This is a genomic window from Acinetobacter sp. YH12255, assembly GCF_013417355.1.
Taxonomy (GTDB): domain Bacteria; phylum Pseudomonadota; class Gammaproteobacteria; order Pseudomonadales; family Moraxellaceae; genus Acinetobacter; species Acinetobacter pseudolwoffii.
The window spans coordinates 1-56,808 of record NZ_VPEC01000021.1 but is presented as its reverse complement, the minus strand read 5'-3'; the positions used below and the strand labels follow the sequence as shown (position 1 = coordinate 56,808).

Genomic DNA, 56,808 nt, shown 5'->3' with positions numbered 1-56,808 from the left:
GTGGGAAAAAAATTATTGAAATTGGATGTGGTACAGGACATTTAGCAAAAGAATTAATAAGCTCAATAGAGTTTGAAAATTATATTGCTTTAGAACCATCGTTAGGGATGTATGAAAAAGCTAAAGATATGTTAAATGATTGTAAATATCTAGAATTAAAGAATTTTTCTATAGGGAATTTAAAAGGTGAGATTAAGGTTGATATTATTCTAGCTCATTTAGTTTTTCATGTAGTTGAAGACATTGAGACTTTGTTAAAAGATAGTTTTGAAAGGCTACAACCTAATGCCAAGCTTTTAATTTCATTGCCTCATCCATGTTTTTATAATGATTATAAAAATATCTTTAACGAAGATGAGTATTCTTATAATGATGAAATTAAAACTAATACTCTTTTTAAAATTTCCCAAGATAATGCAAATGATGTAAAAGTTCCGTATATTCACAGACCAATTAGCTACTATATTAATAGGTTTTCTAAGTCAGGCTTCAAAATACTTGAGCTTGAAGAAATTTTTCCAGAAAAATCAATTCAAGTCTTATATCCAGAGCTGTGGCAGACACCTAGATATTGTATTTTTTACTTAGAAAAGATAATGAATAATTGAGTGGAGAAAACATACTTCGCCTAAACGCCCACATCACTCGTCGAAATGACCAATAGACATTCATCATAAGAGGGTTATACTAGATCTACCATTTCTAAAACTATGGAGAACAAAGATGGTTACTGCTGGCGAAAAACCCGGAACAGGCTTCTATTTTTGTATTCAATGCGGACACCGCACCTACTTAGAAATTGGTACTGATCGTTTACCACCGTGTACCAAATGCCAAGGCAATCAATTTAACAATAAGAATGCCTAAGCAAAACAATTCAAACAGTTACCCTCTGTTTTGAACGAAAGCCCTATTACTCGATAGGGCTTTTTGCTATCTAAACTTCGCTATTTATGATTTAGATTTGATTGAAAATTAACCAATAAAACCCCATATAAAAGCCTAGATTCACAGTGTTTAGGGCAGCTCAATTGCAACATTATCTTGATCTTAATCATGACTCGGGTGTTGCCAATTACGAGATTGGTAACGAGTTTATTCGGGTTCAATTTAAGAAAACCTCGAAAGTTTATACTTATAGCTATAGCAGTGCCGGTTATCAACATGTCGAAAACATGAAACAGCTCGCCCGATATGGCGATGGGCTAAATGCCTATATTAACCAGCATACCCGTCAGCTCTTTGTACACTAAAATTGGTCTGCTTCTTGCTTCAATCCAAGTCTGAGACGGCAAATATTTAATAACAGCTAAATATCTGCCTTGAAATAGTGCATGTGCACATATTGGAAAGAGGGCAAGTGCATATGGAAATCAGAGACTACGCACCAGAATCAGGCAAATTAAGCAAAAAAGCCCATTTTTATTCTGCATGGCCATTAATTCTGATCCTGTTTGGGGGCGCGATTGGCTTGCTCTACGGCGTGATGGCATATTTGGTAAATCTGAAAATCTATAATTCTCAACTGACGAGACTCAATAAGGTTCTGGCTAATCTGCTCTGCGGGATGTCGGCGATCAGTATCTGGTGGTTTAGCGCACAATGGATTCAGGCTGCTTTGTTTCAATAAATAGTCATCATGTCTTGAAGATAAATTGCAATAAAGGCCATTTTTATAGAATAAAAAAGCGTAAAAAATGAAGAATGAAATTTATTTCCCTAAATTTAGTTTAATAATGAAATAAATTTTCAAAAAATCTAAAAATTAAAAAAACATAGGAAATTAATCCCGTTCATTTTTGCCTAATATAGCTTTCAAGGGTGTGATGGGATCGGAAAGAGTAGCATGCTGTGAGCGGCGCAAAACGCGAGTGCAGTACGAACCCAAAAGGTCTCGATCCGGCTTAGGACGCTATAGACCACAAGTTTATAGGCTATAAGATCAAGTCTTATAAAGATTGATAGTTGAAGTAAACCATTAGACGTTTTCCCAACACCCTAAAAAATTCTCCAGCAGTGCAAATATGATAAATCATTAAAATAACAATAAATCAAAAGCTTAAACCAAGATTCAATTCAAGCATGATACAAATCAGTTCTCATTTTCCCAGATCAAATCTGTTATTTTTAAAGCATCAGCTGCGCCCAGTGGGGAATTATGATGAATCTCGATATTTGGTGTCGTTTTCTGCTATTTTCCTTAGTCATCAATTACACTATTCTCATGCTCTGGTTCACGGTTTTTGTATTTGCCCGAAACTGGATGAAACAATTGCATGGAAAATGGTTCCGGCTATCTGAAGCCAGCTTCGATGTGATTCATTATTCAGGTATGGCGTTGTATAAAATTGGGATTTTGCTGTTTAACTTGGCGCCTTTAATTGCAATCTATTTAATCAAGCAAAGTTAAGCGCTATGCTGAACTGAATATTTCAATGACAGAAAAATAGCTTCGGATCAGTAGGGTATATAAAAACTAAAACAGGATTTTAAAGGAGTTGAAACAGATGAATCGATTTAAACCGGCACTAATCTTGGGTGTCCTGATTGCTTTGGGGATGATAATTTCAGGATGGATTCTGGGCAATAGCGCCTTAAAAATCAAACAGTATGAACGTATTGTGTCGGTCAAAGGTTTGTCGGAACGCGAAGTCAAAGCTGATGTAGCAGTCTGGCCGATCCGTTTTAACGCAGGCAGTCAGGATCTGGCCCAGTTGTACGATACCATGCAAAACAATACCCAGGAAATTCAGACCTTTCTAAAAAATGAAGGTTTTAGTGCCGAAGAGATCACCAGTGCTTCACCGAGTATTACCGATAAATACGCTCAGCAATACGGCGGTGATGCCAATGTCGCACTGCGCTATACTGCCAGTCAGACCATTACCGTCTATACCCACAACATCGATGCAGTACGCAAGGCACAAAGCCGTCTGATGGCTTTGGGTCGAAAAGGCATTGCCTTTGCTGGAGATGATTCCGGACAAAGAACCGAATATTTATTTACCAAGCTGAATGACATTAAGCCGGCGATGATTGAACAAGCCACCGAAAATGCCCGCAGTGTGGCAGAAAAATTTGCCGCAGATTCAAAAAGCAGTCTGGGGAAAATCAAGTCCGCCAATCAGGGCATGTTTAGTATCGAAGATCGCGACAGCAATACCCCCTATTTGAAAAAAGTCCGTGTAGTTTCGACGGTGGATTATTATCTGGCAGATTAATTTATCTGGCTATGCGCGGTGATTGACAGGTTAAATACAGCTTGTTATTTTGCGCGCATTGTTCCAGATGCTGTATTCCTAAAATGCCCATCAACCCCGACTTTGTCTATTGCCCACCGCAAGAACCGTTGCATATTGTTTATGAAGATGATGATCTGGTGGTGATTGAAAAGCCGGCCGGATTATTGTCGGTTCCCGGGCGTTTAGCTGAACATCATGACAGTGCTTATTTGCGGGTTCTGGACCAGTATCCGCAGGCTAAAATCACCCATCGTCTGGATATGGCCACTTCAGGTATTTTGATGTTTGCCAAACACCGTGATGCAGAAGTGGCGGTGAGTAAAATGTTTCAGGCACGTACCGTGCATAAAAATTATGTCGCACTGGTACAAGGCAAACTTGAAGGTCAGGGCAGCGTCGAAGTGCCTTTGATGACCGACTGGGAAAACCGTCCGCGTCAGATGGTGCATTATGAACTGGGCAAAACTGCCAAAACCTTATATCAGGCAATAGAATATTTGCCCCAGCAAGACATTAGTCGGGTTTTACTCACGCCCATCACAGGCCGTTCTCATCAGTTGCGAGTACATATGCTGTATCTGGGTCATCCCATTACTGGCGATAAAATCTATCATCCAGAACCACAGCGCAGTCCTTTAAATCGTATGGCTTTGCATGCCAATTATCTGGCTTTTAGCCAGCCGCTGAGTGGTGTTCCGGTTGAGATTGAAGTCGTAGTTCCGTTTTGATGTGGATTATAAAAACGATGGTATCCGGTCAAATTAGTTCTATTTTTACAGTCATTCAAAATGGTATTTGCCATTTAAAATCGGCTACCTGAATTAAAAATTGTGAGAATTTATTTCAGTCAATGCTCTGAAAATTAATGGTTTTTCATGTTTTTTATTTGAAATCTAATACTTATGCATTGCCCAATCTTCTGTCGATGTAGAACATACCGGTGAATGCTGGCTGCATATCTTGATGATGAGCCTAGAGAATTTTTATTCTTTTATCTCCTGCTATAGGCCTGATACCTTTGTTTTTATGATTTTTTTAATTTTCCTTTCATTATTTTTAAACTTTCAAATTATATCCTTTGATATAAAAAACATCGTAAATTGTTTCAGAATGGATTTGACTTGAGCCGGAAATCACTCTGTCATACATGACTTGCCCATAAAAATTTTGTAGAAAAATAAAATGAATGAATAACTTAGTGCTGATCAATGGCTTTGATTATCTGGTCAAAGTGATGCAAAATTAACCAGTACTTTATAATAAATTTTTAATTTGATGTTTTAGGGCAATGCCCGGGGGTTAAAGGACAGAACAATGCTCAGTATGGCTTTTTTCGTTCTCGCGAGTATTTTATTATGTGCCTTGCTCTGGAGCTTGAAGATCCAGGCTTCATTACGCAGCAATATCCGGTTTTTACAGGAAAATCTGGATCATTCACGCAGCAGACTGGCAGATTATGACGCTCAAGTCGATGAACTGAATTATGACGTGACCCAACTGCGGGTACAGCATGGCAGTTTAACGACTACGCTGAATAAATATAAAAAATATCAGGATATCTATGATATCGAACAATATATTATCAACCGGACTTTGCAGGCCGAAAATTTTGTTGAAGTGACCAAACTGGATGCTTCGATCATGATTGATGATCTCAAGGCTTATATTGAAAGCGTGAAAGACTATCTCGCCCAGTTTCAAGCGAAAGCCTTAGTCGAAGTTGAACAGCAGGCCAGAAAAAGTTTAGCGGGTTATTATCAACAGGCCAAGCAACAGCAGCACTTAGAGGACGTAGTGAATGCCCTGGAACATAAAATCCAGGCCAAGCATTACGGTTTATGTCTGCCAGTACCGCAACTTTTACAACAGCTGATCGCAGGATATAGTGAAACGGATGCGGCTCGGCATCTGCTCGATGTACGTGAAAAAATTCAGCAGGCCATAGCAACACAGCAGATCGCCAGTTGTAATTATATCGATGACGGCCGCCGTAGAAGTATCATTGAAATCTTTAGTTTGGCCTTTAATAGCAAGGCAGATTTATATCTTGCTCAATTAAACAGAGAAAATTTGGGACAGATGTTGCAAGCCTTAAGGGATGATTATGTCCTGCTGAATTATACCGGACAGCAACTGAGTCAGGCCACGATTCAGTCATCCTATCTGGATTTACGTTTAGAGGAATTAAAGTTTGCTGCGCTGGTTGTGCACATGAAACAAGAAGGCCGGCATCCAGAGACCGTATAGTTTTGATATGCATCAAAAGTACTCAGTCTTGATGGTAGCTGATAACGAATAGGGTTTTAGCGAAAGACCGATATTCCCGGACGTGATAGGCTATAAATATTTAAGAAATACCCATTTGACAGATAATTTTTATATTTATAAAAATCATATGTTTATTTATGGTTAAAAGATAATATTTTTTGTCCGGATCTCGATAATTGTCTAAAAATCAGCTAATCTTAGATGCAGAATAAAACAGCATCATAATAAGGATACTTCTATGTCACGTGATTACAATCAATTCCCTGACGATGAAAATGGCAATGTACTGTGGCAAATGCATCAGGATGGCGACGACCTGCAAGAAGCACATGAAATCGAATTTTCGCTGGTGTTTAGTGATGAAGAGCAGGCAGATCGTTGTGCCTTGTATCTCTTAAAGGAAGAACAAAAAATCAGTCTGTTTCAGGATGAAGAAAGCGCGACCCTGGAATGGATTATCACGATTTATGTCTATATGGAACCAACCTACGAGGATATTGTGGATCTGGAACAGTGGTTCAGCAAAATCGCTGCAGAATTTCAGGGTGAATATGATGGTTGGGGCTGCATGGCCTATGTCTATGATGATGAGCTGGATGAAGAAGAAAGCAGTCTGCGTAATAGCTGATTGTGCCTGTATTTAAATAAAAAAACCCCGGTGCTGCCGGGTTTTTTTATCCTTTATATTTAGTTATATCGGAATGTCAGGGCTTTAATACAGATACATAGTCATTATATATACCAAATTGAGGATTGCGTAAAATCAGTTCTATGGACGCTCAGCTTGGTCTGGTCAGTCTATACAAGAGAAGGGCAATATCCCTCAATAAAAATATATAATAACAATAAGGGACAAGACAAAATGGGTTACACTCTAAAAATGCATCGAGTGTTTAGTGCACCTCCGGAGCGGGTGTATCGTGCTTTTGTTCATCCGGATGCCCTGGCAAAATGGTTGGCACCACATGGTTTTATTGCCAAGGTAGAACATGCGGAAGTCAAACCCGGCGGCAGCTATAAAACCACCTTTACCAATTTTTCCACCGGTACCCAGCACCATTTTCATGGGATTTATCATGAGGTGATTCCCAATCAGTTACTGCGTTATACCGATCAGTTTTCGACGCCAGATCTGCAAGGTGAAATAGAAGTCACTGTGATCTTTGAAAAGGTTTCAGTCGGTACAGGCCTGCATATTATTCAGGTCGGCTATCCCGATTTAGTGCCGCCTGCGGTATGTCACTTAAGTTGGCAGGAATCATTCCAGCTACTTTCCTTGCTGGTGAATCCGCATATCCCGGATAATTAATGCTTGATGATTATGAGCTGGCCTTCAACGAAACTCCTGTTCAAAAGCGCATCTCTGCAAAGATGCTATACTGTGATCTTATTTGTTTCATTTATTTAATTTTTCTCTTTTTCGAGGTTCTTATGGGTCTGCCAAACTGTCCAAAATGCCAATCTGAATATACCTATGCAGATGGCGATCTACTGATCTGCCCTGAATGTGCACATGAGTGGAAAGAAGGCGAAATTACTGAAGAACAAGTGATCATTAAGGATGCTCATGGCAATGTGCTGGCGGACGGCGATAGCGTGACAGTGATTAAAGACCTGAAAATCAAAGGTTCATCTTCAGTGGTGAAAGTGGGTACCAAAGTCAAAAGTATCCGCCTATTGCCGGATGCTGCCGATGGTCATGATATCGATTGTAAAATCGAGGGAATGGGCCCGATGAAGCTAAAATCTGAATATGTAAAGAAAGCTTAAATCTGGCATCAGACTAGAATTTTAGCAATGAGACGGTGGATAAATCGTCTCATTGCTAAAATTCAGCGTTTATTTTTTATGTAGTCCCAATCCTCACGTTTTTGATCCGAGATCACTCGTATGCCACATCTGCATCTGGAATATTCTGACAATCTTCAACATCTGCTCCAGACTCAGCCGCTCTTGCTGGCCATGCATCAGGCATTGTTCAATGCCGGCTATGTCACCGATCCCGATGATTTAAAAAGTCGTGCAATTATGCAGCAGGATTATGTCATTGGACTGAGTCCACGGACAGATCAGGCTTATGCACATGCCAAAGTCTCACTATTGAGTGGACGTAGTGTCGAAGTGCGTCAGGCGATTTCTGCATTGGTGCTTGAGGTGATGCAGCAATCTATTGCTCCACAGCCCGAATTAAAAATTCAGCTCTGTGTCGAAATTATTGAAATGCCAAAGCAGACCTATAGCAAAGCCACGATTTAAATCCTGGCTTTTAGCTGTGTGGCATCGCGACAGCTTAAGCATTGTATTAAAAGCATCTACCAGTGCTCAGTCTAAAATAAATCAGACGACCGAACATGAATACTATTCCTAAATTCATTTCATCTTATTAAAATATAAACATATTTTTTTATAAATGACATTTTTGGTCATTTACAATAATACCGCAGAAGTCTTAAAGTGGGTTCAGATAACTCTCTATTCCTGATTTAAATAAAAATAAAGATTGATAGGGCTGTAATGTGGCATGTCTATGCAGATTGCATGAAGTTTTGGACTTAACTTAAAGATTGAAATCAAAATAATGTTTTAAATAATATTCAGATGAATTGCAGTGAATAACACAAAGGGGATAGCCAAGCAATTATAGTGCTTGAGCATAATCAAAATAAGAAAAGCAAAAGACCAGAAATTGGGGACAATTTTAATTCCGATTTCAGGTCTGAATACCTGATTGAGGGGGACTTTATGCAGGTTTTTGGGGATGAACAACTGAGTCAGGAAGTCGTGGCATTTCTTCAGCAATGGGACCATGCCATATGCAGTCTGGAGATCCAGGATATTATTCAATTATGCCGACCGGAGATTCGTCTGGTCGATGTCAGTACTGAAATAAAAGGCATAGATGCCTATCAGGCGCTCTGGCTGCAATATCGGCCTTTTATACCTGAAGGAATCCGGATAGAGCGTCAAGATATCAATATTCATGTGAGCACTGATTTAGCCTTGGTCGATGGCTATGTTCGGGTGAATTATGCGGTAATTGAGCCGATTTTCCAGTTGGGCTGGTGCCGGGTCAGTATGTGTCTCAGCAAGCAGCAGGGACGATGGCAATTGTTGCATCAACATACCTCAGTACCGGTACAACTCGAAACCCGTAAGATGCGCAGGATCAAAAGCGTCAGTTAAGTCATAAGCTCAAAAAATTAAGTGCAATATCTTGGTAAATGATTACAGGCATGCTTTATCAGGACACCATTCAGCAAAAACTGAATATACTCAAAGACTATCGTCAGGGAGCCGGGATGTGGGACGGTGCAATTCAGACCTTTGACAGGCTAGAAAATTCGATCGATACCCCGAAGCAGGAAGCGAGGAATCCAAATGTGCAGAATGTCAAAGTGGTCGGCTGGAACCTTCCAGTGAGGAAGCCGCACTAGGCTGGCCGAATACAATTTAAGGACTAAATAATGAAACAACAATGGATAGACAGCATCAAAACAATGAGTGTCGCATTTGGTCTGGCCAGTATCAGCTCATTAAGTCTTGCTGCCATTCAGGGGCTGCATTTTTCACATAAAGATTGGGAAATGGCCTGCGACAATACCGGTACCTGCCGCGCTTCTGGTTATCAGTCGGATCAGGAGATTAATCGACCAGTTTCAGTTTTATTGATGCGCGCAGCAGAAACGACCAGTGCGGTACAAGCAAAAGTCCAAATTTTACCCCTGCAAGCTGCAACATCGACAGCTCAGCTTCAGTTACAAATCGCGGGCAAGCCCTATGGTGTTATTCGTTTAGATCAGCAAGGGATAGGTCAACTGAGTCGTGCACAAACACAAGCCTTATTAAAAGCAGTTCAAGGCACGGATCCAGTGATATTTAAGAATGCACAATCACGCTGGACTTTGTCGACAGCCGGAGCCAGTGCCGTTTTGCTGAAGATGGATGAATTTCAGCGCCGCCTCTCTACGCCCTCAGCCTTGATCAAGCCTGGAAAAAAATCCAGTCAAGCGGTACTCAACGCCGCAACGATCCCGCAAATTGTGATACCCAAATATCAGTCAGGCAAGATCACTCAAGCGAAACTGAATACGGCAGCCAGTCAGCAGATGATTCGAAAACTGAAAGCCACCACCAACGAGGATCAATGTGATTTGCTGTTTAGCCAGCGTTTTCTAGATGATGACGTCATGACGATTTATCCCATTAATGCCCAAAATCAGTTGGTTCAGATTCCATGCTGGCGCGGGGCTTATAATATGGGTAGTGGCTTCTGGCTAATGGACCAAAACAAGCAACTGAAACAGCTGGTGACGACTTCGGGAGAAACCTTTAGCCAAGGCCAGATATTTTCCGGGCATAAAGTACGTGGTTTGGGCGATTGTCTGAGTCAGGACGAATGGGCCTGGAATGGCAAGAAATTTGTCAAAAGCTTCAGTAGTCTGACCGTACAATGCAAAGGCTTTGCCGGCGGTGCCTGGAATTTGCCGACCTATGTAAGCAAAGTCATTCCCCTTAAATAGTCATATCCTGCATAAAAATAAACGCTATAAAAAAGCCTGAATCATTCAGGCTTTTGAATTTAAAAAAATATCATCTTAAAAGCGTTTTGGAATTCTCTGACCATTCGGAACAGGGATGTCGGCAATTTTTAATACCCCAAACAACCAGGTTTCTGCATGCTGTACCGCCGTTTTGAGTTGATCACCCATGGCCAGACGCCCGGCGATAAAGCTGGCCAGTGAACAACCCGAACCATGATATTCACCCTCCAGACGTGGACAGCGGGTCTCATTAATCAACTTGCCCGCGATATACAGACTGTTCTGAATATAATCCGGCGTATCTTCATGACCGCCTTTAACCAGAACTGCTTGTGCACCCATATCAAATAGTTTTTGAGTGGCCAGCTGTAGGTCTTCTTCACCTGTTAAAGCACGCAGTTCAACCGTATTCGGAGTTAGAAGGGTAGCCAATGGAATTAGTTGGGTAAATGCTTTGACCAGTGTCGCCTGATTGCCCAATGAACCGCCACTATTTGCCACCAGAACCGGATCGAGTACATACAGATAGTCCGGATGTGCAGTCAAAAACTCCGCCAGTGCTGCGATATTCTCTGTGGTGCCTAACATGCCAGATTTAATACAGCGAATTGGCAGGTCATTCACCACGGCATTGGCCTGAGCCAGCAGCAGCTCTTTAGATGTCGCTTCAAAACCAAAAACCTGCTGTGAATTTTGAATGGTGAGGGCTGTGCAGGCAATTGCTGCATGTGCACCACTTTGACCAATGGCTTCAATATCTGCCTGAAGACCGGCTCCACCTGAAGGGTCTAAACCGGAAAAGCAAAGTACGGTAGGGCGCAAAATGATGTCCTTCATTCACTAAAATTACATTAGTATAGGCAAATTTGAATGAACTCTCGATATTAATTTATATCGGTGCTGATGAGAGGGGATGGGCTGTGATTAAGAATATTTTAATTGATCTGGATGGGACATTAACTGATCCTAAAGTGGGGATCACCACGTCTGCGCGTTACGGTCTGGAAAAGGTGGGTCATCCGATTAGCGATGAGATCAATATCGACTGGATTATCGGTCCTCCCTTAAAAGCCTCGCTGGCCAAACTTTTAAATATCGAGACCGATCATATTCTGGCTGAGCAGGCGTTGATGGCTTATCGCGAACGTTTTGCAGTGAAAGGCCTATATGAAAATCACGTTTTCGAGGGTGTGGCAGAAACGTTGGCAGAACTGAAACGCCGTGGTTATCGTTTGTTTGTCGCTACGGCAAAACCGACGGTTTATGCCAAACAGATTTTAGAGCATTTTGATCTGGCTCAGTATTTTACTGAAATTTATGGCAGCGAACTCAATGGTGACAGAACCAATAAAGGTGAGCTGATTCAGTATATTTTAGAACAGCAACATTTAAAGGCCGAAGGCTGCATCATGGTCGGTGACCGTGAATACGATATTTTTGGCGCACGTCATAATGGCATTGACTCGATTGCAGTGAGCTATGGCTATGGCAGTCAGCAAGAGTTAGCGCTGGCACAACCCAAATATCAAATAGACCACTTTGACCAGTTGCTCAATTATTTTAAGTGAAGATGAAACAGTCTTATGAACGGTCGTGATGGTTCTGAGGCAGAAAGCAGCTAGGTCATACTGAGCTGCTGAGATTAAAAAATCCCGCACAGTGCGGGATTTTTTAATTTGGGCTAAAAGAATTAAAGCGTCAAAAACCAGGTTGATGCCAACACCACCATAATAATGATCACCAGCAAAATTTTGATGATCGTCATCTGATGTTGGGGGGGGACTCGGTCTTTGGTCAAGGCATTTCCGGCATGGTCAAACAGGATGACATTTTGTGCCTTACTTTCATAACCCAGTTCCAGTAATGCCCGCTTTTCAAGTTCGGTTAAACCATCTTCAGGAACATCCATAATTTGCAGCAGCGCAATAGAACCAAATAGCATCTTCATGGCCGATGAGGGTAAAAGTTGCTTCAGTGTTCCTGAGGCGGCATCAAAGTCCGCAATAATGCTCCGAGGATGGGCATAAGGCACATCGGGTAGCAGGGTATGTATAATCGTGCCATCCATATTCATCAGCTGCATTTTATCTTTGTAGATTTGCACCCATACAGCATCTGGAAATTTCACTAATTGATCTTGCAGCATGGAGAAGGTCTGATTTTGTTGATATTTACTCATTAAATAAGCGATAAACAAATCCCGCATCAAGACGGGATTTGTAAGATTCAGTTATTTTGCTGGAGCACCATATTCATTATTTTGTTGCTTGGTTTCAGTTGCCCACCACCAGATCAGCACCAGAATACCAATCACGGTCAGCATCAGTAATTGCCACCAACCAGAGCGTCCTACATCATGCAAACGACGAGCGCCAACGGCCAGGCTTGGGACTAGAAGTGCCAGATTAAGCAGGCCATTGAGCAGTGGTTGAGTGCCTAAGACTTGATCAATGACCTCCGCAATAATGCCTAAAATTACACAAAACAGCATAAAGAACCAAAATTCTTTACGGCGTGCGCGGCCAGAAAAGTTTGCATAGTTGGTCAGACATTTTACAAACCAGTCAATGCTGCTGTAATTTTCCTCGGCCTGATCCAGATTGGAGTATTTACCCAGCTGACTGGAAATCTTTTCTCCCATATAAATAGAATTGCCTGAGGCCAGATACACCTCAGAGGCTTCACCTGTGCTGTTGCCAATAAAATCGACCCGATCGCCACGCGAAGGTGGACGCTCACTACGCCAGTCCGCGCCATTAAAGCTATAGCGCTGATTATCATCCCCCGAGATAAAACCGGTATTGTGTTGAATAGAAAAATCAAGGATTGAACCTTTCATGCTTGTTCTCGTCTATTAAGCTGGATTATTGTTTTAAAGTGATGCAATTTATTCGCCGAACCATTTTAGATTGATGCAGTCGCCAACATAAAGCCCGAAGCATCGGTTTTTGATGATTCATTTTTATTCAGATAACAGATTCTGGCAAAGTCTGCTAGAAATGCTGTTGATTTGTTTCATAAAGTCATCATTAGCTTTATAAAGCAATAGAATGTCAAAGAAACCATTTATGTTGGACAATATTGCATAAATTCAAAGAGCATTTTGATCCATGACTTCAATATTTAAACCACATTATTCAGCATTTTAAAATTAAAATTTCTGTATTGATTTTATAAAGATAACTCGAATCCACTGAACATAGACGATCCAGCTGACTGAATAGAATAAATAGATATGTTCCAGCCAGACCTATTTTTCTGAGTCATCATGTGATCAGGAAGCGAATATGATGCAGCATCGACTTCAACATCTGCCGATAAAAACCACCTTATCCGCTTTAATCGCCTGTATCAGCCAGACGCTATACGCACAGAATGCGGTGACAGAAGTACAAAAACTTGCGCCCATTATTGTGCAGGCGACCCGTACCGACCGGGAGCAGTTGACCACGCCTGCATCAGTGTATTATCTCAATCAAGAACAAAATCAGGGCATGAATGTGAACCTGTCGGAAACTTTAAAAGGCATTCCCGGTTTACAACTCAATAATCGGGAAAACTATGCACAAGACCTACAAATTTCGATATGTGGCTTTGGTGCGCGTTCCAGTTTTGGCGTGCGTGGGGTGCGTTTATATGTGGATGGAATTCCAGCCAGCATGCCGGATGGACAGGGGCAAAGCTCGAATATTGATTTAAATAGTCTGGATCATATCGAAGTATTGAGTGGTGCCTTTTCCTCACTGTATGGTAACTCTTCAGGCGGAACGATTTTAACCACCACGCGAGAGGGGCAAGGTGCTGACTCGATTGAGCTGGGGTATTCTGCCGGCAGTCAACATAAAGGCCAGACCAAGCTGGTTGTGCAAGGGGGTTCAGAACATGCCAATGAGCCGGGTTATATCATCAGCTCATCCTATTTTGATACTGGAGGTTTCCGGGAGCATAGCGGCGCGCATAAAGTTCTAAGCAATGCCAAGCTGACCTGGGAGCTGGATGATGGTTCTAAAATCAACTGGATCAATAACTATGTGAAAATTGCTGCCGATGACCCGGGTGGTTTAACTCGCGAACAGTGGCAGGCCAACCCGAAACAGGTCGCTGCGAATGTCCGTTTATATCATGCACGTAAAGATATCGAACAGTTGCAAACGGGTTTAACTTGGACTAAGCCGATCAATGATCAGCATGAACTCTATGGGATGGCCTATTGGGGACAGCGTGAAGTCACGCAATATCAGTCGATTCCCCGTACAGCACAAGCTGGAATCAATCATGCAGGTGGTGTAATTGACTTCGACCGGAATTTTTATGGTGCGGATCTGCGCTGGACGGGTAGGGAGATTGTTCCTGATCTTCAACTGATTGCAGGTCTCGCTGTGGATGCCATGAGTGAAGAACGCAAAGGCTATCAAAACTTTTTAGGTGATCGCTTGGGGGTTAAAGGCGAACTGCGCCGAGATGAAGACAATCGCTTGTGGAACCTTGATCCCTATCTGCAAGCCTCTTATGTATTCTTGCCAAACTGGACGCTTGATGCCGGCCTACGCTTTAGCAATGTACATTTTAAATCAGAAGATAAATTCCTTTCCAATGGCGATCACTCAGGCAAAACAGATTATCAGAAATTACTGCCTACTTCGGCCTTGAGCTGGCAAATTCGACCTGAATTAATGGCCTATGCCAGTTATGCGCAAGGTTTTGAAACGCCAACCTTTACCGAAATGTCCTATCCTGCAAATACTGCCGAAAACCGTAGCTTTAGTTTAAAGGCAGCAGAAAGTGAAACTTATGAAATTGGCTTAAAGTCCGCTAATCGCTTCGGTGACTTTACTGTAGCCGCTTTCCAGACCCAAACTGAAAATGACATTGTCTCTGCCGGTAGTGATGGTGGACGTTCAACCTTCCGTAATGCCGATAAAACCTTCAGAAAAGGGGTGGAACTTTCCTGGAACAAACAGCTGTGGCGTGACCTAACCACACAAGTCAGTTATAGCTATATTGATGCGACTTTTGATGCAGATATTCCTGCGATTGGGGCAATTGCTGCGATTGCAGAAGGGAACTATATTCCAGGGATTGCTAAAAATCAGGCATTTTTATGTCTGGGTTGGAAGCCTGATCAGGGGCTACAGGCAGGACTCGACCTTCGTTATAGCGACAAAATGTATGTGAATGATTTAAATTCTGATGCTGCTCCAAGTTATGTCGTGACTGCAGCGAATGTTGGTTATCACTGGAAAATGCAGGATTGGGCGGTGAATACTTTTGCACGTGTCGATAATGTGTTTGATACAGATTATTCAGGTTCAGTAATCGTGAATGAAAGCAATGGCCGTTTTTTTGAACCGGCAGAAGGGCGAAATTGGAGTGCGGGGTTGAGTGTGACGAAGGAGTTTTAATGCAAACAATGAAAAGAAGAGGATGAATGATCATTAAATTCAGTCGATAAAAAAACCGCCACGAATGGCGGTTTTTTTATTCATAATACTTTATATATTATGTGATATTTCCAATTACCAGCTTAACGCACCGCCAGTCTGATAGTCCGTAACACGTGTTTCGAAGAAATTCTTCTCTTTACGCAAGTCCATCATTTCTGACATCCACTGGAACGGGTTGTTCACACCAGCGAACTGTTCAGGCAAGCCTAACTGCGCCAGACGACGGTTAGCAATGAACTTCAGGTATTCTTCCATCATGCCAGCATTCATGCCAAGTACACCGCGTGGCATGGTGTCACGAGCATATTCGATTTCCAGCATCGTACCTTCAAGAATCATCTGGATGATTTCTTCCTGGAATTCAGTCGTCCATAGACCCGGATTTTCGATCTTGATCTGGTTGATCATGTCGATACCGAAGTTCAGGTGCATTGACTCATCACGCAGGATGTACTGGAATTGCTCGGCAACACCGTTCATCTTGTTGCGACGACCCATTGACAGGATCTGGCTGAAACCGCAGTAGAAGAAAATCCCTTCAAGTACACAGTAGAATGCGATCAGGTTGCGCAGCAGGATTTGATCATTTTCAGGTGTACCGGTTTTGAAAGTAGGATCACTTAAAGACTGGGTATATTTCAGACCCCACGCTGCTTTACGTGCCACTGACGGAACTTCGCGGTACATGTTGAAGACTTCGCCTTCATCCATACCGAGCGATTCGATACAATACTGGTAAGCGTGTGTATGAATCGCTTCTTCAAATGCCTGACGCAAGATGTATTGACGGCATTCAGGGTTGGTAATGTGACGGTAAATCGCCAATACCAAGTTGTTTGCAACCAGTGAATCGGCAGTCGAGAAAAAACCGAGTGAACGCATGACAATGGTACGTTCATCTTCAGTCAGGCCGTTTTCAGACTTCCAAAGTGCGATGTCATGGTTCATGTTGACTTCTTGTGGCATCCAGTGGTTGGCACAACCGTCTAGATATTTTTGCCAAGCCCATTCGTATTTGAACGGAACAAGCTGGTTCAAGTCGGCACGACAGTTGATCATCGCCTTGTCGTCAACCTGTACACGCTGTGCACCCATTTCAAGCTCTTCCAGACCTGGAGCAACATCAAGTTGTTCTAGGGAAGCAGATGCTCTTGCCAGCGAATCGGTTGGATTTGATCCTCGGTTTTGAGTGGCTCTAAGGGGTTGTGCAGTTGCCACATCCGGCGATGCGTTGCCTGCATCAGATACCATCTGTGAATTAGTCGCTTTTTGCGGCTCGACGGGCGCAGGCTGCTGTTCAGGAGCAGCCGGTTTTTGCGAATCATCTTCGAAATCGTCCCAACTTAGGATAGACATATCAATTCTCTCTACGTTGCTTTATATCTTTTATGAGACATTCAGCTTGGCTGAGATGTCTTACTATACGCTTAATTTGTGTAAGCAAAATTAAGTTTTGTCGATGAATGCTGTGAATTTATACAGCAGCACTATCCTCACTACTTATTTTGCTTACGCTGCTGGCGTAGTTTGAACCAGAAATAAGCAAGTGGTGCGTAAAAGGTAATAGCAAAGGAGATCAGCAATGCCGCAAGTCCTAACATGTAGTTATGAGTCATATGAGGCATTGAGGTTTCCTTTGTTTGTTATTTTAATCTCCCTAAATCCCTCTTTTAAAAAGAGGGACTTTCACATGTCAGATGACTGAGCTGTGATCCCCCTCCTTTTTGGAGGGGTTAGGGGAGGTCAAGCGAAGCTTATTGACAAGCTTCACAATCAGGATTGTCAATTGAACATGCCATTGGCACTGGAGCTGCTTGCGCAAAACCTTCTTCCTCTACAGAAGCCTCAGGTTTTTGTGCTTCAACGACAGGAGCTGCTGCTACAACAGGAGCCGCAACAGTTGCAGGTTTAACTGCATTCAATGCGCCAGTGTTGATTGTAGATTTCTCAGCAGAAGTCGCACCCAATGCACGTAGGTAATAAGTCGTCTTAAGACCACGTAACCAGGCCATCTTATAAGTGATGTCCAGTTTTTTACCATTTGCACCAGCGATGTAAAGGTTCAGAGACTGAGCCTGATCGATCCATTTTTGACGACGTGACGCAGCATCTACGATCCAACGTGTATCTACTTCAAATGCAGTCGCGAAGATGGCTTTAAGCTCTTCAGGAATACGGGAAATCTTCTGTACAGAGCCTTCGAAATGTTTCAGGTCGTTGACCATTACTGCATCCCAAAGGTCACGTTCTTTCAACGCACGTACCAGGTACGGGTTAATCACGGTGAACTCGCCAGACAGATTCGATTTCACATACAAGTTCTGGAAAGTAGGCTCAATCGATTGAGACACGCCACAAATGTTAGAAATCGTTGCAGTTGGCGCAATCGCCATCACGTTTGAGTTACGCATACCGTCTTTTTGAACTTTGGCACGTAAAGTGTCCCAATCCAAACGTTGAGTGCGGTCAACTTCGAACATACGTTCAGGACGTGTTTTTGCAACCAGATCCAGTGAGTCGATTGGTAAAATACCCTGATCCCACAATGAACCTTTAAATGTCTCATAGGTACCACGTTCAACAGCCAAATCACTTGAAGTTGAAATCGCGTAGTACGAAATCACTTCCATTGATTCATCAGCAAACTCAACCGCAGCATCAGAACCATACGCCAGGTTCATTTCGTATAAAGCATCCTGGAAGCCCATGATACCCATACCGACTGGACGATGTTTCAGGTTTGAATTACGTGCTTGTGGAACAGCGTAGTAGTTGATGTCAATCACGTTGTCGAGCATACGCACAGCAGTTTTTACTGTACGTGCCAGTTTTTCGCGATCCAGTACACCGCCTTGCACGTGTTGAACCAGGTTAATCGAACCTAAGTTACATACCGCGATTTCTTCTTTGCTGGTGTTCAACGTAATTTCGGTACACAGGTTAGAAGAGTGCACTACACCAACGTGTTGTTGCGGTGAACGTAAGTTACATACGTCTTTGAATGTGATCCACGGGTGACCCGTTTCAAACAACATCGACAGCATTTTGCGCCACAAATCTTTTGCACGGATTTTCTTGTGCAGCATGTTTGTTTCTTTGGCAATACCTTCGTAGTAAGCATAACGCTCAGCGAATTCTGCACCGGTCAAATCATGTAGATCTGGGGTTTCAGAAGGTGTGAACAATGTCCATTCCGCATCTTCGAATACACGTTGCATGAACAGGTCAGGAACCCAGTTCGCTGTGTTCATGTCATGGGTGCGACGACGGTCATCACCGGTGTTTTTACGAAGTTCCAGGAATTCTTCAATGTCCAGGTGCCAGGTTTCAAGATATGCACAAACTGCACCTTTACGCTTGCCACCTTGGTTGACCGCAACAGCCGTATCATTCGCGACTTTAAGGAATGGAACTACACCTTGCGACTTACCATTGGTGCCTTTGATGTAAGAGTTTAAAGCACGCACTGGTGTCCAGTCGTTACCCAAACCGCCTGCCCATTTAGACAACATGGCGTTATCACGCATTGCGCCATAAATATCATACAGGTCATCATCAATGGTGGTTAAGTAGCAGCTCGACAATTGTGGACGAAGCGTACCTGAGTTAAACAGGGTAGGCGTCGATGCCATATAGTCGAAGCTAGACAACAAGTTATAGAACTCGATGGCACGTTCTTCACGGTTTTCTTCATTGAGCGACAAGCCCATAGATACACGCATAAAGAACAATTGCGGCAATTCGAAACGTACGCCATCGGAATGGATGAAGTAGCGGTCAAATAAAGTCTGTAGACCTAGGTAGGTAAACTGGTTTGAGCGTTCTGGTTGAATCGCCGCTGCCAGTTTCGCCAGATCAAAGTTAAGCAGTTCTGGTGAAATAAGCTCAAGCTCAATCCCTTTTTTCAGGAAAGTTTCAAGTGCTTCACCTTCATGCGTATCCGTAGGCAGACCCAGGAATTTCAAACCAGTCGCCACCAGATCATCACGCAACAAACGTGCGGTCACATAGGTGTAGTTCGGCTCTTGCTCGATCCGGGTACGGGTGGCCATCATCATGGTGGTGGAGATGTCAGACTCTTTTACACCGTTGTACAGGTTTTTCACGGTCTCATCGACAATGGCTTGTACATCAATTCCTTCAAGGCCTTCTGCTGCTTTAGTAACATGCGCAGTTAAAGCACTTAAATCAAGTGGCTTAAGTTGGCCTTCAGCATCGGTAATTTGCAGGGTCGGGTGATGGTGTGCACCTAACTGTTTACGTGCTTCAGAACGTTGTTCACGGTAAATGACATAAGAGCGTGCAACTTTCTGTTCGCCCGTACGCATTAGCGCAAGTTCAACTTGGTCTTGAATTTCTTCGATATGAATCGTTCCGCCAGAAGGTAAACGACGTTTAAAGGTATTCAGTACCATTTCCGTCAGTTGCTCGATACGATCATGGATTCGGCTCGAGTCAGCGCTTTGCTGGCCTTCAACCGCCAAAAACGCTTTACCAATTGCGACAGAAATTTTTTCTGCATCAAAAGCGGCAACATCACCGGTGCGTTTAATCACCTGAAGTTGACCAGGAGTTGAAGTGATTACGCTCATGTTAGCATAGCTCCATTGTCATCTATTTTTATGTTTATGGACCGTTTGAACTGGGCAAGTTTCATGCACAGTGTTTGAGGAATAAACACAAGACCTAGTGGTTTTAAAATTAATTGAACACAAGATACGGGAAAATTTAGGGTAGATCAATATTGACATTTAGCTAAATATTTTTCTTAAGTTTTGCTTTAATCCTTGTAAAAATATCGCTATTTTTATTGATTTTTGTATAAGCCTTATCAGGCAAGGCATAGCATAACAAAGTCCCGGGAAAGTGCTTATAGATAACATTGTGGATAACTAAAAAGTGCTGAATCAAGCAGTCATATTTTGTTCATGTAATAGTTGTGTAAATCACAAATCAGATCTAAATCACTGTTTCAAGCATAGTTGCCCAAAAAATGCACGATAAAATATTACAAAATGCTATCTTGATGTATCAGTTTGGTGAACGCTATCTTGTTTACAATGTAAACGTGTGTATATTGCAAGCATATTAAAAACGTATCTATTGGATTTCAAAAGGATACGCCTATAGCGTAGATCCACCAAATAAGGGGCAATACATGAGCCAAGAAGAAAAGTTACCCAAGATTTTAATTGTTGAAGATGATGAGCGTCTTGCTCGTTTAACGCAAGAATACCTCATTCGTAATGGACTTGAGGTTGGGGTGGAGCCGGATGGTAACCGTGCCATTCGCCGGATTATCGCTGAGCAGCCAGATATGGTGGTGCTGGATGTGATGTTACCAGGAGCGGATGGTTTGACCATTTGTCGTGAAGTGCGCCCGCATTATCATCAACCGATCTTGATGTTGACTGCGCGTACTGAGGACATGGATCAGGTCTTGGGTCTGGAAATGGGTGCCGATGACTATGTCGCTAAACCGGTACAACCACGTGTATTGCTGGCACGTATTCGTGCATTACTGCGTCGTACGGACAAGGTGCCTGAAGATGAAGTGGCACAGCGTATCGAATTTGATGATCTGGTCATCGACAATGGTGGTCGTTCAGTTACTTTAAATGGTGATCTGGTTGATTTTACCAGTGCGGAATATGACCTGTTGTGGTTGCTTGCATCAAATGCTGGCCGTATTCTTTCCCGCGAAGATATTTTCGAGCGTTTACGTGGCATCGAATATGATGGTCAGGATCGTTCAATCGATGTGCGTATTTCGCGTATCCGTCCAAAAATTGGTGACGATCCAGAGAATCCGAAGCGTATTAAAACCGTGCGTAGTAAAGGTTATCTATTCGTTAAAGAAACTAATGGTATTTAAGCAAATGTACGTTGTTGCTTGAACGAGCAGGATAAACTATAGGTGTTTAAACACAGTATATTTTTGCGTATATACGCAGGACTCGTCATCCTTGTCGTGTTGGTGGCTGTGTTCGGCTATCTGTTGGTACAGATTATCAACTATCAGCGTGCGCAAGAATATCGTGAGTCTCTGACTGATGGTATGGCCTATATCATCAGTGAGGGTGTCGCGCGCCAGCCAAATCTTCAGCAAAAGATGGATTGGGTTTCCGATGCTTCTGATTTGCTGGAATTGCCAATTCACTATGTAGAAGCCAGCAAGGTGGATATCACCCGTGCTGAAGGTCGCCGTATTGCAGATCGTAAAGCCGTGGTGCGCTGGGATGCCAAAACCGGCATTGCCTATATTGTGGTGGGGCTGCGCGATGACCCGAATCATTACCTGTATATAAAGGCAGACAGTATTACCGAGCGCCAGATGAAGGCGCTGCCGGTCTTTATTCTGGACTATCTGGTCTATTATCCAGGTCAGGAAAAAGAATATCTGTCCGCTATTCAGGATCATTTTTCTTATCCGGTATCGATTGAAAACGTACAGAGCTTACCTTTAGATTCCGAGCAGATCGGGCGCTTGCGTCTTGATCACAGTATTATCCTGTATCGGGATAGTGCCTCAATCCGTGGCACCACCATTTCAATTATTTCGCCAATTCCAGGTTCGACCTCACAAGTCTTGGTGATGGGGCCGGTGCCATTGTTTAACTGGATGCCATTCCAGTTAGCGACTGGTATTACCTTATTGAGCCTGTTTGTGCTGAGTCTGGGGGTGTATGGTTTGCTGGTGCCAATGCAGCGCAAGTTGCGTGAAGTCAGCTATGCCTTAAACAAAATGAAAACCGGTAATATGTCATTGCGTCTTCCTGTAGAAGGAAGTGACGAAATGGCAACGCTGGCCTCTAGCTTTAACAATATGTCTGATCATATTCAGCGCCTGATTGAAGCCCAGCGTGAACTGATGCGTGCGGTGTCGCATGAACTTCGTACACCGGTGGCGCGGATTCGTTTTGGTGTGGAAATGATGGCAGATGAAGATGATTACGATTATCGTCTGCAACAGGTCGAACAGATTGATAAAGATATTGAAGCACTGAATACCCTGATTGACGAGATCATGACCTATGCCAAGCTAGAACAGGGCATGCCTTCGATCGAGTTTGAAAAGGTCAATCTGTTTGAAGTGCTGAATCAGGTAGCTCTGGAAACTGAAGCATTAAAAACCCAGAAAATCATTGAGCTACATTCAATGCCTGATGTGGTGGTTGAGGCAGAACGCCGTTATCTGCATCGCGTAATTCAGAATCTGGTCGGCAATGCGGTACGTTATTGCGACAATAAGGTGCTGATCAGTGGTGGTCTGGATCAGGATGGTCAGGCTTATGTCTCTGTTGAAGATGATGGCCCGGGAATTCCGGAAGTGGATCGTGCCCGGGTCTTTGAAGCCTTTGCCCGGCTGGATGACAGCCGCACCCGTGCTTCGGGTGGCTATGGTTTGGGTTTATCCATTGTCAGCCGGATTGCGTACTGGTTTGGTGGCAAGATTCATGTGGATCAAAGTCCGAGCTTGGGTGGTGCGCGCTTTATCATGAGCTGGCCTGCACAGCGTTATGTAAAGAAGAGCAAGCGCAAGTTGGCAGAAAAGACTGAGGAAATCAGTGATCATTCAGCTTGATGTTATATAAATGCTTTTGAGTTATAAAAAAACGATGCCTGAGCATCGTTTTTTTATTGGGGAAGAATTTTATTCCTGAATGGTGGCATCCGGCTCAATCAATGGTTTGCCTTCTTTTAGGCCATGCAGGGCTTCAGGATTGAAGTCGATCATTAGCTTGGTATTTTTTCCATCAATGCTATAGCGCTGGATCAGCCTCTGATCACCAGATAAAGTTTCTACTTTGTATTCATCGGCAATATTCATGATGCCATCCAGATTAATGCTGGAAGAGGCATGATCCTCTTGAAACAGTGCATGGATATCGCGCAAGTCAAAAGCGACCTGACTTATATTGGGGTGTTTCTGGACATAATCTTGGATATGTCGCACCAGTAACTGGGCAAATAAAAAATAATTCGGCTTATGCGAGAAGCGTAGAGACATGCAAGGACTCCTTATTGTTACTTTATTAATGTCATTATGTGGCTTAGAAATACAAATAACATATTCTGAATCAGTCTGTTGGGTGTGTTGCAAAAAGATACAATTGCTTGCCTTGAGTGAGGTTGGGCTTAAAGTGCTTTAATCCAAGTTAAAATGTGAAAATCATGTTAAATATCAAATTAAATCAAAAGCTTTATCCGCTGAAAGTTATGGATAGAATAAGTTTTTGTCTGATTTTTCTTTGCTTTGGTCGTGAAAGGGGCTATATCTAAGCCAGAGGCCAAACAAGAATGATCTGAAATGGATTTATTTTTCAGGAATACTGTTTATAGAAAAATTAATAGAAAATTAAAACTTAATCCAATAAAACGATTAAATCGGATGTTGAGAGATCAAACGCAAATTAAATGCTGAAATGCCTAAAAAATCATCCCAAAGACTAAGGCTTATAAACTAGCAAGTGAAATCCAAAATCAGGTACAATTGGCGGGATTAATTTTGTGTTTGGTGTATTTGAAGGCCAATACATACATTCTTTGTTAACAAATAGGCCTGCCAGGAGTTATCCCCGCATGAGTGCTATTACTCCATACGAATGGGCAATTATTGCCTTCGTGATCGGCGTTACATTTTTATGCGTCTTTATGCTGACCGTCCCATTACTCCTCGGGGGTAAATCATGGGGCCGTGCCAAGCAGGAGCAGTTTGAGTCAGGTGTTGTTGGTGCAGGTGGGGCTCGTATCCGCTTGTCTGCAAAGTTCTATTTAGTTGCAATTTTCTTCGTGGTGTTTGATTTAGAAGCACTTTATCTATATGCATGGGCGGTTTCTGTTCGTGAAGTAGGTTGGATTGGTTTTGCAACTGCAGCTATCTTTATTTTAGTTTTACTTGTTGGTTTGGTTTACGAATTATCCACAGGCGCACTCAACTGGGCACCTTCAGACAAACGTAAAGCCGCAGGAATTAAAGCTAAGATTGGTTCGCCAAATATGGATCTAGCAGAAATTACGCGCTTTAACTCAATTGAAGAATTGGTAATCGACCCTACAGGTCAAATCCCAGCTCAATCCTCTGGTCGTGTGAAAAGCTCACCGGCTAAATCATCTGATAAGGAGTAAGACGGGATGAAATATACATTAACCCGTGCGAATCCGGATGCTGATCAATATCCACTTCAAGAGCGTATCCTTGTAGAAGATCCGTTACTTGAAGAAGAAGTGAATAAAAATGTATTCATGACTCGTTTAGAGGATGTGGTACATACAGCAGTCAACTGGGGTCGTAAAAACTCAGTTTGGCCGTTTAACTTTGGTACATCATGCTGCTATGTAGAGTATGCGACGACCTTAACCGGTGTGCATGACTTGTCACGTTTTGGTGCCGAGGTGATTCGTGCTTCACCGCGTCAGGCGGATTTAATGATTGTGGCGGGTACCTGCTTTGTGAAAATGGCGCCTGTCATTCAACGTTTGTATGAACAGATGCTTGAACCGAAATGGGTCATTTCAATGGGTGCATGTGCCAACTCAGGTGGGATGTACGACATTTATTCAGTGGTACAAGGTGTGGATAAAATCATCCCGGTCGATGTTTATGTTCCCGGCTGCCCACCACGTCCTGAAGCTTTGATTCAGGCATTAATGCTGTTGCAAGACCAGATTCAACTCGAGCGTCGTCCGCTTTCTGCGGTGATCGGTGATGATCTTAAGCCAGTGTATAAGCCAAAGATGATGCCGGAACGTGACCGTAAGAAAGATCAGCGTGTTGCTGTGAAGAACTTGCGCTCTATGGATGAAATTAAATAATTTAAACGACTGGTCTTTTTTGCTGCACCCGCTATGGGTGTAATTGTCGTTTAGGTTGACTGAATTTGTATTAAATAGGAAGCCAAGCCAATGGCTGAAACTGACATTGCTATGCCAGAATCAACACCAGTTGATTCACGCCCAGCATTTGCCATCATTGAAGAACTCAAAACCAAATTTGGTGAGAACTTCTATGTGCAAACGACTTTCGAGGATTTCCCGACAGTCTGGGTTGAGCGCGCACGTGTACAAGAAGTTTTAATGTTCTTGCGTACAGTATCACGTCCTTACGTGATGTTGTTCGACTTGTCTGCGGTAGATGAGCGTCTGCGTACGCACCGCGACGGTTTACCTGCGTCTGACTTCACAGTGTTCTACCACTTGTTGTCGCTCGAGCGTAATACTGACATTCGTATTAAGGTTGCCTTAGCTGAAAGTGATCTGAATCTTCCGACGGCAACCAACATCTGGCCAAATGCCAACTGGTACGAACGTGAAGCTTACGATATGTTTGGGATCAATTTCGAAGGGCATCCAATGCTCCGTCGTATCTTGTTGCCAACCTATTGGGAAGGTCATCCGCTACGTAAAGAATATTCTGCACGTGCGACTGAATATACCCCGTATTTGCAAGACAAGGCCAAGCAGGACTACGAACAGGAACATCTGCGTTTCGTGCCTGAAGATTGGGGTATGAAGCGCGGTAATGCCGATGAAGACTTCATGTTCCTGAACTTGGGGCCTAACCATCCATCTGCGCACGGTGCATTCCGTGTGATTTTGCAGTTGGACGGCGAAGAAGTGAAAGACTGTGTGCCTGATATCGGTTATCACCACCGTGGTGTGGAAAAGATGGCTGAACGTCAAACCTGGCATTCATTCATTCCGTATACAGACCGTGTCGATTACTTGGGTGGTTGTGCACAAAACATGCCTTATGTGATGGGCGTGGAGCAAATGGCGGGCATTACTGTACCGGACCGTGCGCAATGTATCCGTGTGATGATGTCGGAATTGTTCCGTATCAATAACCACTTGTTGTTTATTGGTACTGCAATTCAGGATGCCGGCGGTATGACCCCAGTATTCTATATGTTCGCTGACCGTCAAAAGATTTATGACGCGATTGAAGCGATCACGGGTTACCGTATGCACCCAGCTTGGTTCCGTATTGGCGGTACTGCGCACGACCTTCCAAACAACTGGCAGCACCTCATTCGCGAAATCCTCGACTGGATGCCGAAGCGTATGAATGAATACTACACAGCTGCATTACGCAACTCTGTATTCATGGGTCGTACACAAGGTGTAGCGCAATATGACGCTAAATCTGCATTGGCTTGGGGTGTAACCGGTACTGGTCTTCGTGCAACAGGTATTGACTTTGACGTTCGTAAATATCGTCCGTATAGCGGCTACGAAAATTACGATTTCGAGGTTCCTTTAGAGTACGAAGGCGATGCTTATGCACGTGTCATGGTTCACTTCCGTGAAATCGAAGAATCACTGAAAATCGTCAAGCAATGTCTAGACAACATGCCGTCTGGTGCGTACAAAGCAGACCATCCACTGGCTGTTCCACCACCAAAAGACAAGACATTACAAGATATTGAAACCTTGATTACGCACTTCTTAAGCGTATCTTGGGGTCCTGTAATGCCGGCAGGTGAAGCATCTGTGATGGCGGAAGTGGTGAAAGGTGCGTCGAACTACTACTTGACTTCAGACAAGTCAACCATGAGTTACCGTACCCGTATTCGTACACCAACCTTCACGCATTTACAGCAAATGCCTTCTGTGATTAACGGCAGCCTCATGTCTGACTTAATCATTTATTTAGCGACCATTGACGTCGTAATGGCTGACGTGGATCGCTAAGGGGTAAACGCATTATGATGATTTTGACTGATAAAAAGCCACGTGTGAACGTTGAAGGAATTTTGACTGCGGACGAAATTCACGATATCGAACATCACATGGGGCACTATCCATACCCACGTGCGGCATGTCTGGACGCGCTAAAGTGTGTACAACGCCGTAATGGCTGGGTAGATGATGCGCAAATGAATGCCATCGCGCAAATGCTGAGCATGAGCGTTGCAGATCTGGAAGGTGTGGCAACCTTCTATAACCGTATTTACCGTCAGCCGGTCGGTCGTCACGTAATTTTGTTATGTGATTCGATTGCGTGCTTCTTGATGGGTGCGGAAACTTTGGCAGAAGCATTCCAGCGCGAATTAGGCATTCAGTTTGGTCAAACGACTGCAGATGGTCGTTTTACCTTGCTGCCAATTTGCTGCCTGGGCAACTGTGACAAAGGTCCAACCTTAATGATTGATGAAGACACGCACGGTCTGGTTGAAGTGACTTCGGTGAAACAGCTGTTGGAGAAGTATGTATGAATACTGAACCAAAACCAATTTATGGCGACGGTAACCCGGAAACGCATCCACTCACATGGCGTTTAAGCAAACAAGCGAACGTACGTAATGCAGATGATTACGAAGCGCTCGAAGGTTATGCAGGCTTTAAAAAAGCCCTGTCGATGTCGCCTAAAGATGTATTGGACGTGGTGAAGGCAGCGACTGTTAAAGGTCGTGGTGGTGCAGGCTTCCCGGCAGGCATCAAATGGTCACTGATGGCGCCAAATGACAATTCAGGTCCACGTTACCTGATTTGTAATGCCGATGAGATGGAACCAGGTACCTTCAAAGACCGTTTGTTGATGGAAGATCTTCCACATCAACTGATCGAAGGGATGCTGATCGCGGGTTATACGCTTGAAGCAACCCATGGTTATATCTTTATCCGTGGCGAGTACATCGAAGCGGCTCAGTACTTAAATGAAGCGCTTGAGCAAGTTCGTGCCAAAGGTTACTTAGGGGATAACATTCTGGGTACTGGCTGGAACTTCGAGTTACACGTGCATACCGGTGCAGGTCGTTATATCTGTGGTGAAGAAACTGCATTGATTAACTCGCTTGAAGGCCGTCGTGCCAACCCGCGTACCAAACCGCCATTCCCGCAAGTTGCAGGTGCTTGGGGTCGTCCTACGATTGTTAACAACGTAGAGACCTACAACAACTTACCCGCCATCATGCTGCGTGGCCCTGAATGGTATATCGGCTTGTCTGCGGGCAAATCGAAAGATCCAGGTACCAAAATCTATGGTGCATCAGGTAAAGTGAAATTCCCGGGTCTATGGGAATTGCCTTTTGGTACGACTGCGCGTGAAGTGATTGAAGATCACGCGGGTGGTATGCGCGATGGTTTAACGCTGAAAGCATGGTTACCGGGTGGTGCATCAACGGACTTCCTGGCGGCCGAGCATATCGATCTTCCGATGGATGCGGAAAGCATCATGAAAGCAGGTTCTCGTTTGGGAACATGTCTGCTCATGGTGGTTGATGAAACCCAATGTATGGTTTCAGCAACACGTAACCTAGAAGAATTCTTTGCACGCGAATCATGTGGTTTCTGTACCCCTTGCCGTGATGGCTTGCCTTGGGCAGTGAAAGCGTTAAAAGCGCTGGAAAATGGCACAGGTAAACAGGAAGATATCGATCACTTACAAGAGTTAACGCGTAAGCTTTGGATCGGTAAAACTTTCTGTGCCCACGCACCGGGTGCAATGGAACCGCTCATGGGCGCACTCAAACATTTCCGTGGCGAATTTGAAGCGAAGGTGGTGAATGCCGCTGCTCAAGTTAGCTCCGTAGAACAAGCTTAAGGAATTCGACTATGGCTACAATTCATGTCGATGGCAAATCGTATGAAGTCAACGGCTCGGAAAACTTGCTACAAGCATGTTTGAGTCTTGGCATTGATATCCCATACTTTTGTTGGCATCCGTCCTTAGGTTCTGTCGGTTCTTGCCGTCAATGTGCCGTGACTCAATACGCGAATCCGGAAGATACCCGTGGTCGTTTGGTCATGTCATGTATGACGCCTGCATCTGACAATACCTACATCTCGATTGAAGACAAAGAAGCAAAAGATTTCCGTGCTTCGATTGTTGAATTCTTGATGACCAACCACCCGCACGACTGTCCGGTCTGTGAAGAGGGTGGTCACTGTCATTTACAAGATATGACCGTAATGACGCAGCATGACCGTCGTCGCTACCGTTTCACCAAACGTACCCATTACAACCAAGAGCTTGGCTCATTCATTTCTCACGAAATGAACCGTTGTATCGCCTGTTACCGTTGTGTGCGTTATTACAAAGACTATGCAGGTGGTACGGACTTCGGCGTGTATGCCAACGCATCACGTGTGTATTTCGGTCGTCCAGAATCAGGCACTTTAGAATCTGAATTCTCGGGTAACCTGACTGAAGTTTGTCCAACAGGTGTATTTACCGATAAAACTCATTCGGCACGTTATAACCGTAAATGGGACATGCAATATGCGCCAAGCGTATGCCAAGGCTGTTCTTCAGGTTGTAACATTTCTCCGGGTGAGCGTTATGGTGAACTTCGCCGTGTCGAAAACCGTTTCAATGGTGAAGTTAACCAATACTTCCTATGCGATAAAGGCCGTTTCGGTACAGGTTATGTGAACCGCGAAGACCGTCCGCGTCAGCCACAATTCCGTAAAGGTGCGACTGTAGAAACTGTTTCAGTAGATGCAGCACTTGATACGGTCATTGCAAATATCCAGGACAAAAAAGTTTTGGGGATTGGTTCACCGCGTGCATCACTTGAATCAAACTTCGCGCTGCGTGAGTTGGTGGGTCAAGAGAACTTCTCAACAGGTTTATCTCAAAAAGAGCAAAATCTGGTTGAACTTGCAGCTTCAATCATGCAAACCGAGGGTGTTTACAACCCGAATATGCGTGAAATTGAAAGCTATGATGCAGTTCTGATCTTAGGTGAAGATTTAACCCAAACTGCGCCTCGTATGGCTTTATCTGTTCGCCAAGCTGCGAAAAATAAAGGCAAAGAGATGGCAGCGGAACGTCGTACCCAGGAATGGCTGGCTGAGCCGGTACAACGTATTGCTCAAGATGCGAAATCTCCGATTTACATCCTGGCTGCGACACAAACCCGTTTGTCTGACGTAGCGGAAGGCGAAGTGGTTGCTTCTCCAAACGACATCGCGCGTTTAGGTTTTGCTGTTGCTGCGGGCGTGAAGGGTGAAGCAATTCTCGGTTTAGATGACGATGCGAAAGCATTTGCACAAACGATTGCCGACACCTTAAAAGCTGCGAAGAAACCACTGATCATCTCTGGTACAAGCCTACAAGACGCAACCATCATGGAAGCTGCTGCACAAGTTGCACAAAATCTGGGTAATGCAGGCTTGACCTTGACAGTTCCTGAAGTGAACTCGATGGGTATGGCAATCTTCGGTGGTCAAAGCTTAGAGCAAGCCTTTGCACAAGATTATGATGCAGTGATCGTGGTTGAAAACGATCTGTATCGTCGTCTACCTGCTGCACAAGTGGATGCTGCACTTTCAGGCAAAGACGTGATTGTTTTAGATCACTCTGAAACTGAAACAGTGAAAAAAGCCGACATCGTGCTTTCTGCTGCAAGCTTTGCTGAAGGTGATGGTACGGTGGTATCGCAAGAAGGCCGTGCACAACGTTTCTACCAAGTGTATGACCCGAGCTACTACAATCCTGAATTGGCAATCAAAGAATCTTGGCGCTGGTTACACGCTCTGGAAACAGGCGTGAAAGGCAAAGCGATTTCTTGGACGTTGCTGGATGATGTGATCGAGTCAGTTGCGAAAAACGTACCTGCACTTGAAGGCATTCTGGATGTTGCGCCTGATGCGGGCTTCCGTGTCCATGGTCTTAAAGTAGCACGTGAACCACGTCGTTACTCAGGTCGTACTTCGATGCGCGCGCCATTGTCTGTCCATGAGCCAAAACAGCCAGTGGACAAAGACTCTGCATTAACCTTCTCGATGGAAGGTTATGTCGGAACTCAAACACCTTCAGCACTGGTACCATTTGCATGGTCTGCCGGCTGGAACTCGCCGCAAGCCTGGAACAAATTCCAGGACAATGTCGGCGGTCATTTGAAAGGTGGTGATTCAGGCGTTCGTTTATTCGACCGTTTGGCAAAACTTCCGGCACGTACCTTTGTTGCACCGGCACCTGTTTTGGTTAATGCTGAAAGCTTCCGCCTAGTTCCAATGCACCATATCTTTGGTTCAGGTGAATTCACCGTAAAAACACCGGCAATGGAAACACGTATTCCTGAAGCGGTATTTGCGGTCGGTGAACAGGATGCAGCCCGCTTGAATGTTCAAGATGGTCAAACAATGACAGTAAAAGCAGGCGAGACCTCTATTGTTCTGCCTGTACAAGTCATTGAATACTTACCGACAGGTTATATTGGCTACCCAATCGGTCTTGCACCGACGGTATCTCTGGCAGAGCCTGTTTCAGTCGCGGTTGGAGTGTAATTCATGGAACAAGAATTAATCCGTCAAACGCCGTTGTGGGCTGAAAACTGGCCAATCGCCTATTCAGTCATTCAAGCGATCGTGATCTTACTGGTTGTGGTATTGATCGCTGCGTTGATGTCTTTTATTGAACGCCGTTTACTCGGCTTGTGGCAAGACCGTTACGGTCCGAACCGTGTCGGTCCGGGCGGTATGTTCCAGATTGTTGCCGACATGCTGAAAATCATGTTCAAGGAAGACTGGACACCAAAATTTGCTGACAAACTGACTTTTCGTATGGCGCCAGCAGTTGCGATGGCAACTGCGGTGCTGTCGTTCATGGTTATTCCTGTTTCACCTTATCTAGGTGTGGCAGACATGAGCATCGGCCTGTTGTTCTTTATGGCAATGGCAGGTATTGCAGTCTATGCAGTACTGTTCGGTGGCTGGTCATCCAACAACAAATACGCCTTACTCGGTGGTTTACGTTCTGCGGCTCAGACCATTTCTTATGAAGTGTTCCTGGGGATCTCGCTGATGGGTGTGGTGGCAATTGCCGGCTCATTCAACATGCGTGAAATCGTTGAAGCACAACGTGATGTCTGGTTCGTGGTGCCTCAGTTCCTTGGCTTCCTGATCTTCGTGGTTGCGGGTGTTGCGGTGACGCATCGTCATCCATTTGACCAACCAGAAGCAGAACAAGAACTGGCTGAAGGTTACCATGTCGAATACGGCGGCATGAAGTGGGGGATGTTCTTCGTTGCGGAATACGTCAACGTAGTACTAATCTCTGCTTTAATCGTGACGTTATTCTTCGGTGGCTGGCTCGCGCCATTCAACCTTGAAATTCCGTTCCTTCCAGCAGCATTCTGGTTCATTATCAAAACAGCATTCTTTGTAATGATGTTCGTGTTGGCACGTGGTTCATTAATGCGTCCACGTTATGACCAGGTAATGAATTTTGGTTGGAAAATTTGCTTGCCATTAGCTCTAGTCAACCTGTTGGTGACTGGTGCCGTGATCTTGTGGTAAGGGCAGGGAGAACAAAATGTTTAAATTTCTAGCTGGATTTGGATCGATTGTTCGTTCGCTTTGGATGGTGTTTAGCCATGTAACGCGTAAACGTGACACGATTTTATATCCAGAAGTGCCGGCCGAAGAAATCGTGCCACCACGTTTCCGTGGTCGTATTGTATTAACGCGTGACCCTGATGGCGAAGAGCGTTGTGTCGCATGTAACCTGTGTGCGGTTGCCTGTCCGGTAGGCTGTATCTCATTACAAAAAGCAGAACGTGAAGATGGTCGCTGGTATCCGGAGTTTTTCCGTATCAACTTCTCACGTTGTATTTTCTGCGGTATGTGTGAAGAAGCCTGTCCAACCACAGCCATTCAAATGACCCCGGATTTCGAACTCGGTGAATATGTTCGTCAAGACCTGGTCTATGAAAAAGAACACTTGCTGATTTCAGGTCCTGGTAAATATCCTGACTATAACTTCTACCGTGTCACCGGTATGGCAGTTGCAGGCAAGGACAAAGGTCAAGCACAGCGTGAAAGTGCACCTGTTGATGTACGGAGTCTATTACCATGATGTGGCCATTTTATTTAATGGCCCTTGTGGCCATTGTCTCTACGGTTCGCGTGGTGACTAACGCGAATCCGGTACATGCTTTATTAAGCCTGATTGTATCCTTGCTTGCTGTTGCAGGCATGTTCATGATCGTTGGTGCGCCGTTCGCGGCTGCCCTCGAAATTATTGTCTATGCTGGCGCGATCATGGTGTTGTTCGTGTTCGTGGTGATGATGCTGAATCTGGGTGAACAAACCGTTGAACAAGAACGTAAATGGTTAACTTCATCGGCGTGGGCTTATCCGGCGCTGATGAGCTTCCTGATCGGTCTGGTACTGGTATGGGTATTAAACTCTGATTACGCACAGCCTTCACTGGTAATGGGTGTGGAAATGGTGGGCCCGAAAGCCGTGGGTCAAGCACTCTTTACGCAGTACTTGTTGTTGGTTGAAGTTGCCGCGATGTTATTGCTTGCTGCATTAGTAGCTGCATTCCATTTGGGTAAACGTGAGCCAGATGCAGAAGAGGAAAAAGAATAATGGGCAACATCCCTTTAGAGCATGGTTTGATCGTTGCATCTATTCTCTTTGCACTGGGTTTTTACGGTGTAATGGTGCGACGCAACCTACTATTTATTTTAATGAGCCTTGAAATCATGATGAACGCTGCTGCTTTGGCGTTCGTCCTGGCGGGCAGTGCATGGGCACAGCCAGATGGTCAGATCATGTTCATCCTGATCCTGACGCTTGCTGCGGCAGAGGCTTGTATTGGTCTTGCGATCGTCCTTCAGTTCTATCATCGCTTCCATCACCTGGATGTGGATGCTGCTAGTGAGATGCGCGGATGAGTTATTTATATCTAACAATTTTATTTCCGCTCATTGGTTTTGTCCTGTTAGCGGCGGGGCGCAACAAGCTTCCTGAAAATGTTGCAGCGATAATTGGTGTCGGTGCAGTTGGTTTATCGGCACTGTTTGCTCTGATTGCAGGTCTGGACTTTGTTAACAATGGTAAAGAACTCTATGTTCAGCACCTGTGGACCTGGTTCAATGTCGGTGGTTTTGCACCGGGCATCAGCTTGCAACTCGACGGTTTGTCTTTACTAATGCTGGGCATGGTGACAGGTGTGGGTTTCTTAATTCACATCTTTGCTTCATGGTACATGCGCGGTGAAGAAGACTTTGCACGTTTCTTCTCTTACTTCAACCTGTTCGTTGCAAGCATGTTGCTTCTCGTGCTTGGCGATAACTTGGCGTTATTGTTCTTAGGTTGGGAAGGTGTAGGTCTGTGTTCATACCTGCTGATTGGTTATTACTACCAGAACCCTGCAAATGGTCTGGCGGCAATCAAGGCGTTTACTGTTACCCGTATCGGTGACGTATTCCTGCTGATTGCCATGTTCCTGATCTTCCAGCAATTCGGTACTTTGAACATTCAGTACATCGTTGAAAATGCAGCGACTGTAATGACGCAAAGTTCTTCGCTGACCATCTGGACAGCATTGTTATTGTTCTTGGGTGCGGCAGGTAAATCTGCACAGATCCCATTACAAACATGGTTGGCCGATGCAATGGCAGGTCCAACACCTGTTTCTGCATTGATCCATGCTGCAACCATGGTAACGGCGGGTGTTTACCTGTGCTGCCGTCTGTTTGCAGTCTTTAAACTTGCGCCAGAAGTGATGGTGTTTATTTCGATCACAGGTGCGGTGACCTTGCTTGTAGCTGGTTTTGCTGCATTGGTTCAGACCGACATCAAACGTATTCTGGCTTACTCAACCATGAGTCAGCTCGGTTATATGTTTATGGCAGTAGGTGCTGAAGCATACCAGGCGGGTCTATTCCACATGCTGACTCACGCATTCTTCAAGGCACTCTTGTTCTTGTCGTCTGGTGCGGTGATTCTGGCTTACCATCACGAACAAAACATCTTCAAGATGGGCGGTTTGTTCTACAAGAACAAATTCCTGTTTGCATGTTTCGCGATTGGTGGCGGTGCCTTGGCAGCAATTCCATTCCTGACCATTGGTTTCTTCTCAAAAGACGCAATTCTTGCTGCAGTCTGGACGCAAAGTCATATTGCTGGTTTACCAGTGTATAACACGCTGTACTGGGTCGGTGTTGCAGGTGCTTTCTTAACCTCGATTTATACATTCCGTCTAATCTGGGTGGTATTCTTCGGCAAAGAAAACACGCCTTATCATGAAATCAAAGGTGCAACTTACTGGGCGCCACTGGCGATTCTTGCTGTCCTTTCGACAGGTCTGGCAATCGTACTGAAAGCACCCGTGATGAGCATTCTAGATGCAGCCCAAATTCCAGCCTTCATTATTCCTGAAGCGCTTGAAGCAGGTGCACATGGTGCTGAATACATCGCCATTGCTGTTGCATTGACGGGTCTTGTGGTCGGTGTGGTGCTGTTCGCTTTTGCTTACAATGCAGTCAAACGTTTTGCTGCCACTTCTGTAGGTGCGGGTCTGGTTAATATCTGCCGTAATGCATTAGGTTTCGACAAGCTTTATGACCTGATTTTCGTCAAGCCATATTTGCTGTTCGCTAAATTGTTCGGTCGTGATCCAATTGATGGCTTATGGCTAGTACTTCCTGCACTGGTCAAAAGTGGTCACAGCTTTACAAGTTCACGTCAAACCGGTTCACTGCGTGAATATGCATCTAGTATGGGGCTCGGTGTCGTTGTCCTACTGATGATCTTGATCGTGATTCAGGTCGTGGGGAAATAAAATGGAAGCTCCAAACAATATTATTTTGCCGGCTCTGATCCTCATTCCGTTCATTGCAGGTTTCATATGCTGGTTGGTCGATAAACTCGACCAACACTTGCCGCGTTATATCGCGCTAATCGGTATGCTGGTGACTTTGGTTCTGACCATCGTCCTTTGGCAAACTGGTACCTATAACTATGAATTAGGCGCTGCGACACCTTCGTGGGCTGCCGAATTCAAACTGCCTTGGATTCAGACCCTTGGCATTAACATTCACTTAGCCGTGGATGGTTTATCACTTCTTATGGTTGGTTTGACTGCACTCCTGGGGGTGCTGGCAGTCGGCTGTTCATGGGGTGAGATTCAAAAGAACGTTGGTTTCTTCCACTTGAACCTTTTATGGTCTTTGGGTGGTGTGATCGGTGTATTCCTGGCGATTGACCTGTTCCTGTTCTTCTTCTTCTGGGAGATGATGCTGGTGCCGATCTACTTCCTGATTGCCCTTTGGGGTCATAAAGGGGCAGAGGGCAAGTCACGTGTTTATGCAGCAAACAAGTTCTTCATTTACACGCAGGTTGCCGGTTTGGTGATGCTGATTGGTATCCTGGGTCTGGTGACTGTAGGCTATACCATGACTGGCGAAATCCGTTTCGACTACAACTATTTATTAGGTGTGGCGAATACGCTTGACGCTCAGGTTCCAGCGCTTGCTTATGCATTCATGATCTGTTTATTCATCGGTTTTGCGGTAAAACTTCCAGTTTTCCCATTACACGGCTGGTTACCAGATGCGCATGCGCAAGCACCAACAGCGGGTTCTGTTGACCTTGCAGGTATCTTGATTAAAACTGCGGCGTACGGTTTATTGCGTTTCGTGATTCCGTTCTTCCCGGCAGCTTCGGCTCAGTTTGCAGATATCGCGATCATTCTGGGTTTAATCGGTATCTTCTACGGTGCTTGGTGTGCTTTCCAGCAAACCGACATGAAACGCTTACTGGCGTATACATCTATTTCCCACATGGGCTTTGTTTTACTTGCGATTTACGCAGGTAACATCCTGACCTTCCAGGGTCTGATGATCATGATGTTGGCACATGGTATTTCCTCTGCTGCACTGTTCATTATGTGTGGTCAGGTATATGAGCGTGTGCATACGCGTGACATGCGTTTGATGGGGGGGATGCGTGGTCAGTTCCCGTATCTTGCATTCTTCCTGATGTTCTTTGTTGCGGCGCTTGTCGGTATTCCAGGTCTGGGTAACTTCATTGGTGAGTTCCTGATCTTGATGGGTGCTTATGCACAATTCCCGGCGTTCACTATTCTTGCGGCAATCAGTCTGGTCTTTGCAGGTCTGTATGGTCTGATCCTGATTCACAAAGCCCTGTTTGGTGTGCCAAACGAAGCGCAAAAACAGCACTATACACATCCGTTAAAAGATCTGAATGTACGTGAAATCGCGTTATTGTTGATCTGTGCGTTTGGTCTACTTTGGCTTGGTCTATACCCACAAAGCTTCCTTGATGTGTCTAACTCAAGCATGGCGTGGTTAGCGAATAGCTACATTCCAGTTCAAGAAGTGGTTGAAGTTGCTGATCAGGTAACGACTCAACTTGAAAATGTGGAGATCCAATAAGCCATGAACTTCACAATGTCTTTTTCTGAGCTTATGCCGCTCGCACCTGTGATGATCGTGTCGTTAACTGCGATCGTCGTGATGTTGCTGACGGCAATCAAGCGTAACCATAATCTTGTTGCGACGACGACTGTTGTTGGTCTGAACTTAGCGGCGTTCTATATCATTTTCGTTCTGTTGGCAGGCACATTTGCACCTGCCAATGTGATGAATCTGTTCATCGTAGATCCATTTACGATGTTGTACCAGTTTGTGATTCTGATTGCTGCACTTGCCTGTAGTACCTTGTCACACGCGTATATCGAAACTTATAAAGATAACCGTGAAGAGCTGTATATCTTGATGTTGATATCCGTCGCGGGTGCAATGTTAATGGTGGCAAGCTCGCACTATGCATCATTCTTTATTAGCCTTGAGTTGATGTCGATTCCTGTATACGGCCTGTTGGCATATACACATCAACGTTCTCAATCGCTTGAAGCAGGTGTGAAATATCTGGTGCTTTCAGCAACTGCGTCTGCAATGCTGCTGATGGGTATGGCATATATTTATGCCTATACCGGTACTTTAAGTTTCGTTGCTGAACCGGGCAAACTGTTTACTGTATTCAGTCAGCCAGCTGTGATAATTGGTCTGGCCTTAATTGTATTTGCTGTGGCATTTAAATTATCGCTGGCACCATTCCACAAATGGACACCAGACGTCTACGCAGGTGCACCAGCACCAATCGCGACTTTCCTTGCGACTGTGGCAAAAGTGGCGATGATTGGTCTGTTTGTTCGTTATGTTTTGTCTTCAGGTTTAATCCTGGCAGACAGCTTCGTAACGATCATTTCGATTATTGCAGTATTGTCGATTCTTGCAGGTAACTTGCTGGCTGTTCGCCAAGTGAACCTGAAACGTATTCTGGCATACTCTTCAATTGCGCACTTTGGTTATTTGCTGGTTGCCATCGTCAGTTCACGTAATACCGATTTCTTACAGGTTCAAGGTTTCGCGACTTTTGAAAGTGTAAACGTGTATGTGATTACTTATGTATTAACCACGATTGGTGCTTTCGGTGTTGTGACGCTGATGTCGAGTCCGTATAACAATACGGATGAAGCGGGTAGTCTGGCTGAATACCGTGGTCTGTTCTGGCGTCGTCCAGTTCTGACTGCTGTATTAACCGTAATGATGCTGTCTCTTGCTGGTATTCCTTTAACTGCCGGCTTTATCGGTAAGTTCCTGGTAATTAAAACCGCAGTTGCAGGCGAAGCCTGGTTCCTGACTGCAATGGTTATTCTGGGTTCAGGTATTGGTTTGTATTACTACCTGCGCGTGATGGTCGTGCTGTACATGACACCACCTGAAACACCACGTCTAGATGCGGTGAATCATTGGGGTCAAAAAGTCGGTGGTATCATGGTATTACTTGCTGCACTTGCGGTACTTGTGATTGGTGTTTATCCAGATCCAGTGATTGCGATTTCTAAATATGCGTTCTTCGCAATATCACCTGAATTACAGCAATTCATTTTCACTTTGGTTCAAAGTGGTTTTAACTAATATCTGTGAAGATTGACGTTATTACAAAAAAGCCTCCATGATTGGGGGCTTTTTTATTTATACAAATCTATAAAAGCCTTTATAATAGCGGAAATTTATCTTTAACCTTTTAGGTGTTCTCCTGTGGCAATCCATGAAATCCGTCATCCGCTCATCCGACATAAGCTCGGTTTACTCCGTCGTGCAGATATCAGTACCAAAAACTTCCGCGAGTTAGCTCAAGAAGTGACCATGCTTCTGACTTATGAAGCGACTAAAGACCTGCCAATGGTTGAACATGATATTGATGGCTGGAATGGTGCTGTCACAGTTGACCGTATTGCCGGTAAAAAAATCACGGTTGTGCCGATTCTACGTGCCGGTATTGGCATGCTGGATGGTTTCTTAAATCTGATTCCAAGTGCAAAAGTATCTGTACTCGGTTTAGAGCGTGATGAAGAAACCCTGGAAGCCCGTACTTATTATAAAAAACTGGTTCCAGACGTACAAAACCGTATCGCGATGATCATTGATCCGATGTTGGCGACAGGTTCTTCTCTTGTAGCTGCAATTGATGTACTCAAAGCCAGTGGCTGTAAAGACATTCGTGTTATGGTTCTGGTTGCCGCACCGGAAGGTATTAAGCGTGTAGAGGCTGCACATCCTGATGTGATCATGTTCACTGCATCAATCGACAGCGGTTTAAATGAAAATGGTTATATCGTTCCGGGTCTTGGTGATGCTGGCGATAAAATCTTTGGTTCAGTTCAGAAAGACTGATTTTTGAACAGGACGAAAAAAGGGGCTACTACAGCCTCTTTTTTATATAATGTAGATCGGGCATTTTCAGCATAGGACAACAGCATGAAAGATGAATTATATCAGGGCAAAATCAAACAGTACGACCCTGCAAAAGGTTTTGGATTTATTGGTTCAGCTGAGGGAGATGTGTTCTTCCATATTTCAGACTTTCCTGCGGCAGAAGGCGAGCCAAAACGCAATGAACGCGTGAAATTTAATGTGGTAGAAAATGGCGATAAGTATAAAGCCATTAAGATTGAACGTGTTGAGGATACTTCAAAGAAAGCTAAAAAATCTAAGGTCGCTGCACATAACCAGTCAATTACTTCCGCATTACTATCAAATCTCAAGCGTTAATTAACCGTGAATTTGACTAAATGAAGAGGCATTTTCGCCTCTTTTTTATCTAAAAATTCATGAACTATAGTCTTACATCAGTTTTTGTAACTTAAAGCTTGTACTTCGTTACGCAAACAATAAAACGTCTACCAAAGCGCTACAATCATCTCTATTCCTTCTCACTTAAAATACTATCTGTTGATTTATAGGGATAAATGTCATGTTTAGGAATGGAAAAATTAAAACTTATGATTCCGAACGTGGTACAGGCAGCATTGAGTTAGCAGATGACGCTCAAGAACTAAGTTTTAGGCTACAGGACTTACCTTCACCTGAAATTGATCCTCAAATTGGAGAACTACTTAAATTTAGAATGATTCCTCATAAGGAAACCATAATATTGGACAATATGGTACGCCTAGATGTCAAAGTACAGGACGAGTTTGTAGCGGAAGTTGTGGCATTACCATATTTGGCACCCACAATATCTGTTCCGTTAAAGCGTTCAATTCTTTTTAGCCCAACGCTATGGTTGGCACTGGTATCCGCAGTTGGTTTTATAATTTTGGGTGAAGTATAAATTTAAACCAGAAATTTTTAATTTTCTATTTTTAACTCGGTATTTCTCTATTCTTCAATTTAAAAAAGCGCCTATAAGTGCTTTTTTGGTTTTTCTATTAAAGAATTTCATAAAAGCTTTTCGATGTTTTTTTATTACAATTATTAAAAATATCAAAGACAAGAGTGAATTATGTTTCAAGAGGGGAAAATCAAAACCTATCACGAAGCGCGTGGTTTTGGTTTTATTCAAATCGAAGGGGAATCTAAAGACTTATTTTTTCATATTAAAGACTTTCCCAATCAAAATATTCCACTAAAAATTGGGGAAAAATTAAAGTTTTTAATGGTTGAAGATAATGGAAAGTTTAAGGCAGACCATATTGTCCGGCTGGATATTAAATCAAAATTGGTTATTAAGCAGAATAATGATTTATATGAAGATCCTGAAGTACATGTTTCTCCACGTTATGAAAAGACAAAATCATCAACTCGATCCAAACTAATCACAATATCGGGACTAATTATTATTGCGATTCTTGTTGGGCTTGTTTATAACAAATACCAAAGCTACCAAGTTCAAAAACAGCAGAAGCTTGAACAACTGATGGTAGAGCAGCAACGAATCGTAGTTGAGCAGCGAGCGGCACAAGGTGATTTAGCTATGGAGGGATTATCTGAGCAGGGTAGGCAGAATCTAGAAAATCGTGGTGCTGAGTTACCAAGCCAAAGTTACTCTATTAATCCGAAAACTTCAGAGACGGCTTCGCAATCTATATCTCAATTCAAATGTGATGGAAGAGAACATTGTAGCCAGATGGGTTCTTACGAAGAGGCTTTATTTTTTATCCGGAACTGTCCAAATACTAAAATGGATGGTGACAGCGATGGCATCCCGTGTGAAAGCCAATTTTAAGATAGAATAAAAAGCACCTTAAGGTGCTTTTTGATTGAAAACAAATTTAGGCTTCACAGAAATTCATAAAGGCTCTCAGGCCTGGCCCCTGATATTTCTGGCGATGTACCAGCATAAACAATGGACGCGTTAAAGACCAGAACGGAGTATTGAGAATCACCAGTTGACCTTTCTCGCGTAAAGGCTCAATCGCAAGTTTGGAAATACAGGACATGCCGATTCCGCCGGCTACGATTTTCAAAATTGCTTCATTATGGCCAAGTGTCAGACGGATATTGGCATCCGGCACATCTTTCAAAATGGCATTATCAAAGACTTCGCGAGTACCTGAACCTTCTTCGCGCAGAATCCACTCTACAGATTTGAAATCTTCCGCGGTCAGCTCACGGTTCAATTGCGCTAGGGGATGATCCGGTGCACAGCACACCGCCAGCTCATCATCGCGCCAATGGATACATTGCAGTTGTGGCAGATGACAGGAGCCTTCGATCAAGGCCAGATCCAGCTGGAACTGATTCACCGCTTCAATCATTTGACGGGTATTACCAACTTGCAGCTGTAAATGCGCTTGAGGCTGAATTTTTAGAAAATCGGCCATCAGGTCAGGAATCAGGTAATCTGAAATGGTCAGGGTTGCACCTAAACGTAAATCGATACTTTGAAGCTCACCTTTCGCAACCTGTTCAAAAGATTCGCATCGACCTAAAATTTCCAGCGCTTGAGGGAGAAGAAAGCGCCCCAGGTCATTGAGCTGTAAACGTTTGCCTAGACGGTCAAATAATGGAGCACCCAGACCATCTTCCAGATCTGCTAAAGCCATACTAGCCGCACTTTGAGTAAGTTTGACGGCATCGCTAGCCTTCGTTACGGTACCCTCTTGTGCCACTGCTACAAAAACAGCCAATTGGCGTAAAGTCATGCGCATGAGTAGAGCCTTAACATTTAAAAAATATTAATAAATTATATTGCCATGCTACCATGAGCACAGTCTTTCATGCCACGTTGAAATCATGTCAATTGAAAAATTTAGCCTAGAAAAAGTTTTATCTGTACACCGTTGGACCAATACATTATTCAGTTTCACCATGACACGCCCGGCACACTTCAAATTCACTGCGGGGCAATTTGCGCGTATTGGCCTGCAGGTGGGAGATGAACTGGTGGTTCGTGCCTATTCGGTGGTGTCATCTCCTTTTGATGAAACTCTGGAGTTTTTTTCGATTGTGGTTCCAGAAGGTAAATTTACCTCCAATTTACAGCACCTTAAAGTAGGGGATGAGCTGTTTCTGGAAAAAATTCCGTATGGTTATCTGACGCTGGCCCGTTATCAGTTGCCCTTGCCCAAAGACTTGTGGTTACTGGGCACTGGAACTGGTCTGGCACCGTTTCTGTGCATGTTGCAAGACTTTGAAACCTGGAGCAAATACGAAAAAATCAATCTGGTATATAGCGTGCGTAGCCGGGCTGAACTCGCTTATGTGGAACGGATTCAGGAAATTGCCGAAACCTTTGGCGAAGGACATAGCGGATTTAAATTTATTCCGATTATTACCCGTGAGCCTGATGCACCTTTGCACGATCGTTTACCGGTGCTGATTGCCAATGGTGAACTGGAAAAAGTCGCAGGTATGCAGCTCAATCCGCAAACCACCCATGTCATGCTTTGCGGTAACCCGGAAATGGTCGATGATACCAAAGAAGCCTTAAAAGCCCGTGGCCTGATCATGAACCGGCGTGGCGAAGGCAATATTGCAGTAGAGAATTATTGGTAAGTCTGAATTGCTGATTGTCAAAAGCTCATCCTTGGATGAGCTTTTTTATCTGCAAGGTGAATAATGACAGCTTAGTGCAGAATCTTGTTCAGGAATTGCTGGGCACGCTCACCACGCGCTGTATTAAAGAAATCATCTTTACTGCAATCTTCCACAATTTTTCCCTGATCCATAAAGATGACCCGGTTGGCAACCTGTCGGGCAAAGCCCATTTCGTGGGTGACACACATCATGGTCATGCCTTCTTTGGCCAGACCGACCATGACATCGAGAACCTCATTAATCATTTCAGGGTCAAGCGCAGAAGTTGGTTCATCAAACAACATGGCAATCGGATCCATGCTCAGCGCACGAGCAATCGCGACACGTTGCTGTTGTCCGCCAGAAAGTTGTGCCGGGAATTTATTGGCCTGTGCACTTAAGCCGACCCGATCCAGATAGGCAAGCCCTTTCTGTTTGGCTTCGGCTTCAGAACGACCCAATACCTTGATCTGGGCAATGCTCAGATTTTCAGTAATACTGAGATGCGGGAACAATTCAAAATGCTGAAACACCATGCCCACGCGACTTCTTAGTTTATTTAAATTGGTTTTCGGATCATTAATTTTAATTCCATCGACCAGAATACTGCCTTGCTGAACAGGTTCCAGACCATTGACAGTTTTAATCAGGGTGGATTTTCCTGAACCAGAAGGACCACAAACCACCACCACTTCACCTTGCCGAATCTGGGTGGTGCAGTCGGTCAGTACCTGAAAATCTTTATACCATTTACTGACATGCTGGAGGTCAATCATGACTTTGGCTTCGTTCATACAGTTAACCTCTGCTGTAATTTTTTAACAATATAGGTGGCGATCATACTGATGGTGAAATAGACCAAACCGGCAAAAATAATATATTGGGTGAGTAAGCCCATCAGGTCACCACGCACATAATTGGTGCGAAAAAAGTCCAACAGGCCAATTGCATACACCATGGTGGAATCCTGAAACAAAATAATGGTCTGTTGTAATAATAGCGGTGTCATTTTGCGAAAGGCCTGAGGCAGTACAATCAGGCGCATGGACTGGCCATAGCTCATGCCGAGGGCAGAGGCCGCATCTGTTTGTCCCTTAGGAATAGACTGGATTCCGGCACGGACAATTTCGGAAAAATAGGCGGCTTCAAACAGCATAAAAGCCACAATACTGGACACCAGTGCCGTATCCACGGTCAGATATTTTCCAGTCACCCCAGTATAGATAAAAGGCACAGCGAAGTAGAACCACATCAGTACCAACAGCAGGGGAATTGAACGGAACAGGTTGACATAACCCTTGGCAATCCAGTTCAACATCTTGATTGAAGACAGCCGCATCAATGCCAGTAAGGTGCCAATAAAGACCCCGCCAATGGTGGCAAAAAATAAGACTTTTAAAGTAATACTCAGACCATGCCATAGGGCAGGTGCGGATAATTGTAAATCCTGAAAAAATGCAGTGAACCATTCCATTATTTAGTCCCCGCAATCAGACCGGGCACCTGAAGGCGCTTTTCCAGAAAGTTCATCAAGCCAATCAGGCAGACATTGATCAGGATAAAAATCAGGGTGACATAGGTGTAAATCTCAATGGTATTTTGCGTATATTCGCTGATGGTTTTCATCTGGGAAATGAGTTCCGCAACCCCGACCAGTGAGGCCACCGAGGTGTTCTTGACACAGTTGGTCAGTTCAGAACTTAAGGGGGGTAAGATCATGCGAAAAGACTGCGGTAAAATCACATAGCGATATAATTGTGTGGTGCTAAACCCCACGGCATAGCCGGCATTGATCTGCCCGGGTGGAATGGCTTCAATCCCGGTACGCACCTGCTCACAAACCCGCGCTGCGGTAAACAGTCCCAAACCAATACTGGCTGAAATCAGCGCCGTGGTATTGGCTCCCAGATCATTGATCCACCAGCTTTGAATGCTGTTCGGCAGAAAATTCGGAACCACATAGAACCAGATAAATAACTGGATCAGTAAAGGCACATTCCGAAAAATGGTGACATAAGCGCTACCAATCGCCCGGGCCGTTGGGCTGGGCAAGGTGCGCATGATGCCCAGCAGGCTACCCAAGAGCATGGCAATCGACCAGGCTACAATCGCAATGACCGCTAACCAGCCGAGGCCAGTCATGATCCAGTTGAGATAGGTGCTATCACCAATCCCGGTCGGTTGTAATAAGACACCCCAATTCCAGCTGTAATTCATGATCACTCCAAAATGGGCTTAAACAGATGATGCTTAAGCAGATGAATAAGATTCAGAATCTATTGATCGCGGTCATGCGGGGTGCTGATCAGGGCCTTCAAGTCATCAGACATGGCAAAGTTCAGGTTGATATTTTTCGGTGGAATTGGCGACTGGAACCATTTCTGGTACATGCTATTGATTTCACCGGAGCTATATGTGGCTTTAATCGCGTCATCTACCACCTGCTTAAATTCGGGGTCTCCCTTACGTAACATACAGCCATAGATTTCATTGATGGGCGCTGTACCCACAATGTGCCATTGTTGCGGATTTTTAGCCTTGGATTTTTCTCCCGCCAGTAAAATGTCATCCATCATAAATGCAGCAGCACGGCCACTTTGCAGCATTAAAAAGGATTCTGCATGGTCTTTGGTCGAAATAATTTCACCAAGGCCCAATTCTTTTTCATGCTGACGAATATAGCGTTCCGATGTGGTGCCGGCAGTGGTCACCAGTTTTTTGCCTTTCAGATTGCTAAAATCTTGAATACCAGAATTGGTTGCGGTTAATAGACGGGAACCTACTTGAAAAAAGCCAACAGAGAAATCGACCTGTTGCTGGCGTTCCTTATTATTCGTCGTCGAGCCACATTCCAGATCAACCGTACCGTTGGAGACCAGTGGAATCCGGTTCTGGCTGGTCACCAGGTTGTAGCGGATTTTTAAATCAGGAAGATTCAGCTTTTGTTTGACGGCTTCGACCACTTTTAGTTGCAGGTCATGGGCATAGCCGACCGGCTGATTCGGATTGTCAGCGATATAAGAAAATGGAATCGAGGAGTCACGATAACCTAATACAATCGTGCCGGACTGTTTGATCTTATTGAGTGTGCCAGAAGTATTCTGGCTGCCTTGCTGATTGCTTGGTGCCTGATTATCACTACAGGCACTCAGTCCCAAGGTCAGGGCACTGGCACACAGCAGCGTAGCGAATTGAGTCTTTGCTTTCATCGTGAAACTCCATTTTTCATTTTCAATTATTATGAGTACGCCCGTTTTCAGGCGCTGCTAAGACAATATTCTGATTATTGCTATAAAGTCTAAGTATTCGTTTATATTCATCTTAGTTGATGATTCAAGCATGACTCAAGCTGAATTTATTGCTGAAATGTTACTGAATCAGAAAAGGAAATCTGCGAGATGCTCAAAGGAATGCAAATAAATAAAGAGATTGAACTACAAGCATAAGAAAGAAAAAGTCATAAAAAAACCTCCAAACTGGAGGTTTTTTTATCGGTTCAAGCTTAATGCACAAACATATCCATCGATTCACGAATTTCTTGAATGGCCGTTTCGACATCGGAACTGAGCCAGGTCGGTTCAAAGAATCCAGCGTAATGCTCAAGACGATCCGCAGGGACGACTAAGCGTACCGGACAATCCTCTTCCAATAAACGCCATGGAATAATTGGCACTTCATTGTCAAGCCATGCTGTTACATCTCGGATATCGATAATCATTGCGTTGACACAGTCCGGGAAAGGCATCACGGAAAACTCTTCAGTACGACGACGGAAATACTCCAGGTCTTGCCAGCGCAGTGCAAAACTCGGTTTACTGAATTCGATAATCCCGATCAGATGCTGATCGCGAGTATGATGCAAAGTGCATTGGTGGGTGACATCAGTGTCAAGATCCAACGATACACTTTGTTGACGATACGCCATAGAGCTCGATGAAATAAAAAAATGAGGGACACATTATAGCCCATTTTATAGAAACTGAGCAGTGCTATTGTTTAGCGCAAATTTTAGTGTTGGTTCTGCCCTGAGGTCGCGTACTGAAGCTCTTGAATTTCAAAGGACTGCATACCACTCAGGCAACTCAAGCAAACTGGGATTGGAAAAGAATGGAGAAGCTAAACCTCATTATCAGATTGATTATAGAGCCTTTTTCTTTTCTGATACGCTTTATATAGCTCTATAAGAAGGTTTAAGCGAATAGTGTTGCAATTATTCAAGCGATTAGATGTGTTGATCTGCCAGTAATTTTCTATGTCATTCACATGAGGGGAAAATGAATAGCAGGATAATACTGAGTTAAACCCATTCACCATCAACCAGTAGCGATCAGTGAATTAAAAATGAGCACGATTGCTTAAAGATTATTCTAAATATTATTCATACATATAACTTACATCCCGTCACCATCTCACCATGTTTTGTCACAGAAGCTGTTTTAACTGCTTGTTATGCTAAAAATCTACTTATGAATAACAAAGAGTGAGGATGGTTATGGTCGATGATTTCAATAAAAAACCACCTTTAGATCATCAGACAGCAGTGACGCAAAAAAAGCGTATTCCTGTTTATATCTTGATTTTGGTAGGTATCTTTTTACTGGCATTACTGTTCTATATGTTTGCTGACATGAATCCAGACGCAAATGATGCACCTGCTGGACATCCAAACCCTAATGTGCAACCTGCGACACCAAACAATACGACTCCAGTCGGTGAACCTACAGAAGCTACTGCAACGCTAGGTGATGGAACAGAAGCAACAGCAACTGCGACAGATGATGCACAGGCGGCTCGATAACTCAGACATATATCAAAAGCTCTAGTGAAACCACTGGGGCTTTTTTGCAATATATTGTGATGTTTAAGCTAATGATAGCTAGCTGGTTTAAATCTAAAAACATCAAATCTGAAAGTGAATCCGAAAGAAGAAGGGGCTGAATGTTTCAAGGATAGGCTCCCGATTTCAGATAAATAGCTTAATAACAAAGAGGGTAAAACAACATGAATGATTATATGAGAAGTCCGCGTGGCGGCTTCGACGCCATGTATTATTGGGATCAGTTTCATCCCATTCTGAGTGCAATTGCCATATTAGTCATTGGTTGGATCATTGCATTACTGGTTTCGGCAGCAGTCAAGAAAGTCTTGCAAAAACTTGGAACCAATACACACTTAAATACGGCGACAGGCCATCGCTCTAATATCGAAAGTATTATTGCCCGGGTGGTGTTCTGGATTATTCTGATTATTGCCGTAATTGGTTCACTGAATGTACTCAACCTGACCAGTATCAGTGGTCCTTTCAGTAATATGATTCAGCAATTCCTGTTATTTATCCCGCAGTTACTAGGTGCAATTGCAGTCGGATTCATAGGATGGATTGTCGCCAACCTGGTGAAAATAGGGCTACAAAAGCTACTTGACCGAACCCAACTAGACGAAAAACTCAGTGCTGAAGTGGGTGTCAGTCCCATTAGTCAGAACATCAGTGAAATTGCTTACTGGTTAATTTTATTACTGTTCTTGCCAATCGTACTGTCTATTCTGGGACTCAACGGTCTGTTGTTACCAGTTCAGAATATGCTGACTGATGTCGTAAGCTACTTACCAAATATCTTTATTGCTGCAGTGATCATTTTTGTCGGTTATATATTGGCAAAAATTGTTCGCGGTATTGTTGAAGGCCTATTAAACAGTCTGAATGTACAACAACAAGCTGAAAAAGTAGGTATTTTCAAAAATTCCAATGTGGCACAGGTGATTGGTTCATTCATCTTCGCTGTTGTGATCATTACTGCATTGATTATTGCTTTTGAAGCATTGGGTGTCGAAGCGATTTCTCAGCCTGCCACGGCAATGCTCTATGAAATCATGAATGCCATTCCGAATATTATCGCTGCTGCCTTAATTCTGATTCTGGCTTATGTGGTCTCTAAACTGGTCGCACGTCTGGTGGTTGAAGTAGTATCGGGTACAGGTGTTGATGAAATTCCTGCCAAACTGGATGTACAGCGTTTTTTAGGCACCACTAAACTTTCAAGTGTAGTCGGTTATCTGATCGTATTGTTCACCATGTTATTTGCAGTGTCCGAAGCAGCAGACCGTCTCGGCTTTGAACAGGTGAGTGGCCTGATTGCGATGTTTATTTACTTCGGCGCCAACATTTTGCTCGGTGCCGTGATTCTGGTGATCGGTTTCTGGCTGGCAAATATTGTCGCGAACATTGTACAACGCGGTGAATATAACAGCTCACGCTGGTTAGCGAATCTGGTGCGTGTCCTGATTATGGGCTTGGTCGTTGCCATGGGTCTACGTGCCATGGGTATTGCCGACTCGATTGTGAATCTGGCATTTGGTTTAACGCTGGGTGCTGTCGCAGTAGCATTTGCTCTGGCCTTTGGTCTGGGTGGTCGTCAGCCTGCGGAGCGAGTTTTAACAGATCTGATTGATAAAGCAAAACGTGAAGCCAAAGAACCGAATCCAGTCAAAGATCAAGCTGAAAACAGCATGTTTTCAGGATTAGGTGCTCAGAGTACTTCAAGTACAACGGACATGGCAGGCACGACAGGTGCAGCGATGGGGATGGGTTCTACAGATACATCAATCGGACAATACTCCGACCGTTCACAAAACATGACCGGTACTAATGATTCTTCAACCACTACGCCAGGAGCAGGTATTGTGCCAAATCAAGATTCAGACGCAGAGGGTACTACGCCAATGAGTACGGACTTATCGCATACCACACCGGCAATCCTTACAACTGCACCGCAGGATGAGAATAGTCTAGATCCGGATCAGATCGTACCTGATTCAGTGGAGATTGATCCTAAACATCCACCAGCCAATAATCCATTTGGTTCAACCGGAGAAAAAGAGCCTGATGTAGATCTTAATCATTCTACTCAGAAAAAAGATGACCTGAAATAACCTGTCATTTTTAACCAAAATCGGCCACGCTCATGTGGTCGATTTTTTTCAGTCACGAGGAAAAATAAATGAATAGCAAAAAACCCAACAAAGTTCTGGCTCCTTTGGTTATCGCGGGAATTACCATTGGCTTTTTTACCGCTGCCTATCGATTTATTTTTGTGAAGAGCAAACAGGACGAGCAGTCAGAGCGAGCGCTGGATAGGAAAATACCTGATACAGACGAATTTAACTGAAAGAATTCTGCTGAATAACAAACAATAGAATTTGGCCTTTAAGAAATATATAATATTCAGGTGAATACCAAAACGATTTTGGTATTCTTCTTGCATTAAAAATATAAAAAAGGAGATCAACATCATGTGGCAAACACTATCATATACATTCAAGAACACTTCAACAGATGAAGCACCGCCATATTTGCGAGAAGCCACTCGAAAAATGCAGCTGACGATTGACCGTTTAGGAAATACGGCCAATCTCAAGCTGTTTAAGACAGATTATCTGGAATGAACTAAATATCAGTCTTGATGATCTATTGATTAAATATATTCCGATGCGGCATGCGCGGATGACCATGCCCATTGGAAATTATAGCCGCCCAAATGTCCGGTAACATCCAGCACCTCACCAATAAAATACAGGCCTTTCTGCTTTTGACTTTCCATGGTTTTTGAAGAGACTTCGCTGGTATCCACACCACCCAAAGTCACTTCCGCAGTACGGTAGCCTTCTGTTCCGGATGGTTTCACTTCAAAACCATGCAGCCGTGTCGCAATCTGCTCCAGTTGATTATCACTGATATTGCCAATTGGGTTTTCTGCGACGTCAGTCCAGATTAGACCCTGTAATTCAGCCACGACACTTTTCGGTAAAAATTCATTGAGTAAAGTGCGCAATAACACTTTGGGCTGGCTTTGTTTTTTGGTTTTAAAGAAATCCAGCAAATCTACACTTGGTAAGAAATCGACTTGAAAGCTTTGACCGACATTCCAGTAATTGGACAATTGCAGGGAGCTTGGGCCACTTAAACCACGATGGGTAAACAGCAGTGCTTCGGTGAAACTGTTGAGCTCATTGGAGAGTGTCGCTTCTACGGCATTGCCACTCAAACGAGTCGTCACCTCCTTAAATCCATCAGAGAAAGTGAAGGGCACCAAACCGGCACGGGTTGGATAAACATGATGTCCAAACTGTTTTGCGATATCATAGCCAATGCCCGAACCCCCCAGCGTCGGGATGGACAAGCCACCCGATGCCACCACCACAGATTCAACCTCAAAATATCCAAGTGATGTAGCGACTTGAAATCCTTGATCATCGACTGGATTGACTGCCTTTACTTCGCAGCTGGTTTTAAGATCGACCAGACCGGTCTTGTCACATTCTGCCAACAGCATCGACAGAATATCTTTTGCACCATTGAGGGTAAACAGTTGTCCATGTTTGCGCTCTTCATAAGCAATACCATATTCACAGACCAGGCCAATAAAGTCCCAATTGCTATAACGCGTTAATGCTGAAATGACGAAATGTGGATTATGCGAAATATAATGGCTTGGTTCGACCTCCAGATTGGTAAAATTACATTTACCGCCGCCAGACATCAGGATTTTTTTGCCAACTTTATTGGCTTTTTCCACCACTACGACTTTACGTCCACGTTGTGCAGCCATATACGCCGTCATTAAACCTGAAGCACCGGCACCTATGACGAGAACATCGTATTGCTTGGAAGACATAAAACACTCGAGGGAGAACAAAAGGAAAGCATTATAGACAATTTTATTTCCGCTTTCTCTATTCCTGAACAATCAACAGGCTGATTGCCAATCCGTATTAGAGTTTAAACATAAAATATTTGTAAGTCGGCTTAAAATCATGCATAGTTTTTGTACAGTTTTACAAAAGTCACAATAATAAGGCAGGGCTTATGGCAACGTCAGAGGATCTAAAACAATACAACCTGATCAGTTATATTCTTTATATTCTGGGGTTTTTTCTGGGTGTGACCCCATTTATAGCCATTATCATGAACTATATTAAACGTGATGAAATGCGCGGCACCTGGCTGGAAAGTCATGTGGACTGGCAAATTAAAACCTTCTGGGTCAGTTTGCTGGGTTATATTGTTGGTGGCTTATTAACTATGATCTTGATCGGATTTCTAATCATATTTTTGGTCTTTATCTGGCATATCTACCGCTTGGTCAAAGGGATGATTGCGCTGAATAATAATCAACCGATTCAGGCTTAAGCAATTGTAGAAGTAGTATCCATGTTACGGCCTTGCAACCCACCGCTATGAATCACCAGCAGTCTAGATCCTGCTGGGAAATAATCTTTTTCAATCAAATCAAAGATGCCCATCAACATTTTAGCGGTATAGACCTGCTCTAGTGGAATGGCAAATTCGGTTTCAAAATCCCGAATAAACTGCATGAGGGCTGTGCTGGTTTTGGCATAGCCGCCACAGCAATAATCATCCAGAATAGTCCAGTTGGTTTTGCTGGTTAGTTGCGCGACTTCATCTTTTAAAAATGAGCCTTGCAGCGCTGAAAATCCTAAAACCTGCTGATGAGCCTGACTGGCTTCGATCAGACCGGTGATGGTTCCACCAGTGCCTACTGCGCAGCAAACCACATCAAATTGAGCATCTTGCGGGCTTAAAATTTCCCGACAGCCCTGAATGGCCAAAGCGTTGGTTCCACCTTCAGGAATGAGATAATGCTCAGGAAATTGTTGTGCGATTTCGGCCAGATACTCAGGCTGTTGCTTGCGACGATAGTGTTCACGACTGACAAAATGTAGCTGCATCCCCAACTGCCGTGCGGTGGCTAAAGTCGGATTGAGTGGCCGATGGGCCAGCTCCTCACCCCGAATAATCCCCACACTTTGAAAACCAAACTGCTGTGCGGCAAATGCAGTGGCCGCAATATGATTGGAATACGCACCACCAAAGCTGAGAATCTGCCGATAACCCTGTCTTTGTGCTTCCAGAAAATTGTATTTCAGTTTAAAAAACTTGTTGCCTGAAATTTGCGGATGTACCAGATCCAGACGACGTATTGTTAAAATAATATCGTGAAAATTAATCTGTTGATCGGGAATATTTTGGGCAATCTCTGCAAACATAAAAATTAACACAGTCAGTTATTCGGCCATTATAGCGAAAGCAGTAAAGATCAGGGATTGAGAATAAGTCATTTTCAGGCATGAGATAAAAATTGACGCAGAATGTCACAAATATTCTGCTGATTATTTAAGCAGGGATGCTAATCTAAATACAGGAAACCCTGAGGAGGGTAGAATAATGAAAATATTGTCCTATGCTGTTTTGGTCGGCGTAATGCTCAGTTTGTCGGGTTGTGATGATGCGATGAATAAACCTAAAACAGAGACCCGTACCATGATTATTGGCGGTGTACCGGTACATGATCAGGATTACCAACTGTTAGGCACGCAATTCATTGCTCAGGATCAGTTAAAACAGTAAGCCATTACAGTAACTAAAATTCCTGACCAATACTGAAATTTTTAAAGCAAATCATCCGGTTTTTGCTTAAAATAATCCTTCAATTTTTAAGTCAGGTTATCTCGTGGAATCATTCTGGATTTTAGGCTCAATTGCTGTTGCCCTGATGTTAGGTGCAATGAGTCCCGGGCCGACTTCTATTTATGTGGCAAAAAATTCAATTGCGATTTCACGTAAACATGGTTTATTTACTGCACTGGGGACTGGTCTAGGTGCAGCAATTTTCGGTTTGCTGGCAGTACTGGGTTTGCAGGCATTTTTGCTGGCTGTGCCGTCGGCTTATCTGGCCTTAAAAATTTGTGGGGGTCTATATTTACTTTGGCTGGCTTTTAAAATTATTAAGCATGCCAAAGATCCGATTGAGGCAGATTCGAGCATTACCAAACAGATGTCTTTACGTCGCGCTTTTACCACAGGTTTAATCACACAGTTGTCGAATCCAAAAATTGCGATTGTGTTGGCCAGTATTTTTACCGCCTTATTACCAAAAGAAATTCCGAACTATTTCTATTTTGCTTTGCCCATTTTATGTTTCTTTATTGATGCTGGCTGGTGTTCACTGGTGGCCATTGCACTTTCTGCTGAAAAGCCACGCCGTGTGTATTTAAAGTTTAAGGCATTGTTTGACCGTGCAGCAGGTGCGGTGATGACCGTGCTCGGATTAAAACTTATTTTCGGGATGAAATAGTTTCAACAGTTGAAGTCCTCATCCTTGGAAAGTGATCATTCTTACTAGCTTTCCAAGGGACGGCTAATCATTTGAGATTAATCTTTAAAATGCACGGGAATCCATTGATAGCTTTTAACATCTTTAGAATAGACATGCCCAATTCCCGGAAATGGTAAATGTGGTGCTGCCACCGTCTGGCCATTCTTTGCATATTCCGCAAAATACTTTAAGCGGGTTTCAACCGCTTTTTTCGGATCGATATCAAAATCTATAGCTGTCTGTGGACGATCAAACTGAATGGTATGGGAATGTACAATATCCCCAATAAATATCATCTCCTGACCCTTGGATTTTAAGCTAAAACCAAAATGTCCCGGTGTATGCCCAGCTGAACTGATCACATCAAAACCATGGATTTTATCGCTAGCCTTAAAGGTCTTTAACTGACCTTTGGCCTGATAAGGTGCGATGGCTTTCTTGATTTTATCGACTGTACCTAAAAAACCGGCCTGTTTTGCTTTTGGTAATTTTTCTACACTTTTAGGATTCATCCAGAAATCCAGTTCGGCTCGCGATACATAAATATTCGCATTGACAAAATTGGCAACGCCGTTATTACTGATGCCGCAAACATGATCAGGATGTAAATGCGTTAATAAGATCGTATTGACTTGCTCAGGCTTTTGTCCAGATGCCTGTAAATTTGAATAAATAGACCCAAAGTTTGGCCCATTACAGCTAGAAGCACCGCTATCCACCAAGACCAGTTCTTTGCCTGTATTTACCAGGAAAGCATTGACGGAGGTCTGGATGCCTTTGCTTTGGTCAACATAATATTTTTTTAAAATCTGATTCACTTCTGCTTCAGGAATATCCTTAAACAAGGCTTTGGCTAAATAATTGGTGCCATCCAGCAGGGCAGTAATCTGGTAATCTCCAAAGCTGTATTGATAATATCCGGGAACCTGTTTTTGTTGTTCTAAAGTGGAAGGCGTTTGTGCGTGTGTTGGGGAAATACCTGCCAATGAACCTAAAGCAAGGAGTGATCCGACAAGAGAAGAGCTGAGGTATTTCATGGCTATTCTTATGTAATTAAAGTCAACTCTATGTATTAGCATGGATATTGATAAAAAAGAATATGAATATATTTACTATTTTTTTAAATCGAAATGGCGATTTAGCATCTGTACTAAAAATTCAGTGTGAATCTGTATATTGATTTTTTGAAAGTAAAGAATGTGTTTTTTGTAAAAATATTATTATAAATAAAATGCTTAGATGTATTTCACTTTTTATTAAAAGCTCGTTAACATAGGGTATTACGAACAAGCTTTGGGTGTCGCGATGAGTTTTTGGAAAAGAAAAAACAATGCCAGCTTTGTATTTTTCATTATTACCTTATATTCACTACTTGGTTTTGGACTGGGCTATGTGATTTGGGAATTTGTGTTGCAAGGCTAAGTGACCCAGCAATAAAAAAGCCTCTAGAGATAGAGGCTTTTTTATGTATTGATTAAGCCTTTAAACATGGATGGGTTTAAGTAGTTTGTATCATCGAGTAGGATGGTGATTTGGGTGTTGCCGATTTGGTGATGATAGTAGCCAGCGACTTGTTTTTGAGGTTGGATAATTGTTGGTTCAGTTGCTTGGGTGGTAAGGGCTGTGTGAACCGTACCGGGTTTGTCGGAGACCAAGCTTTCTGAGAGACTATCCCGATGAAAAAAGTAAAATATACCCCTGAAATCAGAGAAAGAGCGGTTCAATTATTGATTGAATCCGAGAAAGATTATCCATCGAATTGGGCTGCGATCACCGCTATTGCTCCCTGAGCAGTATACTGCGCAAGGGTTGTACTCCTGAAACACTACGTGTTTGGTATCAAAAATATTTAGATAAACAAAATCCAGTTAAAGTACAGCAGCTTTCAGACCAAGAACGTATCAAACAACTCGAACGCGAAAATAAAGAACTGCAACGCGCCAATGAAATTCTACGTAAAGCAGCCGCTTTTTTCGCCCAGGCGGAGCTCGACCGCCCACACAAATAATGGTGGATTTTATCCATAATAATAAAGAGCTGTACGGAGTCGAGGCGATTTGTAGAAT

General features: G+C 43.7%; 61 protein-coding genes, 1 pseudogene and 1 other annotated feature (1 of these 63 only partly in view). Of the genes and pseudogenes, 46 read left to right on the top strand and 16 right to left on the bottom strand.

Features of this window, described 5'->3' with window-relative positions; all coding sequences use genetic code 11:
* The 15 genes from FTV30_RS10230 to FTV30_RS10160 form a co-directional block, all read left to right on the top strand.
* Positions 1–608, top strand: the 3' portion of a protein-coding gene (locus FTV30_RS10230; protein WP_180001538.1) for a bifunctional 2-polyprenyl-6-hydroxyphenol methylase/3-demethylubiquinol 3-O-methyltransferase UbiG. The gene continues 112 nt to the left of window position 1, outside the view; 608 of the gene's 720 nt are visible here — the last part of the coding sequence; its start codon lies beyond the left edge, outside the window; its stop codon occupies positions 606–608.
* Positions 609–723: 115 nt separating this feature from the next.
* Positions 724–867 carry a zinc ribbon-containing protein gene (locus FTV30_RS10225; protein WP_180001537.1) on the top strand — a complete coding sequence of 48 codons (144 nt, stop codon included), beginning with the start codon at positions 724–726 and terminating at the stop codon, positions 865–867.
* Between the two features lie 164 nt (positions 868–1,031).
* Complete coding sequence (locus tag FTV30_RS10220) at positions 1,032–1,253, top strand: hypothetical protein (protein ID WP_005104128.1); 222 nt, start codon at positions 1,032–1,034, stop codon at positions 1,251–1,253.
* Between the two features lie 113 nt (positions 1,254–1,366).
* The gene (locus tag FTV30_RS10215) at positions 1,367–1,630 is read left to right on the top strand and encodes a hypothetical protein (RefSeq protein WP_005169554.1); all 264 of its coding nucleotides are present in this window, start codon (positions 1,367–1,369) and stop codon (positions 1,628–1,630) included.
* Between the two features lie 531 nt (positions 1,631–2,161).
* Complete coding sequence (locus FTV30_RS10210) at positions 2,162–2,410, top strand: DUF6868 family protein (RefSeq protein WP_005097975.1); 249 nt, start codon at positions 2,162–2,164, stop codon at positions 2,408–2,410.
* A 97-nt stretch (positions 2,411–2,507) separates the two neighbouring features.
* The gene (locus FTV30_RS10205; protein WP_180001536.1) at positions 2,508–3,221 is read left to right on the top strand and encodes an SIMPL domain-containing protein; all 714 of its coding nucleotides are present in this window, start codon (positions 2,508–2,510) and stop codon (positions 3,219–3,221) included.
* Positions 3,222–3,304: 83 nt separating this feature from the next.
* The gene (locus FTV30_RS10200; RefSeq protein WP_005169561.1) at positions 3,305–3,970 is read left to right on the top strand and encodes a pseudouridine synthase; all 666 of its coding nucleotides are present in this window, start codon (positions 3,305–3,307) and stop codon (positions 3,968–3,970) included.
* Between the two features lie 586 nt (positions 3,971–4,556).
* Positions 4,557–5,489 (top strand): DUF4041 domain-containing protein, encoded by a 933-nt coding sequence (locus FTV30_RS10195; protein WP_180001535.1) that lies wholly within the window; start codon positions 4,557–4,559, stop codon positions 5,487–5,489.
* Between the two features lie 259 nt (positions 5,490–5,748).
* The gene (locus FTV30_RS10190; protein ID WP_005097967.1) at positions 5,749–6,138 is read left to right on the top strand and encodes a ribonuclease E inhibitor RraB; all 390 of its coding nucleotides are present in this window, start codon (positions 5,749–5,751) and stop codon (positions 6,136–6,138) included.
* Positions 6,139–6,372: 234 nt separating this feature from the next.
* On the top strand, positions 6,373–6,819 hold the full coding sequence (locus tag FTV30_RS10185; RefSeq protein ID WP_180001534.1) for an SRPBCC domain-containing protein: 447 nt from the start codon (positions 6,373–6,375) through the stop codon (positions 6,817–6,819).
* Positions 6,820–6,941: 122 nt separating this feature from the next.
* A complete protein-coding gene (locus FTV30_RS10180; RefSeq protein ID WP_005097964.1) occupies positions 6,942–7,280 on the top strand; it encodes a zinc ribbon domain-containing protein YjdM in 339 nt (112 codons plus the stop codon).
* A gap of 120 nt (positions 7,281–7,400) precedes the next feature.
* Entirely contained in the window at positions 7,401–7,766 is a 366-nt protein-coding gene (locus FTV30_RS10175) for a 5-carboxymethyl-2-hydroxymuconate Delta-isomerase (protein WP_005169568.1), read from the top strand.
* Between the two features lie 486 nt (positions 7,767–8,252).
* On the top strand, positions 8,253–8,693 hold the full coding sequence (locus tag FTV30_RS10170) for a nuclear transport factor 2 family protein (RefSeq protein ID WP_180001533.1): 441 nt from the start codon (positions 8,253–8,255) through the stop codon (positions 8,691–8,693).
* A 50-nt stretch (positions 8,694–8,743) separates the two neighbouring features.
* Positions 8,744–8,944, top strand: coding sequence for a hypothetical protein (locus tag FTV30_RS10165; protein ID WP_244881220.1), 201 nt, complete (start codon positions 8,744–8,746; stop codon positions 8,942–8,944).
* A 30-nt stretch (positions 8,945–8,974) separates the two neighbouring features.
* A complete protein-coding gene (locus tag FTV30_RS10160; protein ID WP_180001532.1) occupies positions 8,975–10,030 on the top strand; it encodes a DUF1176 domain-containing protein in 1,056 nt (351 codons plus the stop codon).
* A 75-nt stretch (positions 10,031–10,105) separates the two neighbouring features.
* On the opposite strand, the gene FTV30_RS10155 is transcribed toward FTV30_RS10160, so the two are convergent.
* The gene (locus tag FTV30_RS10155; protein ID WP_100355901.1) at positions 10,106–10,873 is read right to left on the bottom strand and encodes a hydroxymethylpyrimidine/phosphomethylpyrimidine kinase; all 768 of its coding nucleotides are present in this window, start codon (positions 10,871–10,873) and stop codon (positions 10,106–10,108) included.
* Between the two features lie 98 nt (positions 10,874–10,971).
* Here FTV30_RS10155 and FTV30_RS10150 point away from each other — a divergent pair, with 98 nt between their 5' ends.
* Complete coding sequence (locus FTV30_RS10150) at positions 10,972–11,619, top strand: HAD-IA family hydrolase (protein WP_100329157.1); 648 nt, start codon at positions 10,972–10,974, stop codon at positions 11,617–11,619.
* A gap of 122 nt (positions 11,620–11,741) precedes the next feature.
* Here the strand turns inward: FTV30_RS10150 and FTV30_RS10145 are convergent, their stop codons facing one another.
* Positions 11,742–12,257, bottom strand: a complete 516-nt coding sequence (locus tag FTV30_RS10145; RefSeq protein WP_074383469.1) for a hypothetical protein — start codon at positions 12,255–12,257, stop codon at positions 11,742–11,744.
* A gap of 24 nt (positions 12,258–12,281) precedes the next feature.
* Positions 12,282–12,890 carry a DUF805 domain-containing protein gene (locus FTV30_RS10140; RefSeq protein ID WP_074383468.1) on the bottom strand — a complete coding sequence of 203 codons (609 nt, stop codon included), beginning with the start codon at positions 12,888–12,890 and terminating at the stop codon, positions 12,282–12,284.
* Between the two features lie 451 nt (positions 12,891–13,341).
* On the opposite strand from FTV30_RS10140, the gene FTV30_RS10135 reads away from it, so the two are divergent.
* Positions 13,342–15,453 carry a TonB-dependent receptor gene (locus FTV30_RS10135; protein WP_180001541.1) on the top strand — a complete coding sequence of 704 codons (2,112 nt, stop codon included), beginning with the start codon at positions 13,342–13,344 and terminating at the stop codon, positions 15,451–15,453.
* Positions 15,454–15,567: 114 nt separating this feature from the next.
* On the opposite strand, the gene FTV30_RS10130 is transcribed toward FTV30_RS10135, so the two are convergent.
* The 3 genes from FTV30_RS10130 to FTV30_RS10125 form a co-directional block, all read right to left on the bottom strand.
* Complete coding sequence (locus FTV30_RS10130) at positions 15,568–16,851, bottom strand: ribonucleotide-diphosphate reductase subunit beta (RefSeq protein WP_005169603.1); 1,284 nt, start codon at positions 16,849–16,851, stop codon at positions 15,568–15,570.
* A gap of 140 nt (positions 16,852–16,991) precedes the next feature.
* Positions 16,992–17,120, bottom strand: a complete 129-nt coding sequence (locus tag FTV30_RS16505; RefSeq protein WP_005169615.1) for a hypothetical protein — start codon at positions 17,118–17,120, stop codon at positions 16,992–16,994.
* Positions 17,121–17,249: 129 nt separating this feature from the next.
* Positions 17,250–20,087, bottom strand: a complete 2,838-nt coding sequence (locus tag FTV30_RS10125) for a ribonucleoside-diphosphate reductase subunit alpha (protein WP_100355592.1) — start codon at positions 20,085–20,087, stop codon at positions 17,250–17,252.
* Between the two features lie 566 nt (positions 20,088–20,653).
* On the opposite strand from FTV30_RS10125, the gene bfmR reads away from it, so the two are divergent.
* Both bfmR and bfmS read left to right on the top strand, forming a co-directional pair.
* Entirely contained in the window at positions 20,654–21,370 is a 717-nt protein-coding gene (gene bfmR / locus FTV30_RS10120) for a response regulator transcription factor BfmR (RefSeq protein WP_005097931.1), read from the top strand.
* A 42-nt stretch (positions 21,371–21,412) separates the two neighbouring features.
* Entirely contained in the window at positions 21,413–23,080 is a 1,668-nt protein-coding gene (gene bfmS, locus FTV30_RS10115; RefSeq protein WP_005097929.1) for a sensor histidine kinase BfmS, read from the top strand.
* Between the two features lie 69 nt (positions 23,081–23,149).
* Here the strand turns inward: bfmS and FTV30_RS10110 are convergent, their stop codons facing one another.
* Complete coding sequence (locus tag FTV30_RS10110; protein ID WP_100329152.1) at positions 23,150–23,506, bottom strand: hypothetical protein; 357 nt, start codon at positions 23,504–23,506, stop codon at positions 23,150–23,152.
* Positions 23,507–24,078: 572 nt separating this feature from the next.
* On the opposite strand from FTV30_RS10110, the gene ndhC reads away from it, so the two are divergent.
* From ndhC to FTV30_RS10025, 17 genes are all read left to right on the top strand, one after another.
* Positions 24,079–24,624 (top strand): NADH-quinone oxidoreductase subunit A, encoded by a 546-nt coding sequence (gene ndhC, locus FTV30_RS10105; RefSeq protein ID WP_005097926.1) that lies wholly within the window; start codon positions 24,079–24,081, stop codon positions 24,622–24,624.
* A 6-nt stretch (positions 24,625–24,630) separates the two neighbouring features.
* The gene (locus tag FTV30_RS10100) at positions 24,631–25,311 is read left to right on the top strand and encodes an NADH-quinone oxidoreductase subunit B family protein (protein WP_005097925.1); all 681 of its coding nucleotides are present in this window, start codon (positions 24,631–24,633) and stop codon (positions 25,309–25,311) included.
* 90 nt (positions 25,312–25,401) lie between these two features.
* Positions 25,402–27,189 (top strand): NADH-quinone oxidoreductase subunit C/D, encoded by a 1,788-nt coding sequence (gene nuoC / locus FTV30_RS10095; protein ID WP_005097924.1) that lies wholly within the window; start codon positions 25,402–25,404, stop codon positions 27,187–27,189.
* Positions 27,190–27,203: 14 nt separating this feature from the next.
* A complete protein-coding gene (gene nuoE / locus FTV30_RS10090) occupies positions 27,204–27,713 on the top strand; it encodes an NADH-quinone oxidoreductase subunit NuoE (RefSeq protein WP_004280775.1) in 510 nt (169 codons plus the stop codon).
* The gene (gene nuoF, locus FTV30_RS10085) at positions 27,710–29,041 is read left to right on the top strand and encodes an NADH-quinone oxidoreductase subunit NuoF (protein ID WP_005097923.1); all 1,332 of its coding nucleotides are present in this window, start codon (positions 27,710–27,712) and stop codon (positions 29,039–29,041) included. The genes nuoE and nuoF overlap by 4 nt, the downstream gene beginning before the upstream one ends.
* Positions 29,042–29,052: 11 nt before the next feature.
* Positions 29,053–31,731 (top strand): NADH-quinone oxidoreductase subunit NuoG, encoded by a 2,679-nt coding sequence (nuoG, locus tag FTV30_RS10080; protein ID WP_180001531.1) that lies wholly within the window; start codon positions 29,053–29,055, stop codon positions 31,729–31,731.
* A 3-nt stretch (positions 31,732–31,734) separates the two neighbouring features.
* Positions 31,735–32,742 (top strand): NADH-quinone oxidoreductase subunit NuoH, encoded by a 1,008-nt coding sequence (gene nuoH / locus FTV30_RS10075; protein ID WP_005097920.1) that lies wholly within the window; start codon positions 31,735–31,737, stop codon positions 32,740–32,742.
* Between the two features lie 16 nt (positions 32,743–32,758).
* Entirely contained in the window at positions 32,759–33,301 is a 543-nt protein-coding gene (gene nuoI, locus FTV30_RS10070; protein ID WP_005097919.1) for an NADH-quinone oxidoreductase subunit NuoI, read from the top strand.
* Positions 33,301–33,819, top strand: a complete 519-nt coding sequence (gene nuoJ / locus FTV30_RS10065; RefSeq protein ID WP_171063341.1) for an NADH-quinone oxidoreductase subunit J — start codon at positions 33,301–33,303, stop codon at positions 33,817–33,819. Before nuoI ends, nuoJ begins: the two co-directional genes overlap by 1 nt.
* Positions 33,819–34,127 (top strand): NADH-quinone oxidoreductase subunit NuoK, encoded by a 309-nt coding sequence (gene nuoK, locus FTV30_RS10060; protein ID WP_004280769.1) that lies wholly within the window; start codon positions 33,819–33,821, stop codon positions 34,125–34,127. Before nuoJ ends, nuoK begins: the two co-directional genes overlap by 1 nt.
* The gene (gene nuoL, locus FTV30_RS10055; protein WP_180001530.1) at positions 34,124–36,019 is read left to right on the top strand and encodes an NADH-quinone oxidoreductase subunit L; all 1,896 of its coding nucleotides are present in this window, start codon (positions 34,124–34,126) and stop codon (positions 36,017–36,019) included. Before nuoK ends, nuoL begins: the two co-directional genes overlap by 4 nt.
* A 1-nt stretch (position 36,020) precedes the next feature.
* On the top strand, positions 36,021–37,634 hold the full coding sequence (nuoM, locus tag FTV30_RS10050) for an NADH-quinone oxidoreductase subunit M (protein WP_074383462.1): 1,614 nt from the start codon (positions 36,021–36,023) through the stop codon (positions 37,632–37,634).
* 3 nt (positions 37,635–37,637) lie between these two features.
* The gene (gene nuoN, locus FTV30_RS10045) at positions 37,638–39,182 is read left to right on the top strand and encodes an NADH-quinone oxidoreductase subunit NuoN (protein ID WP_074383461.1); all 1,545 of its coding nucleotides are present in this window, start codon (positions 37,638–37,640) and stop codon (positions 39,180–39,182) included.
* A gap of 123 nt (positions 39,183–39,305) precedes the next feature.
* Entirely contained in the window at positions 39,306–39,941 is a 636-nt protein-coding gene (gene upp / locus FTV30_RS10040; protein ID WP_005097912.1) for a uracil phosphoribosyltransferase, read from the top strand.
* Positions 39,942–40,025: 84 nt separating this feature from the next.
* Entirely contained in the window at positions 40,026–40,319 is a 294-nt protein-coding gene (locus FTV30_RS10035; RefSeq protein WP_005097911.1) for a cold shock domain-containing protein, read from the top strand.
* Between the two features lie 202 nt (positions 40,320–40,521).
* Positions 40,522–40,881: a hypothetical protein gene (locus tag FTV30_RS10030; protein WP_180001529.1), complete on the top strand. Its 360-nt coding sequence runs from the start codon at positions 40,522–40,524 to the stop codon at positions 40,879–40,881.
* Positions 40,882–41,052: 171 nt separating this feature from the next.
* Positions 41,053–41,775 carry a cold shock domain-containing protein gene (locus tag FTV30_RS10025; protein ID WP_180001528.1) on the top strand — a complete coding sequence of 241 codons (723 nt, stop codon included), beginning with the start codon at positions 41,053–41,055 and terminating at the stop codon, positions 41,773–41,775.
* Positions 41,776–41,821: 46 nt separating this feature from the next.
* Here FTV30_RS10025 and gigC read toward each other — a convergent pair whose 3' ends face one another.
* A complete protein-coding gene (gene gigC, locus FTV30_RS10020; RefSeq protein WP_005169640.1) occupies positions 41,822–42,700 on the bottom strand; it encodes a LysR family transcriptional regulator GigC in 879 nt (292 codons plus the stop codon).
* 85 nt (positions 42,701–42,785) lie between these two features.
* Between gigC and FTV30_RS10015 the strand changes: the two genes are divergently transcribed.
* Positions 42,786–43,547: a ferredoxin--NADP reductase gene (locus FTV30_RS10015; RefSeq protein ID WP_180001527.1), complete on the top strand. Its 762-nt coding sequence runs from the start codon at positions 42,786–42,788 to the stop codon at positions 43,545–43,547.
* Positions 43,548–43,618: 71 nt separating this feature from the next.
* Here FTV30_RS10015 and FTV30_RS10010 read toward each other — a convergent pair whose 3' ends face one another.
* The 5 genes from FTV30_RS10010 to FTV30_RS09990 form a co-directional block, all read right to left on the bottom strand.
* The gene (locus tag FTV30_RS10010) at positions 43,619–44,344 is read right to left on the bottom strand and encodes an amino acid ABC transporter ATP-binding protein (protein ID WP_171063342.1); all 726 of its coding nucleotides are present in this window, start codon (positions 44,342–44,344) and stop codon (positions 43,619–43,621) included.
* 14 nt (positions 44,345–44,358) lie between these two features.
* Entirely contained in the window at positions 44,359–45,042 is a 684-nt protein-coding gene (locus FTV30_RS10005; RefSeq protein WP_180001526.1) for an ABC transporter permease subunit, read from the bottom strand.
* Positions 45,042–45,785, bottom strand: a complete 744-nt coding sequence (locus tag FTV30_RS10000) for an amino acid ABC transporter permease (protein WP_005097896.1) — start codon at positions 45,783–45,785, stop codon at positions 45,042–45,044. The genes FTV30_RS10005 and FTV30_RS10000 overlap by 1 nt, the downstream gene beginning before the upstream one ends.
* Positions 45,786–45,844: 59 nt before the next feature.
* Positions 45,845–46,777, bottom strand: a complete 933-nt coding sequence (locus FTV30_RS09995) for a transporter substrate-binding domain-containing protein (protein ID WP_180001525.1) — start codon at positions 46,775–46,777, stop codon at positions 45,845–45,847.
* 293 nt (positions 46,778–47,070) lie between these two features.
* Positions 47,071–47,493, bottom strand: a complete 423-nt coding sequence (locus FTV30_RS09990) for a hypothetical protein (protein ID WP_005097893.1) — start codon at positions 47,491–47,493, stop codon at positions 47,071–47,073.
* A gap of 567 nt (positions 47,494–48,060) precedes the next feature.
* Here FTV30_RS09990 and FTV30_RS09985 point away from each other — a divergent pair.
* From FTV30_RS09985 to FTV30_RS09970, 4 genes are all read left to right on the top strand, one after another.
* A complete protein-coding gene (locus FTV30_RS09985; RefSeq protein ID WP_005097890.1) occupies positions 48,061–48,366 on the top strand; it encodes a hypothetical protein in 306 nt (101 codons plus the stop codon).
* Between the two features lie 203 nt (positions 48,367–48,569).
* Positions 48,570–50,498 carry a mechanosensitive ion channel gene (locus tag FTV30_RS09980; RefSeq protein ID WP_005097884.1) on the top strand — a complete coding sequence of 643 codons (1,929 nt, stop codon included), beginning with the start codon at positions 48,570–48,572 and terminating at the stop codon, positions 50,496–50,498.
* A 68-nt stretch (positions 50,499–50,566) separates the two neighbouring features.
* Positions 50,567–50,734 (top strand): hypothetical protein, encoded by a 168-nt coding sequence (locus FTV30_RS09975; protein WP_005097883.1) that lies wholly within the window; start codon positions 50,567–50,569, stop codon positions 50,732–50,734.
* Positions 50,735–50,858: 124 nt separating this feature from the next.
* On the top strand, positions 50,859–51,011 hold the full coding sequence (locus tag FTV30_RS09970; RefSeq protein ID WP_180001524.1) for a hypothetical protein: 153 nt from the start codon (positions 50,859–50,861) through the stop codon (positions 51,009–51,011).
* A gap of 29 nt (positions 51,012–51,040) precedes the next feature.
* Here the strand turns inward: FTV30_RS09970 and FTV30_RS09965 are convergent, their stop codons facing one another.
* Positions 51,041–52,240, bottom strand: a complete 1,200-nt coding sequence (locus FTV30_RS09965) for an NAD(P)/FAD-dependent oxidoreductase (RefSeq protein ID WP_005169647.1) — start codon at positions 52,238–52,240, stop codon at positions 51,041–51,043.
* Between the two features lie 191 nt (positions 52,241–52,431).
* Here FTV30_RS09965 and FTV30_RS09960 point away from each other — a divergent pair, with 191 nt between their 5' ends.
* On the top strand, positions 52,432–52,755 hold the full coding sequence (locus FTV30_RS09960) for a hypothetical protein (protein WP_005169649.1): 324 nt from the start codon (positions 52,432–52,434) through the stop codon (positions 52,753–52,755).
* On the opposite strand, the gene FTV30_RS09955 is transcribed toward FTV30_RS09960, so the two are convergent.
* A complete protein-coding gene (locus FTV30_RS09955; RefSeq protein ID WP_100534917.1) occupies positions 52,752–53,633 on the bottom strand; it encodes a 1-aminocyclopropane-1-carboxylate deaminase/D-cysteine desulfhydrase in 882 nt (293 codons plus the stop codon). The two genes, FTV30_RS09960 and FTV30_RS09955, sit on opposite strands and share 4 nt — an antisense overlap.
* 178 nt (positions 53,634–53,811) lie before the next feature.
* Between FTV30_RS09955 and FTV30_RS09950 the strand changes: the two genes are divergently transcribed.
* Both FTV30_RS09950 and FTV30_RS09945 read left to right on the top strand, forming a co-directional pair.
* The gene (locus tag FTV30_RS09950; protein WP_159516138.1) at positions 53,812–53,994 is read left to right on the top strand and encodes an NF038215 family lipoprotein; all 183 of its coding nucleotides are present in this window, start codon (positions 53,812–53,814) and stop codon (positions 53,992–53,994) included.
* A 103-nt stretch (positions 53,995–54,097) separates the two neighbouring features.
* The gene (locus tag FTV30_RS09945; protein WP_100329141.1) at positions 54,098–54,721 is read left to right on the top strand and encodes a LysE family translocator; all 624 of its coding nucleotides are present in this window, start codon (positions 54,098–54,100) and stop codon (positions 54,719–54,721) included.
* 77 nt (positions 54,722–54,798) lie between these two features.
* On the opposite strand, the gene FTV30_RS09940 is transcribed toward FTV30_RS09945, so the two are convergent.
* On the bottom strand, positions 54,799–55,779 hold the full coding sequence (locus FTV30_RS09940) for an MBL fold metallo-hydrolase (protein WP_180001523.1): 981 nt from the start codon (positions 55,777–55,779) through the stop codon (positions 54,799–54,801).
* Between the two features lie 268 nt (positions 55,780–56,047).
* Between FTV30_RS09940 and FTV30_RS16500 the strand changes: the two genes are divergently transcribed.
* Both FTV30_RS16500 and FTV30_RS09935 read left to right on the top strand, forming a co-directional pair.
* Complete coding sequence (locus FTV30_RS16500; protein ID WP_086044934.1) at positions 56,048–56,164, top strand: hypothetical protein; 117 nt, start codon at positions 56,048–56,050, stop codon at positions 56,162–56,164.
* A 254-nt stretch (positions 56,165–56,418) separates the two neighbouring features.
* Positions 56,419–56,808 (top strand): annotated as a pseudogene (locus FTV30_RS09935) (IS3 family transposase); the annotation flags it as partial.
* Positions 56,708–56,808 (top strand) — a sequence feature (AL1L pseudoknot). This feature is flagged as partial in the annotation. It overlaps the preceding pseudogene by 101 nt.

What these genes read in the sequence shown, in the direction of transcription:
- FTV30_RS10225 (WP_180001537.1), top strand. Translation starts at nt 724, where the DNA reads ATGGTTACTGCTGGCGAAAAACCCGGAACAGGCTTCTATTTTTGTATT.
- FTV30_RS10215 (WP_005169554.1), top strand. Translation starts at nt 1,367, where the DNA reads ATGGAAATCAGAGACTACGCACCAGAATCAGGCAAATTAAGCAAAAAA.
- FTV30_RS10210 (WP_005097975.1), top strand. Translation starts at nt 2,162, where the DNA reads ATGAATCTCGATATTTGGTGTCGTTTTCTGCTATTTTCCTTAGTCATC.
- FTV30_RS10205 (WP_180001536.1), top strand. Translation starts at nt 2,508, where the DNA reads ATGAATCGATTTAAACCGGCACTAATCTTGGGTGTCCTGATTGCTTTG.
- FTV30_RS10200 (WP_005169561.1), top strand. Translation starts at nt 3,305, where the DNA reads ATGCCCATCAACCCCGACTTTGTCTATTGCCCACCGCAAGAACCGTTG.
- FTV30_RS10195 (WP_180001535.1), top strand. Translation starts at nt 4,557, where the DNA reads ATGCTCAGTATGGCTTTTTTCGTTCTCGCGAGTATTTTATTATGTGCC.
- FTV30_RS10190 (WP_005097967.1), top strand. Translation starts at nt 5,749, where the DNA reads ATGTCACGTGATTACAATCAATTCCCTGACGATGAAAATGGCAATGTA.
- FTV30_RS10185 (WP_180001534.1), top strand. Translation starts at nt 6,373, where the DNA reads ATGGGTTACACTCTAAAAATGCATCGAGTGTTTAGTGCACCTCCGGAG.
- FTV30_RS10180 (WP_005097964.1), top strand. Translation starts at nt 6,942, where the DNA reads ATGGGTCTGCCAAACTGTCCAAAATGCCAATCTGAATATACCTATGCA.
- FTV30_RS10175 (WP_005169568.1), top strand. Translation starts at nt 7,401, where the DNA reads ATGCCACATCTGCATCTGGAATATTCTGACAATCTTCAACATCTGCTC.
- FTV30_RS10170 (WP_180001533.1), top strand. Translation starts at nt 8,253, where the DNA reads ATGCAGGTTTTTGGGGATGAACAACTGAGTCAGGAAGTCGTGGCATTT.
- FTV30_RS10165 (WP_244881220.1), top strand. Translation starts at nt 8,744, where the DNA reads ATGCTTTATCAGGACACCATTCAGCAAAAACTGAATATACTCAAAGAC.
- FTV30_RS10160 (WP_180001532.1), top strand. Translation starts at nt 8,975, where the DNA reads ATGAAACAACAATGGATAGACAGCATCAAAACAATGAGTGTCGCATTT.
- FTV30_RS10145 (WP_074383469.1), bottom strand. Translation starts at nt 12,257, where the DNA reads ATGCGGGATTTGTTTATCGCTTATTTAATGAGTAAATATCAACAAAAT.
- FTV30_RS10140 (WP_074383468.1), bottom strand. Translation starts at nt 12,890, where the DNA reads ATGAAAGGTTCAATCCTTGATTTTTCTATTCAACACAATACCGGTTTT.
- FTV30_RS10135 (WP_180001541.1), top strand. Translation starts at nt 13,342, where the DNA reads ATGCAGCATCGACTTCAACATCTGCCGATAAAAACCACCTTATCCGCT.
- FTV30_RS10130 (WP_005169603.1), bottom strand. Translation starts at nt 16,851, where the DNA reads ATGTCTATCCTAAGTTGGGACGATTTCGAAGATGATTCGCAAAAACCG.
- FTV30_RS16505 (WP_005169615.1), bottom strand. Translation starts at nt 17,120, where the DNA reads ATGCCTCATATGACTCATAACTACATGTTAGGACTTGCGGCATTGCTG.
- FTV30_RS10125 (WP_100355592.1), bottom strand. Translation starts at nt 20,087, where the DNA reads ATGAGCGTAATCACTTCAACTCCTGGTCAACTTCAGGTGATTAAACGC.
- bfmR (WP_005097931.1), top strand. Translation starts at nt 20,654, where the DNA reads ATGAGCCAAGAAGAAAAGTTACCCAAGATTTTAATTGTTGAAGATGAT.
- FTV30_RS10110 (WP_100329152.1), bottom strand. Translation starts at nt 23,506, where the DNA reads ATGTCTCTACGCTTCTCGCATAAGCCGAATTATTTTTTATTTGCCCAG.
- ndhC (WP_005097926.1), top strand. Translation starts at nt 24,079, where the DNA reads ATGAGTGCTATTACTCCATACGAATGGGCAATTATTGCCTTCGTGATC.
- FTV30_RS10100 (WP_005097925.1), top strand. Translation starts at nt 24,631, where the DNA reads ATGAAATATACATTAACCCGTGCGAATCCGGATGCTGATCAATATCCA.
- nuoC (WP_005097924.1), top strand. Translation starts at nt 25,402, where the DNA reads ATGGCTGAAACTGACATTGCTATGCCAGAATCAACACCAGTTGATTCA.
- nuoE (WP_004280775.1), top strand. Translation starts at nt 27,204, where the DNA reads ATGATGATTTTGACTGATAAAAAGCCACGTGTGAACGTTGAAGGAATT.
- nuoF (WP_005097923.1), top strand. Translation starts at nt 27,710, where the DNA reads ATGAATACTGAACCAAAACCAATTTATGGCGACGGTAACCCGGAAACG.
- nuoG (WP_180001531.1), top strand. Translation starts at nt 29,053, where the DNA reads ATGGCTACAATTCATGTCGATGGCAAATCGTATGAAGTCAACGGCTCG.
- nuoH (WP_005097920.1), top strand. Translation starts at nt 31,735, where the DNA reads ATGGAACAAGAATTAATCCGTCAAACGCCGTTGTGGGCTGAAAACTGG.
- nuoI (WP_005097919.1), top strand. Translation starts at nt 32,759, where the DNA reads ATGTTTAAATTTCTAGCTGGATTTGGATCGATTGTTCGTTCGCTTTGG.
- nuoJ (WP_171063341.1), top strand. Translation starts at nt 33,301, where the DNA reads ATGTGGCCATTTTATTTAATGGCCCTTGTGGCCATTGTCTCTACGGTT.
- nuoK (WP_004280769.1), top strand. Translation starts at nt 33,819, where the DNA reads ATGGGCAACATCCCTTTAGAGCATGGTTTGATCGTTGCATCTATTCTC.
- nuoL (WP_180001530.1), top strand. Translation starts at nt 34,124, where the DNA reads ATGAGTTATTTATATCTAACAATTTTATTTCCGCTCATTGGTTTTGTC.
- nuoM (WP_074383462.1), top strand. Translation starts at nt 36,021, where the DNA reads ATGGAAGCTCCAAACAATATTATTTTGCCGGCTCTGATCCTCATTCCG.
- nuoN (WP_074383461.1), top strand. Translation starts at nt 37,638, where the DNA reads ATGAACTTCACAATGTCTTTTTCTGAGCTTATGCCGCTCGCACCTGTG.
- FTV30_RS10035 (WP_005097911.1), top strand. Translation starts at nt 40,026, where the DNA reads ATGAAAGATGAATTATATCAGGGCAAAATCAAACAGTACGACCCTGCA.
- FTV30_RS10030 (WP_180001529.1), top strand. Translation starts at nt 40,522, where the DNA reads ATGTTTAGGAATGGAAAAATTAAAACTTATGATTCCGAACGTGGTACA.
- FTV30_RS10025 (WP_180001528.1), top strand. Translation starts at nt 41,053, where the DNA reads ATGTTTCAAGAGGGGAAAATCAAAACCTATCACGAAGCGCGTGGTTTT.
- gigC (WP_005169640.1), bottom strand. Translation starts at nt 42,700, where the DNA reads ATGCGCATGACTTTACGCCAATTGGCTGTTTTTGTAGCAGTGGCACAA.
- FTV30_RS10015 (WP_180001527.1), top strand. Translation starts at nt 42,786, where the DNA reads ATGTCAATTGAAAAATTTAGCCTAGAAAAAGTTTTATCTGTACACCGT.
- FTV30_RS10010 (WP_171063342.1), bottom strand. Translation starts at nt 44,344, where the DNA reads ATGATTGACCTCCAGCATGTCAGTAAATGGTATAAAGATTTTCAGGTA.
- FTV30_RS10005 (WP_180001526.1), bottom strand. Translation starts at nt 45,042, where the DNA reads ATGGAATGGTTCACTGCATTTTTTCAGGATTTACAATTATCCGCACCT.
- FTV30_RS10000 (WP_005097896.1), bottom strand. Translation starts at nt 45,785, where the DNA reads ATGAATTACAGCTGGAATTGGGGTGTCTTATTACAACCGACCGGGATT.
- FTV30_RS09995 (WP_180001525.1), bottom strand. Translation starts at nt 46,777, where the DNA reads ATGAAAGCAAAGACTCAATTCGCTACGCTGCTGTGTGCCAGTGCCCTG.
- FTV30_RS09990 (WP_005097893.1), bottom strand. Translation starts at nt 47,493, where the DNA reads ATGGCGTATCGTCAACAAAGTGTATCGTTGGATCTTGACACTGATGTC.
- FTV30_RS09985 (WP_005097890.1), top strand. Translation starts at nt 48,061, where the DNA reads ATGGTCGATGATTTCAATAAAAAACCACCTTTAGATCATCAGACAGCA.
- FTV30_RS09980 (WP_005097884.1), top strand. Translation starts at nt 48,570, where the DNA reads ATGAATGATTATATGAGAAGTCCGCGTGGCGGCTTCGACGCCATGTAT.
- FTV30_RS09975 (WP_005097883.1), top strand. Translation starts at nt 50,567, where the DNA reads ATGAATAGCAAAAAACCCAACAAAGTTCTGGCTCCTTTGGTTATCGCG.
- FTV30_RS09970 (WP_180001524.1), top strand. Translation starts at nt 50,859, where the DNA reads ATGTGGCAAACACTATCATATACATTCAAGAACACTTCAACAGATGAA.
- FTV30_RS09965 (WP_005169647.1), bottom strand. Translation starts at nt 52,240, where the DNA reads ATGTCTTCCAAGCAATACGATGTTCTCGTCATAGGTGCCGGTGCTTCA.
- FTV30_RS09960 (WP_005169649.1), top strand. Translation starts at nt 52,432, where the DNA reads ATGGCAACGTCAGAGGATCTAAAACAATACAACCTGATCAGTTATATT.
- FTV30_RS09955 (WP_100534917.1), bottom strand. Translation starts at nt 53,633, where the DNA reads ATGTTTGCAGAGATTGCCCAAAATATTCCCGATCAACAGATTAATTTT.
- FTV30_RS09950 (WP_159516138.1), top strand. Translation starts at nt 53,812, where the DNA reads ATGAAAATATTGTCCTATGCTGTTTTGGTCGGCGTAATGCTCAGTTTG.
- FTV30_RS09940 (WP_180001523.1), bottom strand. Translation starts at nt 55,779, where the DNA reads ATGAAATACCTCAGCTCTTCTCTTGTCGGATCACTCCTTGCTTTAGGT.
- FTV30_RS16500 (WP_086044934.1), top strand. Translation starts at nt 56,048, where the DNA reads ATGAGTTTTTGGAAAAGAAAAAACAATGCCAGCTTTGTATTTTTCATT.